Below are 57,671 nucleotides of genomic sequence, written 5' to 3' on the forward strand. Positions count from 1 at the left end.
CGCCGCGATGGTGGGATTCGGAATCTGGGGCCGGTTCAAGGCGAAGGACCAGGACGACTTCCTCGTCGCCGGCAGACGGCTGGGCGGACTGCTCTACACGGGCACGATGTCGGCCGTCGTCCTCGGCGGGGCGTCGACCATCGGCGGGGTCGGCCTCGGCTACACCGCTGGGCTCTCAGGCATGTGGCTGGTCTTGAGCATCGGCATGGGCATCATCGTCCTCTCCCTGTTCTTCGCCCCGAAGATCCAGAGGCTCGAGATCTACACCGTCTCGCAGATGCTCGAACTCCGCTACGGGAAGGGCTCGCGCCTCGTGTCCGGGACGATCATGACCGCCTACGGTCTCATGATCTCGACGACCTCGACGGTCGCCTACGCGACGGTCTTCCACGCCCTGTTCGACCTCGACAAGTTCTGGTCGGTGATCATCGGCGGCGGCATCGTCATCACGTACTCGATGCTCGGTGGCATGTGGTCGATCACGCTCACCGACTTCGTCCAGTTCCTCATCCAGACCGTCGGCATCTTCCTCCTCATGCTCCCCCTCGTCATCAACCGCGCGGGAGGGCTGACGGAGCTGTTCTCGTCCCTGCCCGCCGAGGCGACGAGTCCCGTGGGCATCGGATGGCAGGCGATCCTGAGCTACATCCTCATCTACACCCTCGGCCTGCTCATCGGGCAGGACATCTGGCAGCGCGTGTTCACCGCGCGCAGTCCCGGCGTGGCCCGGTGGGGTGGGCTCTCGGCCGGCGTCTACTGCCTCCTCTACGCCGTCGCCGGTGCCCTCATCGGGATGGCGGCGACCCGGATCGTGCCGGGCATCGATGTCGCCGACGATGTCTTCGTCGCCGTCGTCGACGCGTCGATGTCGCCGGTGCTCGCCGGGTTCGTCCTCGCCGCGGCACTCGCGGCGATGATGTCGACGGCCTCGGGGTCGCTCATGGCCGCCTCGACCGTGTGCCGGCAGGACATCGTCGAGCCGCTCCTGGCCAAGCGCGACATCATGCCGGTGACGAGCGATGAGGAGCTCGCGGCCGGGACGAGGACGGACGGATCCGGCGGAGCGAAGACCGCGCTCACGCGCTCCCTCGTCCGCGAGACCGGGGATGAGATCCGCGACTCGCGGATCTACCTCATCGGGCTCGGCATCGTCACCCTTGCACTCGCCCTCATCATGCCGAGCGTCGTCGAGGCCCTCACCGTCGCCTACAACCTCCTCGTCGCCGGTCTCTTCATCCCGATCCTCGGCGGTCTCGTCTTCCGCCGCGGCACGATCGTCGGCGTCATGGCGGGCATGATCCTCGGATCGGTGACGACGATCGTCGTGATGATCACGCTGGGCATCTACTCGAACGAGGCGATCTACCTCGGTCTCCTCGCCTCACTGCTCGGCTACGTCGCAGGCTCCCTCGTCTCGAAGCCGACGCCGCCTGAGATCATGGCCGAATGGCGGGAGCGCCTGAGCCGGTGATGCTCAGTGCCGGCCGGAGCCGCGTCGCTTCGGCCGGGCGATCTCCCACACCGCGTAGGCGCCGAAGAGCCCGGCGGCGATCCATGTGCCGACCCGCTTCTGCTCGGGCGAGGTGAGCGTGGCGACATAGCCGACGAGGGGAACGTGGTAGCGGACGAGTCCGCGGACCTGCACGGCACGGACCGGATCCGGGTCGGCCGCGGCGTTCGCGTCGCCTTGGGTGCGGTAGACGGTCTCCCCGTTCTCCTCGTCGACTGAGATGATGCGATGGGTGACGACCTCGTCGCCGCCGGATTCGATCTGGAAGGTGATCACCTGGCCGGTGCGCAGGTTCTGCGCCTGGGCCGGGGTGAGCGGTTTGACGATGACCTGCGAACCGGGCGGGATCGTCGGGTCCATCGACCCGGTGATCACGGTGAGCGGCACCCAGCCCATGGCCAGCGGCAGCGCGACGGTGGCGATGAGGACGCCTGAGAAGGCCGCGACGAGGATCCCGCAGACCCAGGAGACGATGCGGTTCGCTCGGCGGCGACGACGCGGTCGTCGCCGGGGAACACCGTCTGCGGGGGTCGGAACAGCGGACGCTCGGGTGTCTGCGGTCATCGGAGGTCCTCTCCTTCGCTGTCGGCAGCGCCCGGCCCGCCGCTCGATCGCCGGCGTGCGGCGGCGACGAGGAGGAACCCTGCGAACGCGAGCACGAAGGCTGCGAGTGCGATGACCCCGAGTCCGTCGATCCCCGTCCGCGGCAGCGCTGACCCCTCCGCCGTGTCCGTGCCGTCGACGTGGGCGTCGTCTCCGTTCGACGACGATCCCTCCGCCGAGGCGGCCTCCCCCGCCGTATCGTCGGTCGCGTCGCTGCCGCCCCGGGAGTCGGAGTCGGCCCGATCGTCCGTGCGGTCGCTCTCGCATTCGGTGTCCGCCTTGACGCCGAGGTCGAAGCGCAGCGGCCACGTCCGATCCTGGGTGTCGTTGTCCTCCTCGGCGACGGCCGGGAGCTCGACGTCGACGCGGAGGATGTCCTGAGCCTGCGGTTCGATCGTCCCCAGGGGAATGCGCTCGCCGACGACCTGACTGTACGTGCCCGTCGCAGCGATCGTCCCCGCCCACGTGATCGTCACCCGCAGATCGTGGTCGATGTTCGCCACCGGGGAGTCCTGGGACTCGACGATGAGGGTGACCGCCACCGGCGCCTCGGCGATCGACCGGATGCTCAGCTCGTCGCTGCCGGTCGCACCGGGAGCGAGCAGACCGGGCACCTCGGGGAAGGCGCGCTCGAACTCGGACGGCGCGAACTCGCCGCTCCCGCCCACCTCGGCGACGGTGATGGTCTCGTCGATCGAGGCCGCGCAGGTTCCGGCGGCGGCAGGGACGGTGACGAAGGAACCGCCGAGGACGATCGCGAGCGTCGCGAGCGTGACCAGGGCCAGGGGCCCGGCGACGAACCATGCGGCCCACGGGATGCTGGTGAGTGCGCGGCGGGCGATCACAGCGTCGCCAGACTGACGGTGCACGATGGGCTGGAATCGAACGCCGGCCGGTAGATGTTCATCTCGTACACGGGTGACTGGGTCTCCCGCTCTCCGTTCGGTCCTGCCGGGTGCCCCGCAGCACCACCGGTGCCGCGGATGACGAACCGGACGGTCCTGTCGTAGCCGACCGTTCGGTCGTAGGGCTGCCTGATGACCTCGACGCGGTCCCCGGTGAAGCCGGACCCCACCTCGGGGATGGCGACATAGGACGCATAGTCCTCGGGGTCCCCGTCGAGTCGTCGAGCCGTCTTCGCCAGGCCGGAGAACTCAGGACGCTGCACCGTCCTGACGGAGAACGTGTGGGAGGAGTCGGAGTTGTAGACGGGGGTGCAGGTGATGATCTCATAGGGCGTCGCCTCGGTCTTGATCACCGGCTGCTTCACCGTCGCCGTCACTCCCCGGCACTCCTGCTTCGCCGTCGCTCCTGCCGGGCAGGCCGAGCGGTCTCCGGGGGCGGGACCGAGCACACCGTCGGGATAGAGCTGGGCGCTCTCCTCCTCGGTCAGGCCGTCGACGGCCCACTCCACGGCGAACCGGAAGGAGAACTTCGCTCCCCTCGCCTCGGTGAGATCCTGGTAGAGCAGGTAGGTGGGCTTCGCTCCGACACCGACCTCGACCTCTTCCCGGGCTCCGGGAGCGAGCTTCCACTGCAGGGTCGCACCGGGGAACTGCGCGGTCGACGTCGACGAGGTGACGCTCGCGGCGATCTGCTGCTTCGCGCCGGCGGCGTCCCTCACCCAGGCCTGAGCCGTGTCAGTCGCCTCCGAGACGTTCTCACCGGTGAGCTGCACCGAGGCGATCCTGATCGTCGCCACCAGCGTCGTCGACGAGTCGTTCGTCAGCGTCAGCGAGGTCTCATTCATCTGCCGGTCGAACCAGTTCCAGTCTCCGTAGTCAGGGGTCTCGACCCCGAGGGTCTTCGCTCTGATGACCGTGGGCTGGGCCCGAACCGTGAGACCGGACGAGTCGGCAGCCTCCGAGGTGAACCGGGCCTGTGTGGCCGGACTCGCACTCAGAGCCACAGCGGCGGCGACGGCGACGAAGAGCAGCGCACACAGACCGGCGAGGCCCGTGCGGGCTCGGCGGCTGGGGTTCCCTCCCCGGATCATCGGTCCTCCTGCACAACGGTGACGGACAGCGACGGAATCGTCAGCGCAGTGGAATCGCTCGACCCTGCCGCCGCGCCGAGGCAGTCGAAGGGCCGCTCGGCGGTGACGGTCTGCGAACCGGTCAGCGGACCGGTCGGACTCACAGCCGCCTTCCCCGCCGACCATGCGGCGGAGACGTTCGCGGGTGCCGCGTCCGGGGTGACCGCGTACCGCAGGTTCTCACCGTCGGCGGCGACCTCGAACGACGAGGAGACGATGAGTCGGTCGCCCCGCATGAAGGCGAAGGCCTCCGCCTGATCCTTCGTCAGCACGGCGCACGACCTGAAGTCACCGGTCGCCGTGCACGAGGGCTTCCCCGACAGCCGTGCATCCTTGTCGATCCTGCTCATCACCCGATAGGCGGGATCGGCGGCGGTGGCCGCGAGCTCTCCGGTCTCGACGGTGATCGGAGCCTGAGAGAAGGCAGCTTCGTCGTACCACTTCGCACCGCTGCCCAACCCGCTCGACAGCAGGAGCAGGGCCGCGGCCAGAGCGGCGAACACCCGCACTCTCATCTCACCTCCGATTCTTCGCGCGTGTCCTCCGGCACGGAGAGTCCGTGCCGGAGGAGACGGTCTCAGCGGTCGCTCTGGACCAGGCGCAGCTTGACGTCGCCGGTGTTGAACGAGAAGTCCGAGGCCTGCTTGTCCTTGCCCCACCACTGCGCAGAGTCGGTGCCCGGGTTCTCGCGGTTGAGCGAGTTGTCCTGGGAGTCCTTGAACTCCTTGAAGTAGATGGAGAAGCCGACGTCGAAGGTCGCACCGTCATCGGCGGCGGTGAGCGCGAGCGGCGAGGTGCTGCCGTTGACCGTGGTCTTGAGCACCGCGAATTCGTCGTCGACGAGTTTTGCGAGGTCACCCGTCGGAACCGCGCTCAGCGTCGCTTTGAGGTTCTTTCCCTTGATATTCGTCACGACTTTCGAGCTGCCGGTGCACTGCATGGTGGTGGTGTCATAGCGTCGAAGCAACACTCCCGGTCGGCGGGGGTCTGATCGGTGGAGTGTGCAGATGGCGCGGGTGGGGTTGTCGTTCAGCGACAGGTCGGAGATCTCGGCGGCCTCGAAAGCGGGCTGGTCGGTGCGGAGGATCGCCCGTCACCTGGGGCGTTGCCCGTCGGTGATCTCGCGGGAGCTTCACCGGAACTCGACGAAGACCCGCGGCTACCAGGCCGTGACCGCAGACGTCAGAGCGCAGCGTCGGCGAGCTCGCCCGCAGCAGCGGAAGGTCGCGGGGGATCCGGTGCTGCAGGCGAGGGTGGACGCCGACCTGGCCGCGTCCTGGACGCCGAACGAGATAGCGGGCCGGTTGCGTCTGGAGGCGACAGACCCGACCGTTGAACGCATGGCGAACTCTCCTGACGCACGCGGCCGAACCGTCTCCGGTGAGGCTATCTACCAGTACATCTACGCAATCCCGAAGGGTGAGCTCGCCCGCAAGGGCATCTTCCTGCAGTCCAAGCGGACCAAGCGCCGACCACGTACGACCGGGCGGACGCGCGGTGGCCCAATCGTAGGTATGGTCCCGATCGCGGAGCGAGGTGAGGACGCCGCCCAGCGTCGGGTGCCGGGGCACTGGGAGGGTGACCTGATCATCGGGAAGAACGGCACCTCGTGCGCGGCGACGCTGGTGGAGCGGATGAGCGGGTTCACCGGGCTGCTGGCCCTGCCCTCGAAACACGCCGAGCCAACCGCTGACGCGGTCATCGAGTTTTTCAACGACCTGCCCGAGATGATGAAGGCATCGTTGGCGTGGGACCAGGGCAGCGAGATGGCCCAGCACGCGAAGGTCTCCCTGGCCACGGCGATGCCGGTCTACTTCGCCGATCCCCACTCGCCCTGGCAGAGGCCCAGCAACGAGAACACGAACCGGCTCTACCGGGAGTATCTGCCCAAGGGCACGGTGATCCCCGATCACCAGCCCTACCTCACCACCATCGCCGAGGAGATCAACAATCGACCCCGCCGCCGACTGGGCTATCTCACGCCCACCGAGGCATTCGCTCGACTGCTCGCCGGCGAGCCCCATGTTGCTTCGACGCCTTGACATCGCCGGTGTCACCGGGAACAATCGCGTCACCCGGTGCGACATTATCGCCGCCGTCAGCCCACTGGCACGAGAGGTTGTCGATCGCGAAGTTGAGCACACCCGACTGCACGGCAGCGGCATCCTGGCCCAGCGACGCCTCGTCGTACCAGCGGGCGAACGTGAGCCCTCCCCCGACGAGCAGTGCAACAGCGGCTCCACCTGCGACGACAGACTTCTTATTGATTCTCATGTGATTTCACTTTCCAGCACTACCGGTGCCATTCATGATGAATTGTCGGAAACACAGGAATGACGCTCACATGAATGACCAATTCACTTTCAGCGCAGTTCTGCGAATTCATCCCGACATCTTTCGCTATCTATATTTATCATGCTTTTACCGTGAATGACCAATTCATTATCTATATTACCGAGAAGTATTGGGAGTTAACTACTTCTGAGTAAGTGAATTCTTCCAATTATGCAAGAGCCATTTCTCGCATTCTGGATCTGAAATTCGGCGCCGCATTCGCGCCCACACCGGCTCTGACTTGGCGCGGAACTCTGATTGCCCTATATTCGAGTCTGTCAGGACGATTGCTCCGCCGACTGTGGCGAAGATGACAGTCCGGCGTTCGAAAAAAGAGCGCGAAGCCGCGGGTGCGCGAGTGAGACACATATGGATCTCTCCATATCCCGCTCCGCGAAAGGCCGCTCATGGCACACACCTCGGCGCATGTCGCCCATACCCTCGCCCGCCACATCGACGAGGTCTTCGGCCTCATGGGCAACGGGAACGCCTACTTCCTCGACTCCCTGCTCACGACCACCTCGGCGAACTACACCGCCGTCCGCCACGAGGCGGGTGCCGTCGTCGCCGCCGACGCCCACTTCCGCACCTCGGGGCGGATCGCGGCCGCGACGACGACGTACGGCGCCGGGTTCACGAACACGCTCACGGCGCTGGCCGAAGCGGCGCAGGCCCGCGTGCCCCTCGTCCTCGTCGTCGGGGACGAGCCGACATCGGGGCCGAGGCCGTGGGATGTCGATCAGATCGCGATGGCCTCAGCCGTCGGCGTGCGCACGTACACGGTCGGTCGCGTCGACGCGGCAGCTGCCACCGTCACCGCGATCGAGCACGCCCTGACCTACCGGGTGCCGGTGGTGCTCGCGATCCCCTACGACGTCGCAACCCTCGAGATCGGGGAGATCCCCGAGGTGCCGGGCCCGGGAGAGCCCTCTCCCCTCTCGCCGACCGGGGAGTTCCCGCAGGCCGCGCTCGACCGTCTGACCGGACTCCTCGCCGAGGCGGAGCGTCCGATCCTCCTCGCCGGGCGCGGCGCATGGCTGGCAGGAGCGGCGAAGGAGCTCGGAGAGCTCGCCGACGCGACCGGGGCGCTGAGGGTTATAGGACAGAAAGTGTGTCTTTTCCGGGCGCGTCACCCGCGTCGTCCTCCCCACCCCTTCTGGATGCCGATGCCGTCTTCCCACGAGAACCCTGTCCCGTACTCCACCGGTCCGATCGGCTCCTCACGAGGAGCACGCACACGCTTCGGCGGTGCCCAATGCTCCGGCCCGACCAAGGACCACCCCGTCCCGGCCTGATGAGACCTCTCGAAGAGGAACCAGTCCACCCCACGCCGGGCATGCCCCTCACTCAACCCGCGGTGTGCCCGCAGCAGTCCTTTGATGCCCGCATTGATCCCGCCTTCTAACGCGTTCGTCGTCCGCGCGAGCTCGATACCCTCGTCAGCGGCATCCAACCAGGTGAACAAGTGTCCTTTCGCGATGATCCGTGAGAGGAAGAAATACGCTCGACGGGTCCGCAGATGCGTGTACCACCACGACTGTCCACGACGGACATGCGCCGGCCTCGCACCAGCGTCTTTGGCCCTGGTGCGGTGTTTGAGGAACCTTGACCACTTCGCCTCCCACGACGCGAACGCCGCCAACCACGCTGCTGCTTGATCGCGGGAGTCAACCCGCGGCAGCGCCTGGTACAGGCGCAACAGTTCCTGGTTGGCCGGCAAGCTCGGATTCCGGGTCAGGTGCCGGTGTCCGGCCTGCCGGATATGGAAGAAACACCGTTGGATGCGGGTATCTGGCCACAGCGTCTCGATCACAGTGGTCAAAGGACCGTTGCCATCGACGACGGCGTATCTCGGGGCAGGGATACGGGCGATCAACGCCGTCCAGGACGCGGTCTTCTCCCGATCACACCACTGCCAGTGAATGACCTTCTCCCCGGTGTAGGCGATGAGGACGCACCACCCGTTGAAATAGGTGCCATCGAGCATGATCTGGTCATGGATCTCCCCAGTCGCTGACACGGTCGGGGCGATTCGCCAGCACCATTGAGTGCGGCGGCGGAAGGTTCGGGTCGACCCGAAGTGATCGACAGCCGTCTGTGGTGCGGGACCGAGTAGCCAGTCGAGGAAGACCCGCAGCTCGGTTCTTCGTGTCGATACGGCCCGTGTACCGGTGCTGCTGGCCCCGCAGTTCGGGCACCGGTACCTCGGTGTACCAGCACTGGTCGTGCCGTTCTTCTTCAGCCTTGTTTGACAGATCACGCATGTACGTCGATTGCAAGCACCCCATCGATGCTAAGCCCGATCAGCTAAGCAAACCGGGTATTGCCGTTGGGATTGCTGGGCACGAGCCTGATCCGAGACACACTTTCTGTCCTATAGCCCGGCGCTGACGGTGACGACGGCGCTGGGGCGGAACATCTTCCCGCGATCTGAGTACGACCTCGGCGTGGCAGGAGGGTTCGGGGCGCCGGGAGCGATGGAGAGGGTCCGGCAGGCCGATGTCGCCGTCGTCATCGGGGCCTCGCTCAACCAGTTCACGATGCGCTTCGGGGAGCTCTTCGCCCCCGGCACTCAGGTGTGGCAGATCGACGTCGACGACCGACCGACGCACGCCCGGGTCGGCGGATTCATCCGCGCCGATGCCCGGCTGGCCGCCGCCGAGCTCACTGCGCGTCTGCGCGCTGCCGGTGCCCGGCCGAGCACGTGGCGCGAGAGCGTCGACACCACGGCCGACCGCACCTATGAGGCCGGCACGGAGTTCGCCGCCGACGGCCGACTCGATCCGCGGGCCGCTGCCGCCCGCCTCGGCGAGCTTCTGCCCGAGGATCGGGTCGTCGTCTCCGACGGGGGCCACTTCATCGCGTGGGCGAACATGTTCTGGGAGCCGAGCGCGCCGGACCGGCTGGCGTTGGTCGGCACCGCGTTCCAGTCGATCGGGCTCGGCTGGCACAGCGTCGCGGGAGCCGCTCGGGCGAACCCGGAGGCGACGATCGTGCTCACCACCGGGGACGGAGGCGGGATGATGGCGCTCTCCGACCTCGACACGGCGATCCGATCCGCGGGCGGCAGAGGGATCGCTGTCGTCTTCAACGACGCCGCGTACGGGGCGGAGGTCAACCTCTACGGGCTCAAGGGGCTGGCGACGGAGCCGATGCTCATCGACGAGATCGACTTCGCCGCCCTGGCCACGGCCGCGGGCGGCCAGGGCGTCGTCGTCCGCTCGCTCGCCGACCTCGAGGTCCTCAAGGAGTGGGCGGCGACTCCCGTGGACGAGCGGAGGTTCCTCGTCCTCGACCTGCGCATCTCTGGCGGCGTCATCGCGCCGTACCAGGAAGAGGTCATCCGCATCAACGCGTGAGCCGCACGCGGTGGGGGCGTCGGGTACAGGGGCCCGCTGCCGGGCACGACGAAGCCCCGCCCGCCTGGTGAACACCAAGCGGACGGGGCCGTCGTGATTGTGGAGATGGCGGGAATCGAACCCGCGTCCGTCGGCAGATTGTCAGGACTTCTCCGGGCGCAGTTCGTGAAGCAGTCTCTTAGGTTCTGGCCATCGCACGAACACGTAGACCAACGAACGGAGTTGGGTAAGAGTCCCTCAGATGCCCCCAACGTGCATCTGAAGCAGTGGCCCCTTAAGCGACGCCAGGATCTAGAGCAGAGGCAACTCTAGGCTGACGGATTCGCAGCTCGCGCTCTATCAGGCAGCGAGGGCGAAATCGGTGCGGTTTTCAGATTTAGCACCTATTGTTTTGCAGAGGACATTAACGAGATGACTCTGCATTCTCGGCCCGCTTCTCCCGACGCAGTGTCCAACGTCGAAACCGATCATCCCCATATTCTGTTGCCAATCCTGTCCATGTCACCTGCGCTGACAGGTTCCATCGGACAGGAACACCAGCATACTCTCTCAACACCGGCCGATCCAATTGCATTCCCGACCGGTGGCGGAAACCGCTCAGAGGTGCTGATCGTTCAGAGGCACTTTCCGCTCAGAGATACTGCTTGGACTTCATCGCGCGCTCGGCTTCGCGCTTGTCCTGGGCTTCGCGCAGCGACTGGCGCTTGTCCCACTCGCGCTTGCCGCGGGCGAGGGCGATCTCGACCTTGACCCGGGAACCGTCGAAGTAGAGTTCGAGCGGGATGAGGGTGCGTCCGGACTCCTTGACCTTCTGGGAGATCTTGAGGATCTCCTCGCGGTGGAGCAGGAGCTTGCGGCGGCGCCTCGCGGCGTGGTTCGTCCAGGTCCCCTGGAGGTACTCGGGGATGTAGACGTTCTCGAGCCACGCCTCGTTCTGGAAGATGAGGGCGAAGCCGTCGGTGAGCGAGGCACGGCCCTCGCGCAGGGACTTCACCTCGGTCCCGGTGAGGACGAGTCCGGCCTCCCACGTGTCCTCGATGTGGTAGTCGTGGCGTGCCTTGCGATTGCGCGCAATGACCTTCTTGCCCGTGTCCTTCGCCATGGTCGGCCTCCTCTCAGCTCTCCTCCGACAGCGCCTGTCACGTGCGATTCCGTCGTCGCACGCAGACCCACAAGTCTATCGCATGTACCGCACCCGGGGTACCCGGCTCAGGAGATGAACGGCATCGCGTCGACGTAGCCGCCGTTCTCCATGATCTCGAAGTGGAGGTGGCAGCCGGTCGAGGCACCCGTCGTTCCCGAGATCGAGATGACGTCGCCCTTCTTCACCTTCTGCCCGTCGCGGACCTTGACGTTCGTGTTGTGGTTGTACGTCGAGGCGATCGACTTGCCCTTGATCTTGCCGTGGGAGATGACGACGCGGTTGCCGTAGCCGCCGGCCCAGCCGGCGGAGACGACGATGCCGTCGCCGGCCGCGCGGATCGGGGTGCCGCACGGGACGCCGAAGTCGGTGCCGGTGTGGAGTTTGCGGTTGCCGGTGATCGGGTGGATGCGGTAGCCGAACTGCGAGGTGATCGGGAAGCCCTTGGCCGGATTGGCGAGCACGCCGTCACCGTAGACGAAGTTGCCCTTCTTCTCCTGCTCCTTCTCCCACTCGCGGACCTTCTTCGCCAGCCGGTCCTGCTCGGCCTTCTCGTCGGCGAGCTGCTGTTCGGTCTTGTCCTTGTTGTCCGAGATCGTCTGCTCGGCGGCGTCTTTGGCGGAGATGAGGTCGCTTAAGTCGTCGGCCTTCTTCTTCGCCTCGGCCTGCGCGGCCTCCTTGGCGATGACCGCCTCGGCGGCTTCGTCCTTGAGGTCGGAGATCTCGTCGGTGACCCCGGACAGGCGCTCTTCGTTGTTCTGGTTGAGCGCCCGCTGCTCCGAGAGGTTGTCGATCGTGCGCTGCTGGGAGCGCACGGCCGAGTCGACGCGGCCGATGCCGCCGTCGGCGCTCGTGCCCTGCGCCATCTGCAGGAGCATCGCGAGGTCGGAGGTGATCCCGGAGTTCTGGTAGGCCTGGCGCCCGATCCGGGCCGCTGACGTGCGGTGCTTCTCGATCTCCTCGGCGCCGTCCTTGATCTGCTCCTTGAGGTCGGACTGCGCATTCTCCGCCGAGGTGAGGCGGGCGGCGAGATCCTCGTCCTTCTCGATCGCCTCGGCGAGGGCATCGTCGGCCTGCTGGGAGGCCTCCTCTGCGGCGGGGAGGGCCTCCTTCGCCTCGTCGCGTTCGGCGATGACCCGGGCGAGCTCCTCGTCGAGTCCCTCGAACTCCTGCTGGAGTTCCTTGACCCGATCGTCGACTTTGCTCTTGTCGTCGCGGGGGTCGGCCGTCGCCGAGGTGGCCGGCAGGACGATCACGAGCACCGCGGCCGTGAGGAGAAGGGGAAGCCTGCGTCTCATATCAGACCTTCGTGTACTTGTTCAGGGTGATGAGCGAGGACGCTCCTGCCATGACCACGCCGATGGCGATGAGGATCGGGGCGACGATGAGGACGTCGACGCCGGAGACGAGGTTGAACCCGGTCGCCTGGTCCTGCAACCAGCCGCTGACCCCGAAGTGGACGAGGAGGCCGAGGGCACCTGCCGACAGGGTCGCGCCGATCGCTGCGGCGATGACGCCCTCGAGGAGGAACGGGAGTTGGATGAAGGCGTTCGAGGCGCCGACGAGGCGCATGATGCCGGTCTCCCGACGCCGGGCGAACGCGGAGAGGCGGATCGTCGTGGCGATGAGCAGCATCGCGCACAGGAGCATGATGCCGGCGATGACGACGGCGACGACGGTCGCGACGTTGAGGACTCCGAAGAGACGGTCGAGCAGCTGGTTCTGGTCGACGACCTCCTCGACGCCCTGGGTCGAGGAGAAGTACTCCTTGATGATCTCGTACTTCTCAGCGTCCTTGAGTTTGACCCGGAAGGACTCGTTCATGTCCTCCTCGGGCACGGTGCCCTCGAGGCTCGTGCCTTGGAACTGCTCTTGGAAGTGCTTGTACGCCTCGGACTTGTCCTCGAAGTAGACGGTGTCGACGTAGGGGGCGAGTTCGGGACCGGAGAGGGCGTCCTCGATGTTCTGCCGCTGTGCGTCCGTGACCTCGCCTTCGACGCAGTTCGTCGCCTCGGAGTCGGGCGGGCAGAGGAAGATCGAGACCTGGACGCGGTCGTACCAGTAGTCCTTCATCTGTCCGACCTGCATCTGCAGGAGGATCGCGGCGCCGACGAAGAGGAGGGAGACGAAGGTGACGAGGATGACCGAGAGCACCATCGAGAAGTTCTTCCTCAGGCCGGAGCCGACCTCGGAGAGGATGAAGCCCGCCCTCATGAGGCGACTCCGTACGAGCCGTGCTCGACGTCGCGGACGATGCGGCCCTCGGAGAGTTCGATGACGCGCTTGGCCATGCGGTTGACGATCTCGCCGTCGTGGGTGGCCATGAGGACGGTCGTGCCGTTGCGGTTGATCTTCTCGAGCACGGCCATGATGTCAGCACTCGTGGCCGGGTCGAGGTTGCCGGTGGGCTCGTCGGCGAGCAGGATGCCGGGCTTGTTGACGACCGCGCGGGCGATCGCGACGCGCTGCTGCTCACCGCCGGAGAGCTCGTGCGGGTAGCGCTTCTCCTTGCCGGCCAGTCCCACGGTCTCGAGGACGTCGGGGACGAGTGTCGACATCGCCGCGCGTGACTTCCCGATGACCTGAAGGGCGAAGGAGACGTTGGCGAAGACGGTCTTGTTCGGCAGCAGTCGGAAGTCCTGGAAGACCGTGCCGATGCCTCGGCGGAGGTAGGGCACGCGCCATGAGGGCATCTTCACGACCGATTTGCCGGCTACCGTGATGCGGCCCTTCGTCGGGACCTCCTCCCGGAGGATGAGGCGGATGACCGTCGACTTGCCCGACCCCGAGGCTCCGACGAGGAACACGAATTCCCCGCGGTCGGCCGTGAACGAGATGTCGTCGAGGGCCTTGCGGGTGCGGGTGTCGTAGGACTTCGAAACGGAGTCGAATGTGATCAAGAGGGTCTTCAATCGTGTCGCGGATGGCTCGGCCGCTTCCACTGTACGTAACAGTTCCGTGATGTTCGGGGAGGCGGCTGGGCGTGTGTTGCGCGTCTGATGAAGTTCACAGTCGCGGCTGTTGCGGGGTCGGCGGCGGCTGGCGGCACAGCGGTCGGCGGCGGGACTGCCGCCGCTGCGACGGTCACCGCTGTCACGGTCACCGGCGTGCGGAGGTCACTCCTCCTCGGCGTTCTCCTGCTGCTTGCGCCAGCGGATGCCCGCCTCGATGAGGCCGTCGAGGTCGCCGTCGAAGACGGCCTGGGGGTTGTTGACCTCGTAGCCGGTGCGCAGATCCTTGACCATCTGGTAGGGGTGCGTGACGTAGGAGCGCATCTGGTCGCCCCAGCTCGCCTTGATGTCGCCCGCGAGCTCCTTCTTCTGCGCGGCCTCCTCCTGGCGCTTGCGCTCGAGGAGTCGGGACTGGAGGACGCGCATCGCGGCCTCGCGGTTCTGGATCTGGGACTTCTCGTTCTGCATGCTCACGACGACGCCGGTCGGGATGTGCGTGATGCGCACAGCCGAGTCGGTCGTGTTCACCGACTGCCCGCCGGGGCCCGAGGAGCGGTAGACGTCGATGCGGAGGTCGTTCTCGTCGACCTCGATGTGGTCGGTCGACTCGATGAGCGGGACCACCTCGACGGCGGCGAAGGAGGTCTGGCGGCGGCCCTGGTTGTCGAAGGGGCTGATCCGCACGAGGCGGTGGGTGCCGGCTTCGACGGACAGGGTGCCGTACGCGTACGGGGCGTTGACCTGGATCGTCGCGGACTTGATGCCCGCGCCTTCGGCGTAGGACGTGTCGAGTTCCTGGACGTTGTAGCCGCGGCCCTCGGCCCAGCGGATGTACATGCGGATGAGCATCTGCGCCCAGTCCGTGGCGTCGTCGCCGCCGGCGCCGGAGCGGACGGTGACGACGGCGGAGCGCTCGTCGTACTCGCCCGAGAGGAGGGTCGAGATCTCGAGTTCGGAGAGCTGGCCCTTGAGCTTGGCGATGTCGCGTTCGGCTTCGACGAGGGAGTCCGAATCGCCTTCGGCCTCGGACATCTCGATGAGGAGCTCGGCGTCGTCGATGCGCTCGCCGAACTTCTCGAGCTTCTCGAGCGTGCCCTGCTTGTGGGAGAGCTTGGCCGAGGTCTTCTGCGCCGAATCGGGGTCGTCCCAGAACGAGGGGGCCGACGCTTCCTCCGTGAGCTCGGCGACCTCGTCCCGCAGCGTCGGCAGGTCGGAGACGTCGAGGATCGCCTGGTAGGTCTGGCGGAGGTTGGCGATTTCGGAAGCGTGATCAGTCGTGGCCATAATGCCTCGATTCTAGTCCATGGGCGGGTGGTGTCGTTCATCGTGTGTGGGCGCCTCCCACCCATTGCGGGCAGGGGCTGCCGCTCTCGGCGGGCGGGTCGTGCCCTTGTTTGCGGACGGGTCGCGCCGTTGTTTGCGGGCGGAGGCTGACCGAGCCCCTCGCCGAGGCGGTGGGAGGTGCGCGCAATGCGCTCCGAAGTCAGGACTGCCCGAAGTCAGGAGTGTCCCCAAGCCAGCACTGCCCCCGAACCTGTGCTGCCCTCGCACCTGTGCTGCCCACGAACCAGCACTGCCCTCGCATCTGTGCTGCCCGCGAACCTGTACTGACGGTCGATACCGCCGACCGGCGCCTATTGCGGCGGACGACAGCGGATCTCGGCCCATGTCCGAATCTCGTGTCAGTGCCGTCTGCCACCATAGAAACACAACAACACACAGACCACCATCACCGACCAGGAGTCCACCCAGACACCCCCTCACACCCACAACCACAACCGCGATTCCCATTCCGTACGACCCGATTCCCCTGCACCGCTCTTCCCCGACAACGACGTCAGAGACAGGTGACACACCATGCGCGACACCACCGCTGATCTCAGCGGACCCGACGACCCCACCACGGGCACCCCCGACCCGGTCGCCTCGTCGCGCTACACCCTGTACCTGGGATCGAACCTCACCGACCTCGCCACCGCCTCCACCACCGTCGACCTCGCCCAACTCCACGTCTTCGAACTCACCGCCGGCCACATCCTCGCCGAGATCATCCACGACCACGACCACCCCACCCCCACCGACGGAACCCCGTACCGGTTCGCCACCATCGCCGAAACCCTCAATCGCCACAACGGACAGCCGACCACACCCAGCAGGACGGACAACGCGAATAACGAGACCGCAACAGCCGGCACTGCTGCTCTCGCGGCCCCCTCCGATCGCGAACACACCCCTGTCGGCTTCGACTGCGCCGACCCGGCGCAACCGTCCCACCAGCCACAGTCCCCGGTTCTGTCGCCACGAGATGATCAAGCCCACGCGCAGGCCGCAATCGATGACCTGCCCGACTTCCCCGGATTTACCCCCGACACGACCTTCTCAGCGTGGGTCCATGACCACGTGGCCACCGAGCACCTCGGGGCGATCTCCACGATCCTCGGCACCACCACCGCCCGCACCTACCGCCACCTCACCCAAGCTGTGACCCTCATCCACGGACTCCCCCGCTTCACCGCCCGTGCCCGCTCCGGCGAGTTCACCCTCGCCCACATGATCACCGCCGCCGACCTCTGCCAAACAGTGGCCCTCGAACACCTCCCCCGCCTCGACCAGCACCTGGCCACCAGACGTGCCGATGTCACCAGTGACACCCTGCGCACCGGGCTGCGCAAACTCATCCACCTCCTCCAAACCCCCGACGACCGGTCCCACATCGCCGCGCAACGCCGCCGCGTCGACGTCGACACCTTCGGCAACGGCACCGCCTGCCTGTCCATCACAGCCCCCGCCGATGAGATCCATGCCGCCTACGCCCGCGTGAACGCCATGGCCCGTGCCATCCACAACGGCCAAACCACCACCCTCAACCTCCCCGCCGGGGTCGAGATCATCGACGAGCGCACCATCAGCGCCCTCATGTGCGACATGTTCTTGCGCCCCCACCCGAAACTGGCCATCCGAGTCCGAGAACTCGACCCCATCACCGGCATCCAAACCCACCGGCAGACACCCCTCCTCGATGAGAAGGGGGAACCCCGGTTTCACTACGACGACACCACCATCAGCGGACTCACCAACCTCCTCACCCCCGACCGTGCAGCCGAGGCGAACATGACCGGCACTGCCGCATCGCTGTCCCCAGCCGCACACCAATCCAAAGCGGCACAAACGCAGACGCCGCCGGTCGGCACCCACGCCTCAGCAACCGCATCGAACGGAATCGAAGCACGGGGAACCGAACCAGATGGAACCGACCCTGCAGCCACCACCATTGAGTCCCCCTACCCGCCGGGGGCATCGTTCTTCCCCAACGGCCGCCCCGAACCGGTAGTACTCGAGTACGCCATCCTCGTGGACATGGAATCCGGGCCCGAGGCGATGCGCAACCAGGCCGGTGTCATCGTCACCGTCCCCTTCCTCACCCTCACCGGCGACGCCAACCTCCCCGGTGTCCTCGCCGACGGATCCCCCATCCCGGCAGAGACCGCCCGTCGCATTGCCGCGGGTGCCCCGACACTGACCCGGATCCTCACCGACCCGGCCACCGGCACCCCACTCGACGCCCAAGCACTCACCTACGCGATCCCGAAACCCGTCAGGCGGACCCTGATCAACCAATGGGCCACCTGCACCTTCCCCGGCTGCACTCGCTTGGCGGAGAAGACCGAGATCGATCACGTCGACCCGTTCAACCACACCGACCCCATCCAGGGTGGGCTCACCCAGTTCGGCAACCTCCTGTCAAGCCCCGGGTTTCGTAGAGGCTCCTATTCTTGGTTTCCTAAGCAGCCGCGGGTTCTGTCCCGGACTGGTTGATCCATTCGGAATGGACCTCGACGGGCGGTCGGTAGTTAATCGCTGAATGCAACCTGGACTGGTTGTACCAAGCCACCCACTTCGACGTCTCCGCCATCACCTCGATCAACCCCGACCACCCCTTCCGGTCGATGAGTTCGGCCTTGTAGACCGAGTTCAGCGCCTCGGCCATGGCGTTGTCGTACGAATCCCCACGCGACCCCACCGACGCCACGACCTCGGATTCCGCCAGGGTCTCGCCATAGCGAATCGATCGGAATTGCACCCCGCGATCCGAGTGGTGCACCAGCCCGGAAACGTCTTCACCGGCCCGATATTTCGCAGCGAGAGCCATCGTCAGAGCGTCCCTGGCCAGGGACTCCCGCATGTGGTTCGTCACCTGCCAGCCGACGATCTCCCTGTGGAAGACATCGAGGATGAACGTCGTGTATACCCACCCAGCAGTCGTCGGAACATAGGTGATGTCCGCGACCCATAGACAATTGGGTGCCGGTGCTGCGAACTCACGCTCGACAAGATCATCCGGACACTCCTCAGCCCTAGCCGAAGCCGTCTTCGGGCGCTTCCTCCTGCGTCGAATACCGTCGATGCCTAACTGGCGCATCAACCGCTCCACCGTGCAGCGGGCCACCGGGCCGAACTGATCCGCGTACTCGCGGTTGATCGCCTTCCACATCTTCCGCACCCCGTAACACGAGTAGTTCGCCTCATAGACATCCTGGATGACGACCATCAGCGCCTGGTCTCGGCGGGCCCTGGCCGATGGTTCGCGTTTCTTGAACGCGTAATACGAGCTCACAGCAATCCGTGCCGCAGTCCCGGACAGGGCGCGTACGATTGGCTCGACTCCGAACTCGTGACGATTGTCGTCGATGAAGACGACAATCACTTCGATGGGCGGTCGAGCTCCGCCGCGAAGAAAGCCGACGCTCTCTTCAAGATCTCGTTGGCCCGCTTCGCTTCAGCCAACTCCGCCCGCAGCCGACGGTTCTCCGCTTCCAAATCGACTGACTCAGTCGGTGTGGCCTTGCCGGAGTCTTTGTGCTTACGGACCCAGACTCGCAGGGTCTCTTTGCTCAGACCGAGCTCGCCGGCGACACGGGTGATTGCCCCGTTCGCCGTCTCCGGATCGGCCTGAGCATGAATGACGAGTTCGACGGCGCGAGCCTTGAGTTCGTCGGTGTATTTCACTGGCAAGAGAGAATCTCCTTCTTCCAATCTCCCTGCCTCTATTATCCCCGGGGCGATTCATCCACCCCTTATGCAAGAAACACCACGCGGTGAAGACCGCACGCCGATACGCCGTGGACATGAACGACCGGGGCAGTGGAACGAGTCGGATCGCCTACGAGTTCCCCCACGGGCTGATGACCACAATCGAGGCCCCCGACCAACCCATCGACATCGACCACGCCCTGGCATTCGCCGACCTGGCCCGGATGCGACCATGCCGGTGGGTGACCCCTGAGCATCTGATGCCTGAGCAGCCGAACAGTGTGGAAGTCATGCCCTCGGAGACTCATGTCCGTGAACAGGCAGCCGAGGAGCAGAGACTGGCGGAAGTGGCCGAACGGGACCGGCGACTCCGCGAAGCCACAGAGAGATCGAATGCGGCACGGGCACGTCTGCGTCTCGAACACGCCATGGATTGGGAACACGCCGTCTTCCCAGCCTGTCTGCCTCCCGGGCATGACCCGGTGAGAATGAAGGCCCTGCCACCAGGAACAAGCGACCCGTTCGCTGCCACAGACGCTGAGCGAGGGTGCACGTCAGCACGGTCGTCGTCGTTGATCTGGTGTACGGGGAGGAGTCTGTGTGAGACGGATCCACCCCTCGGGCATCACCCGTTGGGGCCGGTCGAACCGATCACCGGACACCGGAGCCTGGCCCAACAGCGCAAGCACGCGATCGCCCAGCGTGCGAAACGACTGCGAGCCGCCACCGAGACCAAACGCCAACCAGCCCGACGGCGGAATACGGGTGGACGGAAACCGAAACCCCGCCGCACACCGGCAGTTCCGAACGTGTCGACGAGTCAGAACGTGTCGACGAGTCAAAGGACGCCCACAGTCCAGTCTGAGTCGAGTGGCCAGGCAACGTCGACTGCCGACCGAACGCCCGTCTCAACGATTGCACCCATTCAGGCAACTCGGTCACCGCAGAACACGCCAGGTGATCCCTGGAGCTGGTCCGCCGATTCCCTGACCGATGGCAACGCACCATGGAACGACAATCCCCCGACCCCTAGCACCGACACTGGCAGTCGTGCCGAGAAACCCTGGAGCACCCACACTGGCAGTCGTGTAGACGATCCTTGGGCCGGCCCGGCCGACGAATCCTCGACCTCGGGACACCGCAGGACAACGAACCTCGCCACCACGCCGACGTCTCCCAGCCCGACGACCGTGCACCCGACACCGACGACCGTGCACCCGACACCGACGAGCGCGAACCCGACACCGACGAGCGCGAACCCGAACCCCGAACCTGGCTCTGCCGCTCGAGGGCCCGTCACGGAGTACGACACGAGCTTCACCCGCCGGCCTGCACCGGTGATCAACTGGGACCACGACCCCATCACCGACCCGCCACCGTTCTGAGACACCACATCTGCCCGAAGCAACTGACGAGCGAAACCCCCGACGCAGACGCTGCGATGCGACAAGGGAACCTCAGGGATCTCGAATCACACCCAACACAGTCCGGAACTCTGGTGCGGTGCCTCGGTTTTCCCCCTGGCAACGGCGACGGATTCCACGTCGACGGTGACAAGGTGATCTCAGAATTCGCGTTCTCCATCGCGGTAACTACACGTATGGCATTTGCCTAACGTCACCGGAAGTTATCCACAGATTGAAAGAAAGTCTGGATAAATGGGAATTTCACGATTACATTGACAACCACTTCCGCTGCCGGGCAGCGGACTCGCCGACACTCACCAGGGGTTCACTGTGGAAGCCACCGAGGTCATCACGAGCGAGGTCCACAAGAGGATCAGAGACCTCGACGTGGATCCGCGAGTCGATGTGCAGCGTTCGCGAGAAGTCATCCGCACCGTCATCTCCGAATACGACGAACGCAGTCTGACGGCGAATCTTCCGCCTCTCGAAGACCGTGAGGCGACGTTCCGCTTCATCGACCACCAGCTTTCGGGGTTCGGAGCTCTACAGGACTATTTCGAAGATCCGCGCGTCGAGGAGATTTGGATCAACTCCCCCAGCGAGGTCTTCATCGCCATCGACGGAGCTCACCAGCTGACGACGACGAAGCTCAGCCCCGGTGAACTCGACGACCTCATCGAACGGATGCTCCGCAGCTCCGGCCGCCGCGTCGACCTCTCACAGCCGTTCGTCGACGCGATGCTCCCTGACGGATCTCGACTCCACGTCGTCCTCCCCGACATCACCCGGTCCTCCCCCGCCGTGAACATCCGCAAGTTCATCCAGCGACCGAGGAACCTCGCCGGGCTGGTCGCCCAAGGCAGCCTCAGCCAGGCGGCGGCGCGGTTCCTCGACGCCGCGGTCGCGTGCGGTGCCAACATCCTCGTCTCGGGGGCAACACAGGCGGGCAAGACGACAATGCTCAACGCCCTCGCCGGCTCGATTCCCTCCCGCGAGCGCATCATCAGCTGCGAGGAGGTCTTCGAACTCAATCTCCCCAGCCGCGACTGGGTGCCGATGCAGTGTCGTCAACCCTCACTCGAGGGCACCGGCGAAGTCACCCTCCGCGCCCTCGTCAAGGAGGCGCTGCGGATGCGACCGACACGCATCATCGTCGGCGAGGTCCGCGAAGCCGAGAGCCTCGACCTCCTCGTCGCGCTCAATTCGGGCCTGCCGGGAATGGGGACGATCCACGCGAACTCCGCCCGCGCCGCGATCACGAAGATCTCCACCCTTCCCCTCCTCGCCGGGTCGAACATCTCCTCAGCCTTCGTTGTGCCCACCGTCGCGGTGAGCATCGACCTCGTCGTCCACCTGCGCAGGGACGCAACCGGGGTCAGGCTGGTCAGCGAGATCTGCGCCGTGCCCGGCGGAGTCGAAGGCGATGTGATCGAACTCGACACGATCTTCCATTCGCCCCAGGGCACGCTCGTCCGCGGACAGGGGTTCGGCCACCTCGGCGAGCGATTCGCGATGATCGGCAAGGACCTCCACTCACTCCTGGAAGCGGCATGAGCTACTCGCAGCTGAGCCTGCTCATCGGCGCCTGTCTGGGGGCCGGGCTGCTGCTCGTCTGGATGTCACTGTGGGAGCGGAAGCCGGCCACGCGAACGCAGCGGCGGTGGGTCCGCGAACTCGACGACATGCTCACGGCCGCGGGCTTCCCGCGGATGCATCCGATCCACCTCGTCCTCCTCACGGTCGCGGTCCTCACCGTCGTCACGATCGTCGCCACCGCACTGACGGGGTCCTGGGCGATCGCACTCTGCTTCGGCCTCTTCGCCTCATGGCTGCCCTACCGGTACCTGCAGCACCGCGCCCGAAGCAAACAGGTCCTCCGTCGCGAACTCTGGCCCGAGACCCTCGATCACCTCAACTCGGGCGTGCGGGCAGGACTCTCCCTCCCCGAAGCCCTCGGCTCGCTGGCCCATCGCGGACCCGAGCCCCTGCGTCCGCTCTTCGAGGTCTTCGCCGAGGAGTACCGCGCCAGCGGATCCTTCGCGATCGCGCTCGAGAGATTCCGGCAGGTCGCCGCCGACCCGGTCGCCGACAGGATCGTCGCGGCTCTGAGCGTGACGAGACAGGTCGGCGGCAGCGATCTCGGCACGATGCTGCGAGCACTCGCCCAGTTCGTCCGTGACGACGCGCGTACCCGCAACGAACTCTCCGCGCGTCAGCAGTGGACGGTCAACGGCGCCCGCCTCGCCGTCGCCGCTCCGTGGGTGGTCCTCGCCTTCCTCTCGACGCGACCGGAGACCGCAGCCGCGTACAACTCTCAGGCCGGACTCGTCCTCCTCTGCGCCGGATTCGCCGTCTCGCTCCTCGCCTACCAGGCGATGAAGAAGATCGGCCGACTCCCACAGGAACCGCGGGTCATCGCGGGCTCCTCGCTCACCCGCTCCCCGTTCCCCCGCGGCCCCGAAGCGGGTGGGACCGCATGAATGCGCTCACCGATCCTCTCACCGTCCTCATCCTCGGCACCGTCAACGGGTTGGCACTCGCATTCTTCGTCCTCTCGCTGCCGCCGCTGCGCCGCCCCACCCTCTCGGCGAGGATCGCACCATACCTGCGCGACCAGGAATCGCTCGTCGACATCTACGCCCCACCGACTCCGCGCCGAGAGGGTCTCATCGGGGTCCTCACCTCAACGGCGATGACGGCATCGGTGTGGATCACCTCGCGGATCACCACCGATGCGACGCTCAGTCGGCGGATCAGCCGCCTCGGCGGGCGGACATCGATCGAACGGTTCCGGACGAATCAGATCCTCAGCATCCTCACCGGCATGATCGTCGGCGGCGGCCTCGCCGCGCTCATCGCCGCTCAGCGCGGGTTCTCCCCTATCGTCGTCATCGTCCTCGTCATCAGCGGCGGCGTCGCCGGACACATCGTCAACGACTGGCGCCTGAGCCAGGCGATCGCGCGCCACGAATCGCGCATCCTCGCCGAGTTTCCCACGGTCGCCGAACTCCTCACCCTCTCCATCACCGCCGGAGAGGGAATCGTCGAAGCACTCGAACGGGTGTGCCGGACGTGTTCGGGCGACCTCGTCGACGAACTGCGCACCGCGCTCGCCGCGACCCGGACCGGCACCCCGCTCGTCGAGGCGCTCGACCAGATGGCCACACGCATCGCGATCCCCGAGATCGTCCAGTTCGTCGACGGCCTCGCCGTCTCGATGACCCGGGGCACACCGCTCGCCGAGGTGCTCCGTGCACAGGCCGCCGACGTCCGGGAGCAGTCCCGGCGCCGCCTCCTCGAACTCTCCGGACGCAAGGAGATCGGCATGCTCATCCCCGTCGTCGTCTTCGTCCTGCCCGTCACCGTGATCTTCGCGGTCTTCCCCTCCCTCGCCGTGCTCGACCTCAGTCCCTGAACCCCACCCGCCCCCCCCCGCAGAGAGAACCCACCCCATGAAGGAGACCCGATGTTCCATCACCTCATGACCCGCCTGACCCTGCTCACGCTCGGCTGGGCAGATGACGACCAGGCATCTCCGGGAGGCCGTGCCCTCCCCCGACGCACCGCTGGTCACCGCCGGCGGACCGTCACCGGCCCCGGTTCGGGCTTTTCCCCTGCGCGAACCGACCGTGACCGCCCTGATCGCGGAGACGTCCCCGGCTGGGTGCTCATCACCCTGATGACCGCCGGGCTCGTCGTCGCCCTGTGGGCACTCGCCGGTGAGGCCTTCACGACGATGTTCGAGGACGCGATGAACAAGGTCAGAGGTGCCGGGTGAGCCCACCGTCGCGCCGAGACCGCTGCGAGGGCGGCGACACCGGGTCAGCGATCGCGGAGTTCGCTCTCGTCGCCTCCCTTCTCTCCCTCGTCCTCGCCGGTGCGCTGCAGATCGGCTTGGTCATCCACGTCCGCAACACCGTCATCGATTCGGCCATCGCCGGAGCCAGGCAGGCCGGGCTCGCCGACCAGACCGCGAGCGACGGGAGACGACTGACCGCCGAGCTCATCACCACGTCCCTCGGCAGCCGATACGCCGAGAAGATCACTGTGGCCTCGGAGAGCCGGGACGGAGTCGAGATCGTCGAGGTCAGTGTCCGCACACCGCTGCCGGTCGTCGGACTCTGGGGGCCCGCCGAGGTGTGGGAGCTGAGCGGACGGTCCCTCGTCGAGGACGTCGACCGTGACTGAGGTCGTCGACAGGGCCGCCGATCGGGCGGACTCGGGAACCGCCGTCGTTGAGTTCATCTTCGCCGCGGTCGTCCTGCTCATTCCCGTCGTCTACCTCATGCTCGCGCTCTCCCAGCTGCAGGCCGCCAGCTACGCCACCACCTCGGCGGCGGTATCGGCCTCCCGGATCGCAGCGAGGGATGCGAACCCCTCGGAACAGCGCGCCGAGGATGTCGCCGCCATGCACTTCGCCGACTTCGGGCTCCGCGACGTCCCCATCTCGATCGCCTACTCATGCTCGGGACCCTGTGGACAAGCAGGCTCGCTCGTCACCGCCACCGTCGAGACGAAGGTCCCGCTGCCGGGGATTCCCCTGCTCTTCGGATCCGCGAACTCCCCGCACATCACCATGCGGGCCTCGCACACCGACGTCGTCGCAACCTCGGGAGAGGGGTGAGCCGTGGAGTCTGCACGCACCGCAGACGCGGTATCGGTCGACCGGCACGGGTCGGACCGCGGGTCGATCACGCCGCTGGCCATCGGATTCGTCGTCATCGCTCTCCTGCTGGCGTTCCTCATCGCTGCCCTCACCGATCTCCATATGGCCCGGCGGGAACTCCAGGCGGTGGCGGACTCCGCGGCACTGGCCGCCTCCGATTCCTTCGAGCCCGCCCCGGGTGACGACCCCGGACTCGTGTTCTCTCCGGACGCCGCCGAACGCGCAGCCGTCCGCTACGTCGCCTCCGTCGACACCCCCGACGACCTGCGCAACATCGGCGTCGACGCCGACGTCGACGGCGAACACTCGGTGGTCATCCGCCTCCGCGCCGACTACATCCCAGCGGTTCTCTCCCCCTTCGTTCCCCGCTTCATCGACCTCAGCGCCACCGCCTACGCGCGAGGGTCGCTGCGGATCTCCTGACTCGGCGATCGCAGTACCAGCGCTCCTCTGCCACCCGACGGCGACTGGTGCTCGATTCCCTGTGGATAGCGATCCCACTCGTGAGCCCGAACCCTGTGGACGCTCAGCGGGAATCCACAGGGGTGCGGAACGGGGTTGGCACCGCGGTACTGGTCGGCAACGCTGTGACGATGAGGACGACCGGAGTGCTCCAGACCATCGATCGCAGCGCCCACGTTCGCACCGACATCCTCGATGCCGACGGCGATCTGCCGCTGCTCGACGTCCTCTCGACCGTCCTCGGCAGACCTGTTTCCGTCGACGAGGTGGGCGCCGCCGATCGTCCTGGCGACCTCCCGTCGGCGGACCCTGACATGGCCGAGGGCGAGCGCCACAGCATCCGCACACCGACGTGGGCCGAGTGGCGGGCGGACCACCCGGTCACCGTGATCGGCGCCCACCGGTTCCAACGCGGGAGCGGACCGACGAGCGTCGCGGTCGTCGCCGGTCCGGATTCGGGGTTCGATCTGCACATCGATCCCAGGACGACCCTGCTCAGCCGCGTCCCGACCGACGGAGCGCTCCTCCTCGCCGATCCCTGTCTCTCCCGCTCGCCCACCCTCCTCGATCTCGGCGCCTCAGGGACCCACACCGTGATCGGATCCTCGATCGTCGTTCCCGGATCCGTCCTCGACCGGGTCGGGCGCGGTGCACCGCCCCCTCCGCCGTCAGGAATCGGTGGACGCGACACCGTCCACGTCGCCCCGGCCGCGGTCGAGGAGCCGCGCCCGGCCCGGCCCCCGCAGTGGTGGGCATTCCTCATCCCGATCGGAATCGGCATCGCCCTCGCCCTGCTCACGGGCATGTGGTGGTTCCTCGTCTTCAGCCTGTCTGCGCCCCTGTCCGGTTACCTTGCCCACATCGTCGAGAAGCGTCGATTCACGCGCGAGAGCGCCCAACACCTCGTCGACACCGCTCTCGCGCTCGACGCGGCCGTCACCCGTGCCGAGGGCCTCGTCGGCGCACGCCGTCGTGACGCCATGGAGATCCCCGGACTGTGCCTCGGGTTCGGGTCGAGCATCAGTCGCATCAGCATCGCACCGGAGTTGGCCGACCGCATCGATCACTTCGACGAGCACGCCGTCATCGCAGACACTCCGATCTCGGTCGACCCGCGAGTGACCTCGATCGTCGTCACCGGCGAGCACGACCTCCTGCTGTCGATGCTCCTGGCCTGGCTTGCCGATCGGCGGTGGGAATGGAGACTTTCGGCGAACCTCGCACGCCGCCCCGAACTCGTCGGGTTCGCTGCCGCCTCCGGGACCGCAACGGCCACCGACCCTCGCACGTCAGCGGAAATCGCCCTCGACATCGACAGCACCGGAACATGCGCCATCCTCCGTCTGGAGGCACCCGCACCGACCGCCACGGTCGCCTTCGTACTCAGCAGGCTCGGCCGGGCCCGGACGACGACGTCGACGGCCCCCGACGGCCCGGTCCCGGGGAGGCAGTTCACTGCCAGCCTCATGCCGCCGGGCCGGTTTCACAGCCTCGTGTCCGGCAGCTCACCGCCGGCGACGGCAGTCGACCTCCACCACGGTCTCGGAGACCACTACGACGACTCTCCGTCGTCGATCATCGGTCGGTGGAACGCACGATCCCACCGTCCCGTGATCGTCGGAAGAGGACCCGCGGGCACGGTGAGCATCGACCTCTTCCGGGACGGACCCCATGCCCTCGTCGCGGGCACGACAGGCAGCGGGAAGTCGCTTCTCCTCCAGACCTGGCTCCTGGGCCTGGCGCTCGAGCACCCTCCCGACCAGGTCGCGTTCATCCTCATCGACTTCAAGGGAGGAGCCACCTTCGCGCCGCTTGAAGCGCTGCCTCACACCGACAGCGTCCTCGACGACTTCGACTCCGCCGCCGCCTTCCGCGCGCTCGTCTCCGTTCGGGCGGAGATCACGCGCCGTGAGCGACTGCTCGCCGCCCATGGCTGCGCCTCGATCGACGACCTCGCCGACCCTCCACCCCGCCTCGTCGTCGTCATCGACGAATTCCATGCCCTCATGTCGACCCACCCCCGTGCCGCCGACCTCCTCGAACATCTCACCGCCCTCGGGCGGTCGCTGGGCGTCCACCTCATCCTCGCCACCCAGCGGCCGCTTGGCATCGTCACCGGTCAGATGAAGGCGAACATCAACATCCGGATCTGCCTGCGGGTCCGCGACGACGCTGACTCCCTCGACGTCATCGGAGTTCCCGACGCCGCCCACCTGCCGCCGGGGTGCCCTGGGACAGCGCTGCTCGATGCCGGATCCTCTCTCACCCGTTTCCGCGTGGCTGTCCCCTTCGCCGAGGCGGTCGCCGACCCCGGCCCGCACCGCCTGCGACTGCGACCGTGGAGTCCCGGGTGCGACGCCGGGTCGACCACCGGCGATGTCCGGGGGATATCGGTCGACCGCCTCGTCGACGCCCACCGTCGTGCCTCACCGACGACGGCGGTGAGGCAGGGTCGAGTGGTGCGCCCGCCTCTGCCCGAGACCGATGGAGTCGCCGCTCGAGCGGCAAGCCTCGACGGGTCGGCAGCAGGCCGGGACCAGTTGGCACCGCGACCGCCGTTCACGGGAATCGTCGACATTCCCGCCGAACAGAGTCAGTACGTATGGACCTTTGATCCACACGTCGACGGCTCGGTCGCCGTCATCGGGGATCCCGGCTCCGACGTCGCCGCAGCTCTCGCACAGATGGCGGCCAGTGCCTCGGTTACCCATCGCATCGTCGCCCTCGGTCGCATCGCCGAGATCATCGACTGGGCGGCGATCCGATGCGGGACGGCCTCAGGATGGCGGCTCCATGTCGTCATCGATCACCTTTCCCGGACGACCGAGAGTGCGAGCAGGCCGGAGCCGACGCTCGTCGTCTGCGACCACTGGAGCGAACTCGTCGACTCCCTCGACCACCGAACGGCGGGAGCCCTCGAGCGTCTCCTCGCCCACGCGGCGGGCTTCGGCCTCACCTTCCTCCTCGCCGGATGTCGTTCGGCGCTGCTGAGCACGTCGACCTTCCCGACGAGAGTGACCTTCCCACCGAGCAACGGCGGCGACGGACTGAGTGTCGGGCTCTCCCGGCAGCGCTTCCTCGGGACATGGCCGCGCCTGCGTGCGGTCCTCACCGGTCCCCGCGTCGCGACGACCGGCAGCGAGGGCGCCGACCTGCAACTCAGACTCTTCGACCCGCACGCCCCCGACATCGGCGACGTCCCTGCCACTGGGACCCCGGCCAGTCGGACTCCAGCCTCTCGGCCCCCGGCCACCCAGGCTCATGCGGTGGCCGGCGGGTCATGCGCGAACAGGTCACCCCGGCTCAGAGCTCAACCCCGGTGGCACGGTCTCGACGATGACCGCTGCCTCGACGACGCGACTGCCGAGGCGATCCGCCGATGGGGAAAGGGAACGGTTCCACTTGGTGTCGACCCCTTCGGCGCCGTCGTCGACTGGGACCCTGCCCGAGACGGCTCCGTGCTCACCGTGCGCGGCTCCCCGAAGAGCGGGCGGACCGAACTGGCACAGAGGATGCTGGCGACCGGTCGGGACATCCACATCACCGACGATGCGCACCTGCTCGGCGACGCGGCCGCACTCGACCTCCGTGACGGCGGGCTCCATGTCGTGACGATGCCGGTGCGCTTCACCCCCGGGTACGGTTCGCCCCTGAGCAGAGCGCACACCCTCGGCCCGGTGCTGGTGATCGGCAGCCACACCCGACAGGACCTCAGTGATCTGGGAATCCTCGGTCTGCCTCCGCTCGACGGCACCCCGGGGACCGGATGGTTCGTCACCGAGGAGCGCACCCGCGCGGTCAGACTGTTCCGGGCCGCGGCGATGTCGGACCCGTCTCAGTGCGTATCGGCAGGAGGTCCCGTGAGCGTCTCATAACGGTAGAGTTCACTCGCCTGGCCGGCGGCGAGGAGCCGATCGGCGAGCGCGGAGACGACCGGCATCCCGCTCGTACCTTCGATGACGACATCGGCGTCGACCGAGAGCCTCGCGAGCAGCAACTCGGCGTCGGCGACCGCCGCCTCGAACTGCTCGGGTGATGCGTCGGCGACGTCCTCGCGGGTCTCGAACATCGAGCCGAGGATGAGTTCCGTCGCCGGCTCCTCCTCGGCGTTCCCGGGCAGGTTCGCCGAGGCATCCTGGGCACCGCCGACCGGTGCAGGCTCGGCTTCGCGGGCATAGGAGACGGCGAAGGCACTCAGCCCGCTCGCCGCATCGCTGCCGGAACCGGCCGCCGCGGAATCGCTCGTGAGCAGGGCCGCACCGTGGGCACCGGCGGCCTCGGAGAGGAACGCCGTGGCCACCTGACCGATCGTCAGCGGCGCGACCGCATCATCACGGTTGACCGCCGCGTACCACTGAGCGAACGCCTTCGTCAGCTTGACCGAGCCCGTCGAGACGATCTCGAGGTCCTCGGCGCGGCCGCCGCCGCTCGGCGGCAGAGCACCAGCGGGAACCTTGATCACCCGCGTCGTCGTCAGCGGCACGAAGCCGAGCGCCTCGGCGAACTTCTCCCCGACGCTTCCGGCCTCGACACGGGCACGGAGGTCAAGGCCTTCGAGCGCGGTGCCGGCGGTCTCGGCGGACACCGCCTCGAAGAGCTCACGCCCAAGACCGTGCCCGCGCTCCTCGGCGGCGACCTCGACGTTCACCCACGCTCGGTGCGGGTGAAGCGGGGATTCCATGATCGCTGCGGCACCGACGGGGACACCGGGGACCACCTCGGCGAGGACGGAGCGCAGCAGCGGCGAGTCGGAGGCCGGCCGGAACAGGGAGCGGGCCATGTGAGCGGCCGGAGTCGGGGCATCGGCGAACACCTCGTTCAGTCGCAGATCGTCACCGTCGGCAAGTGGTCTGATCGGCATGGGAAGCGCTCCTAGCGGCATGTCAGATGTTGATAATCTTGGCGTCATGACTGACTTAAGCGATCCTACCGCCGCCGCACAGGCAGCGGCCACGACCATCAACTCCGCCGCCGGGATCGACTCCCACGACATCGCCCTCGTCCTCGGATCCGGATGGGGTGGAGCAGCCGAGCTGCTCGGCGAAACGGTCAGTGAGATCCCCGCCGCCGAAGTCCCCGGCTTCCACGCCCCGGCCGTCGCCGGACACGGCGCGACCCTGCGGACGGTCCGGATCGAATCGAGCGGGAAGTACGCTCTCGTCCTCGGCTCGCGCACCCATTACTACGAGGGCAAGGGTGTCCGCGCCGTCGCCCACGGGGTGCGCACAGCCGCAGCCGCCGGCTGCCAGAGCCTTGTCCTCACCAACGGCTGCGGCGGACTCAACCGGAACTGGAAACCCGGCACCCCGGTCCTCATCTCCGACCACATCAACCTCACCGGCACCTCCCCCATCGAGGGCGCGAACTTCGTCGACCTCACCGACCTCTACTCCCCGCGCATGCGCGGCATCGCCAAGGAGATCGACCCCACCCTCGATGAGGGTGTCTACGCCCAGTTCTCCGGCCCCCACTACGAGACGCCCGCCGAGGTGCGCATGGCCGGGATCCTCGGCGCCGACCTCGTCGGCATGTCGACGACGCTCGAGGCCATCGCCGCACGTCAGGCAGGACTCGAGCTCATGGGCATCTCGCTCGTGACGAACCTCGCCGCCGGCATCCAGGAGACCCCGCTCTCCCACGCCGAGGTCATCGAGGCCGGTGCCGCTGCCGCTCCGCGGATCTCCCGGCTGCTCGCCGACATCGTCGGAAAGCTCTGAGACATGAGTGCCTCGACCGAACGCGTCGCCGACCGCTTCACGCAGGGATTCGACGCCGAGACCGTCCGCGCCTGGATCGCCGATGACCCCGATGAGGAGACCGCGACGTCACTGACGAGCATCCTCGCCGAGGCGGAGGCCGGGGATGCGGCGGCGCTCGCCGACCTCGAGGACCGGTTCTCAGGTCCCCTCGTCTTCGGCACCGCGGGACTGCGCGGGGAGATCGCCGCCGGGCCGAACCGGATGAACCGTTCGGTCGTCATCCGCGCCGCCGCCGGCCTCTCGGCGTTCCTCGCCGAGACCGTGGGACCGGGCTTCCGCGTCGTCATCGGCTGCGATGCCCGCTACAAATCGGCCGACTTCGCCCGGGACACCGCCGCCGTCGTCACCGCCGCCGGTGGTGTGGCCATCCAGCTGCCCGAGCAGCTGCCGACCCCGCTCACTGCGTTCGCCCTCACCCACTTACGGGCCGACGCCGCGGTCATGGTCACCGCCAGCCACAATCCGCCCGCGGACAACGGCTACAAGGTCTATCTCGGGCAGCGTCCGCTGCTCGCGATCGAGCCCGACGCCGCGACCGCCCGGGCGGGTGCCGGAGCCCAGATCGTCCCACCCGCAGATGCGCTCATCGCGGAGAGGATCGCCGAGGTGCCCTCCGTCGCCTCGGTCCCGCGCGCCGAATCCGGGTGGGAGCTCCTCGACTCCTCGATCGTCGACTCCTACCTCGAGTCCATCGAGGCCCTCGGGGTTCGCGCGAGCGCCGACCTGCGGATCGTGCTGACCTCCCTCCACGGTGTCGGTGCCGGAGTCGCCGAGGCGGCCCTCGCCCTCACCGGGTTCTCCGACGTCCACCCGGTGTCGAGTCAGCAGGCCCCAGACCCCGACTTCCCGACGGTGACCTTCCCCAATCCGGAGGAGGCCGGTGCGCTCGACGAGTCGTACGCTCTGGCCCGGGAGATCGACGCCGACCTCATCATCGCCAACGACCCCGATGCGGACCGGTTCTCGGCAGCGATCCCCGACGCGACGGCACCGACTGGGTTCCGGCAGCTGACCGGCGACGAGGTGGGACTCCTCCTCGGCGAGGACATCGCCGCCCGCCTGGCGGCCGAAGCACCGGCTTCCACCCCGCCCGCGCCGGAGTCGCAGACGACCCCCGTCTTCGCGAATTCGATCGTCTCCTCCCGCGGACTCGCGGCAGCCGTACAGGCTCACGGGTTCGCCGCCGTGCAGACGCTCACCGGCTTCAAGTGGATCTCCCGCGTGCCGGGGCTCGTCTTCGGCTACGAGGAGGCGCTCGGCTACTGCGTCGATCCGAGTGTCGTCCGTGACAAGGACGGCATCTCCGCGGCCGTGACGTTCGCAGCGCTGGCCTCACGCCTCGAACACGAAGGATCGTCGATCGAGGCCGAACTCGACCGGATCCGCTCCCGCGACGGGTACTACGCGACGGCTCCGCTGAGCTTCCGCCTCGACGACGTCTCACTCATCGCCGCGGCGATGGCGAAGCTGCGGGAGGACCCGCCGGCGATGTTGGCCGGCTCCCCCGTCGTCGCGGTCCACGACCTCTCGAGCGGTTTCGACGGCCTGCCGCCGACCGACGGCATCCTCCTGCTCTCGGAGTCGGATTCCCGGGTCATCGTCCGGCCCTCAGGCACAGAGCCCAAACTCAAGTGCTACCTCGAGGTCGTCGGGACTCCGGAGCTCGCCGAGGCGGCCCGAGCAGAAGACGACCGTGCCCTCGCCGCCGCCGGGCTCTCGGCCGGGAACTCCTCGGCGAGTGCGGCCCTGGGTCCGGCGCTGCGCGAACGGCTGTCGACGATCTCCTCGGAGCTCAAGGCCTACTTCGGGCTCTGAGCCGAAGCACGGTGGACACGGCGCATGGACCGTGTCCGTGCGGGTTCACCGTGCCGGCGGCCCTCAGTCGCTCAGCCCAGCGAGGATCGCAGCCGAACCGGAGAGGCCGAGACGCGAGGCACCAGCGGAGATCATCTCCTCGGCGGCTTCGACGGTGCGGATGCCGCCGGAGGCCTTGACGCCGAGGCGGTCGCCGACGGTCTCGCGCATGAGGGCGACGGCGTGGGCGCTCGCTCCTCCTGCCGGGTGGAAGCCGGTCGAGGTCTTGACGAAGTCGGCTCCGGCCGCCTCGGCGCGAGCGCAGACCTCGACGATCTGCTCATCGGTCAGGGCTGCCGACTCGATGATCACCTTGACGAGCGCATCGCCGCTGGCCTCGACGACTCCGCGGATGTCGGCCTCGACGGCGTCATAGTCCCCGGCGATCGCCTGGCCGATGTTGAGAACCATGTCGACCTCGTCGGCTCCGTCGGCGACGGCGCGCTCGGTCTCAGCGGCCTTGATCTCCGGCTTGACCTGGCCTGAGGGGAATCCGACGACGGTGGCGACGACGAGGTCACCGGTCTCCCTCAGCGGCAGCATCGACGGGGAGACGCACACGGCGAGCACGCCCAGTTCCTTCGCCTCAGCGACGAGGGCGTCGACGTCGGCCGGAGTCGCCTCGGGCTTGAGCAGGGTGTGGTCGATGATTGTCGCGACGTCGGTGCGGCTGGTCATGGTGTCCTCCAGAAGTGGGTGCAGGTGTTCGTCTGCGGTGTCGTGGGCTGGTCTCGGTCTGGGTCTACGTGATCGTCTCGAGGACGATCGAGTCGGCGACGGAGTCGGTGTCTCCCCCGATCTCGTAGGCGCCGACGAGGGACTCGAGCGCCCGTTCGAAGCGCTCCGGAGTGTCGGTGTGCAGGGTGAGCAGCGGGTCGCCGGCGGCGACGGTGTCCCCGGGCTTCGCGTGGAGTTCGATGCCGGCGACGGCCTGCACCGGGTCCTCCTTCCGGGCGCGACCGGCGCCGAGGCGCCACGAGGCGACCCCGACGGAGAGCGCGTCGAGTTTGGTGAGCACCCCGGACTCGGGGGCGAAGACGACCTCGGTGTCCTTGGCCACCGGCAGCGGGGCCTCGGGGTCACCGTGCTGAGCGCGGATCATCGCCGTCCACTTGTCCATCGCCCGGCCGTCGTTGAGCGCCGCGCGGACGTCGACATCGGTCTTGCCCGCCAGGCGCAGCATCTCCTCGGCGAGCGCCACGGTGAGGTCGACGACGTCGGAGGGTCCCCCGCCGGCGAGGACCTCGACGGACTCGCGCACCTCGAGGGCGTTGCCGACTGTCAGGCCGAGCGGCGTCGACATGTCGGTGAGCAGCGCGGAGGTCTCCACTCCCGCGGCCTTCCCGAGGTCGACCATCGTCCGGGCGAGCCGACGCGCCTTCTCGAGGTCCTTCATGAACGCCCCGGAGCCGACCTTGACGTCGAGGACGAGGCCCGCGGTGCCCTCGGCGATCTTCTTCGACATGATCGACGAGGCGATGAGCGGGATGCAGTCGACGGTCGCGGTCGTGTCCCGCAGGGCGTAGAGCTTCTTGTCCGCCGGAGCAAGCCCGGAGCCCGCGGCGCAGATGACGGCGCCGATGTCCTCGAGCTGGGTGAGGATCTCCTCATTGCTCAGTCCCGCCTGCCAGCCGGGGATCGCCTCGAGCTTGTCGAGGGTGCCGCCCGTGTGCCCGAGACCGCGGCCGGAGAGCTGCGGGACGGCGACGTCGAAGACGGCGACGAGCGGGGCGAGCGGCAGGGTGATCTTGTCCCCGACCCCACCCGTCGAATGCTTGTCCGAGGTCGTGCGCGACAGCGAGGAGAAGTCCATCCGCTCCCCCGAGGCGATCATCGCCTGGGTCCAGTGCGCGATCTCCTCAGGCCCCATGTCGTTGAGGAAGATCGCCATGGCCAGTGCCGCCATCTGCTCGTCGGCGACGACGCCGCGCGTGTACGCGTCGATGACCCAGTCGATCTGGTCCTTCGGCAACGGCTTCCCATCGCGTTTGGTCGCGATGACGTCGACGGCGTCGAATGCCTCTACGGTCACGTGGTCCTCCGGTCGTGGGTAAGAATGTGGTGCGTCAGTGCTTCGGGTGATCGTGCTCGCCGAGGCTGTCGGCCGTGCCGTCGTCGCCGGCCACGTCGTCGCCTCCGCCCCCGGCAGAGCTGTCCCCGGCAGCGCCGCCTCCATCGCTCGCGTGGCGGCCGATGTGCTCGCCGAGGTTGTCCGGGCCGAAGGCGTCGGGGAGGACGACGGCCATCGTCTCCCGACCTGCCGGCATGTTGAGGACGAGGTCGGGCCCGCCGTGCTCGAAGAGCAGCTGTCGGCAGCGCCCGCAGGGGACGAGCGTCCTGCCCTGACCGTCGACGCAGTCGAAGGCCACGAGGCGTCCGCCCCCGGTCATGAGGAGGTCGGAGACGAGCGAGCACTCCGCGCACAGGGTCACCCCGTACGAGGCGTTCTCGATGTTGCAGCCGCTGACGATCCGACCGTCATCGACGAGCGCGGAGGCCCCCACCGGGTAGGCCGAATACGGTGCGTAGGCCTTCTCCATCGCCGCCACCGCCGAGGCGCGCAGGAGGTCCCACGTGTCCTCGGTGAGGTCAGCGACCTCGACGCGCCGCTCGGGTTCGCTCCACATCGGACCGTCTCCGGTCGTCGGCTCAGACATCATGGCTGTCCTCCGCTCTCCTCGTCGCGTTCAGGCTCTCACATCTCCATCATCACGACTTCACGTACGGCACGCCTTCGGCCGCCGGCGGGCGAACCCGACCGACGAATCCGGCGACGGCGAGGATCGTGACGATGTAGGGCAGCATGAGCAGCAGTTCGTTGGGCACGGGCGTGCCGATCGACTGCAGTGTGTTGCCGAGGCTCTTCGAGAACCCGAAGAGCAGGGCCGCGAAGAGCGCGCCCTTGGGGTTCCATTTCCCGAGGATCATCGCGGCCAGGGCGATGTAGCCCTGCCCTGCCGACATCTCCTTGCCGAAGGCCAGGCCCGAGCCGATCGTGAAGAAGGCACCGCCGAGACCGGCGATGGCTCCGGCCATGATCGTGTTGCGCACGCGCGTGTAGTTGACCTTGATGCCCACGGTGTCCGCGGCCTTCGGGTGTTCGCCGACCGCACGCATCCGCAGACCCCACTTCGACCGGAAGACGAAGATCTGGAGGGCGATGACGACGACGTACATGATGTAGACGAGGATGTTCTGGTCGAAGAGCACCCGTCCGAGGATCGGGATGTCCGAGAGCAGCGGGATCGGCAGGTTCGGCAGCTTCTGCCGCGCGTTCCACAGCTCCGGGTTCTCCGTGAGCACCGTCGAGTAGAGGAAGCTCGTGAGGCCGACGACGAGGACGTTGAGGACGACGCCGATGATGATCTGATTGACCCAGTACTTCACAGCGAAGAACGTGAGCACGACGGCGACGAGCGCACCGGCGATGGGTGCGGCGATGAGTCCCGCATACGGATTCTTCACGACCGAGGCGACGACCGCGGCGAGGAACGCCCCGGCGAGAAGCTGGCCCTCGATGGCGATGTTGATGATGCCCGAGCGCTCACCGATGAGACCGCACATCGCGCCGAAGATGAGCGGCACGGACAGCGCCAGCGCTCCGGCGAGCAGCGTGGTCATCGGGATGACGCCGCCGCTGCCGCCGCCGGCCCACGCGAGGAACGCGAGGACGAAGACGACGCCGAAGGTCATCGGGAACCACGAGTCGAGGTGACGGCGCCCCACCGCGAACCACACGGCGACAGCAGCCATGGCCACGAGGACGAGCGAGAGGACGAGACCTGCGACCTTCGAGGGGATGACGAGGTCGGGGATCGCGAAGAAGTCACCGCTCGAGGCGATCCGGAACGTCGTCTCACCGGCCCGGCCGATGATGCCGAAGAAGATGAGCGCGATGAGCGCGAGGACGGAGTAGACGATCGGGTACTTCCACGCGATCGGCGCGAGCACCTTCGTCGGGGCCCCGGTCGGGGTGTCAAGAGTCTGTGCGCTCATCTCAGGACTCCTTCCGCTTGAGCACCGGCGCAGGCAGGTGGAAGATCGACCTCACGAGCGGCGGGGCCGCGATGAGCAGGACGATGACGGACTGGACGACGAGGACGATGTCGATCGGCGTGCCCGTCTGCGACTGCATGAGGTATCCGCCGGCCTTGAACGCACCGAAGAGGAGTCCGGCGAAGAACGTGCCCAAGGGCTTCGACCGGCCGAGCAGGGCCACGGTGATCGCATCGAAGCCGATCGACCCGGCGATGCCGCCGGTGAGCTTGTCCTCGGTCCCGAGCACCTGTGCGGCACCGCCGAGGCCGGCGAGGCCACCGGCGATGACCATGACGAGGACCGTCACCTTCGCCACGGAGATGCCCGCTGTGCGCGCGGCGTGGGGGTTCGCACCCACGGCCTTGAACTCGAATCCGATGGTCGAGCGCTCGAGCAGCCACCACACGAAGATCGTCGCGAGGATCGCGAGGATGAACCCGAAGTGGAGGCGGAAGGGCGGGGGCAGAAGGAGGAACATCTGCGCGGATTCGTCGATCGCGCGCGACTGCGGGTTCGCCGACTGGGTGTGCGTGAACCACGACTGCTTGAGCAGGTAGCCGAGCAGGTAGCCGGCGATCGAGTTGAGCATGATCGTCACGATCACCTCATTCGCCCCGGTCTTCGCCTTGAGGACGCCGGCGATGCCCGCCCAGATCGCACCGCCGATGATGCCGCCGAGCGCGGCGACGAGCATGTGGACGACGGGCGGCAGCGGCAGTGCGTAGCCGAGGAAGCCGGCGACCGTGGCACCGAGGATGACCTGGCCCTGGCCGCCGATGTTGAACAGTCCCGACCGGAACGCGAGCGCGATGCCGAGGCCGGTGAGGATGAGCGGGGTGGCGCTGACGAGGGATTCTGTGAGCGGGCGGATCGCGCGCTCAGGGGTGCGGGCGTTCCAGTCGAAGACGGCCCCGCGGAAGAGCGCGGAGTAGGCGTCGCCGACGGTGGAGAAGACCGTGGAGAAGAAGGCGCCGGGGGCGGAGAGGATGTTCTTCGCGGCGGCGACGACCTCGGCGTTGGCGACGGCGATGAGGACGCCGCCGACGAGGAGGGCGAGGACGATCGCGAGCAGGGAGACGAGCCACGATCCCGAGAGGATCTCCTGGAGGAGCGTCTGCTGCCTGCCCGGCTTCGCCTCGGCGGTCGGCGGCGGGGCCGGGGAGGGCGCGGCCGGGGAAATGTCAGTCGTCATTCGGTCTCCTCCGCCGAGGTGGTGGCTGAGTCTGGGGTCGTCGTCGAGGCGGCAGGGTCGGCAGTGCCCGTGCCCGCTGACGACATGGCCTCCTCGGCGGGGACACCGGCCATCATCAGGCCCAGCGCCTCCCGGGAGGTCTCGGGTCCGACGATGCCGACGATGCGCCCGGAGTACATCACGGCGATCCGGTCGGCGAGTCCGTAGACCTCGTCGAGTTCGGTCGAGACGATGATGCACGGGGTGCCGGTGTCGCGTTCGGCGATGACGCGCTTGTGGACGAACTCGATCGATCCGACGTCGAGGCCGCGGGTGGGCTGGCTGGCGATGAAGAGGCGCAGCTCGCGGCCGAGTTCGCGGGAGAGGACGACCTTCTGCTGGTTGCCGCCCGAGAGTGTGGCGATGGGGTCGGCGACGCTGCCGAGGCGGATGTCGAACTCGTCGACCTTCTTCTTCGCCTCGGCGGTGATGACGGAGGGCCGGAGGTTGAGGCCCTTCGCGTACGGGGGACGGTCGTAGACGTCGAGGATCATATTCTCGCGGATCGCGAACTCGGCGATGATGCCGTCGGTCGAGCGGTCTTCGGGGACGAAGCCGATGCCGGTGCCCAGCCGGTCCTTGACGCTGGCGCCGACGAGGTCCTTCCCGTCGAGGGTGATCGTGCCCAGGCGCGGTTCGGTGAGCCCGATGATCGTCTCGGCGAGCTCGGTCTGCCCGTTGCCCTGGACGCCGGCGATCGCGAGGATCTCGCCGCGTCGGACGTCGAAGCTGACGTCGTCGACGACGACGTTCTCGGCCTTGTCGACGACGGTGAGCCCGCGCACCTGGAACGTCGCGTCCCCGGGTGCGGCAGGGGTCTTCTGCGTCGTCAGGGACACCTCGCGGCCGACCATCTGGCTGGCGAGCTCCGCCTCGGTGGACTCCGGCGACGCCTCGCCGACGATCTTCCCGCGCCGGATGACCGTGATCGAATCGGCGATCGCGCGGACCTCGCGCAGTTTGTGGGTGATGAAGACGATCGAGGTGCCCTGCTCCTTGAGCTGGCGCATGATCGAGATGAGCTCGTCGGTCTCCTGCGGGGTGAGCACGGCGGTGGGCTCGTCGAGGATGAGGATCTCCGCGTCCCGCGACAGAGCCTTGATGATCTCGACTCGCTGCTGCGCACCGACGGGGAGGTCCTCGATGAGGGCGTCGGGGTCGATGTCGAACCCGAACCGGGAGGAGATCTCCCTGACCTTCGCCCGCGCCTCGGCGAGGTCGATGATGCCGAGGCTCTTCGTCGGTTCGTAGCCGAGCGCCACGGATTCGGCGACGGTGAACACGGGCACGAGCATGAAGTGCTGGTGGACCATGCCGATGCCCGCGGCCACGGCGTCACCGGGTCCGGCGAAGGTCACCGGCTTGTCGTCGATGAGGATCTCTCCCCCATCGGGGTCGTAGAGACCGTAGAGGACGTTCATCATCGTCGACTTGCCGGCACCGTTCTCACCGAGAATGGCGTGGATCTCGCCCGGTTCGACCGTGAGGTCGATGTGGTCGTTGGCGACGAACGATCCGAACACCTTCGTCATCCCGCGAAGCTCGAGTTTCACTGCTCGACGCTCTCCTCACACACTTGAAAACTGCAGGGCCGAAAGACTTCGACCCTGCAGTTTACCCCGCTGATCACTTAGGCGAGTTCTCCGACTCGACCTTGATGGTGCCGTCGATGATCTGCTGCTTGAGTTCGTCGACCTTCGTCTTCACGTCCTCGGGGACCTCCTTGTCGAAGTCGTGGTACGGAGCGAGTCCCACGCCTTCGTTCTCGAGGGTGCCGACGTAGGGCTCGGAGGTGAACTTGTCCTCGGTGCCCTCCTTGACGGTGTCCTCGACGGCGTTGGCGATCTCCTTGACCACCGAGGTGAGGATGATGTCGCCGTACTCCGTCGACTCGTAGCCGTCGGTGTCGACCCAGATGAGCTTGACGTCGCCGGCTTCCTTCGCGGCTGCCGCGGCACCGAGGCCGACGGGGCCGGCGACGGGCATGACGATGTCGGCGCCCTGGGAGATGAGCTGCTTCGTCAGCTCCTGGCCCTGGCCCTGGTTCTCGAAGTCGCCGGAGAACGAGCCCTCCTGCTTGGCCTTGTCCCAGCCGAGGAGTTCGACGTTCTTGCCGTTGTCGTCGTTGAACTTCTTCACCCCGTCGGCGAAGCCGTCCATGAAGACGGTGACCGAGGGGATCTGGATGCCGCCGAAGGTGCCGACCTTGCCGGACTTCGACGTGGCCGCCGCGACATAGCCGGCGAGGTAGGCCGCCTCGGCGGTGTTGAAGACAAGCGGCTTGGCGTTCTCCAGGGTGACGGGGTTGCCGTCGGCGTCGGAGAACGTCGAGTCGATGAGCGCGAAGTTGAGGTCGGGGTTGGCCTCGGCGGCGGACTGGATCGCATCCTCGAGGAGGAAGCCGACGCCGAAGGTGAGGTTGCAGCCCTGCTGGACCATGTTGTCGACATTCGGGGTGAAGTCCGCGTCGCCCTGCGACTCCGCGAGCTTCTCCTGGATGCCGAGGGTCTCCACGGCCTTCGTCAGACCCGCACGTCCCGACTGGTTGAACGACTGGTCGTCCCAGCCGCCGGAGTCGGAGACCATGCAGGCGAGGTAGTCCTCGGCGTTCGTGCCGCTGTCGCCGGAACCGCAGGCGGAGAGGGCAAGGGCGGATACGGCGACCATGGAGACCGCAGATGCGAGCTTTTTCAAGGTTTACTCTTTTCTCGAAGAACCGACACCGGCGACGGTGGAGGACCACCGGCCGACTCGTCACGAAGATGTGAAACCACTGGGTGATCGGTCACACTTCGGTGAGTTTTCGGCCAGTCTAATGCACGTGAGCCTTGTCTCACGCGCGTCTACCATCCGGATGTCCGACACCGATATGAAAACGCAATGTGGCGTCCGCCGTGCTCTACCCTTGACTCTGTTATGGCACATCTTCTCGGGGCCGAAGCCCTGCACCTCGAATACCCGACCCGCATCGTCTTCGACTCCGTGACCCTCGGCGTCGACACCGGGGACATGATCGGCATCGTCGGCCGCAACGGCGACGGAAAGTCGAGCCTGCTCGGGATGCTCGCCGGCACCATCACCCCTGACGCGGGACGCGTGACCTACCGCGGAGGCCTGCGCCTGGGGATGCTCACGCAGCGCGACGACCTCGAGGACACGGCGACCGTGGGCCACTCCGTCGTCGGGGACCGGCCCGACTACGAGTGGGCAGGCGATGCGAGGGTCCGCGACATCATCGCGGGCCTCATCTCCGACCTCGACTGGCAGGCGCCGATCGGCAGCCTCTCCGGCGGGCAGCGCCGCCGCGTCGCGCTCGCCGCGCTCCTCGTCGAGGACTGGGACCTCATCATCCTCGACGAGCCGACCAACCACCTCGACGTCGACGGCATCGCGTGGCTGGCCCGGCATCTGCAGAACCGCTGGCCGAAGAACTCCGGTGCCCTCCTGCTGGTCACCCACGACCGCTGGTTCCTCGACGAGGTGTGCACGAAGACGTGGGAGGTCCACGACCGCATCGTCGAGCCCTTCGAGGGCGGGTACGCCGCCTACGTCCTCCAGCGCGTCGAACGCGACCGGATCGCCGCCGCCACCGAGGCGAAGCGTCAGAACCTCATGCGCAAGGAGCTCGCGTGGCTGCGCCGCGGTGCCCCGGCCCGGACGTCGAAGCCGAAGTTCCGCATCGAGGCGGCCAACCAGCTCATCGCCGACGTCCCCGAGGTGCGCAACCCCATCGAACTGAAGAAGATGGCCACCGCCCGCCTCGGCAAGGACGTCGTCGACCTCCTCGATGTGTCCGTGAGCTTCGGAGACAGGAAGATCCTCGACGACGTCACATGGCGCATCGGTCCCGGCGAGCGCACCGGCATCCTCGGACCCAACGGCGCCGGCAAGTCGACCCTGCTCGGCCTCATCGCCGGAACCCTCGAGCCGAGTTCCGGTCGGGTCAAGCGGGGCAAGACCGTCGAGGTCGGCGTCCTCGATCAGCAGTTCAAGGACCTCGTCAAGATCGGGGGTCGTCGGGTGCGCGACGTCCTCGCCGAGGCGAAGACGACGTTCACGATCGAAGGCAAGGACTTCACCCCGGCTCAGCTGCTCGAGCGCCTCGGGTTCGCGCGCGAGCACCTCTCGGCACGGGTCAACGACCTCTCCGGTGGGCAGAAGCGGCGGCTGCAGCTCCTCCTTCTGCTCATGTCCGAACCCAATGTCATCATCCTCGACGAACCCAACAATTCGATGGGTTGTTCGTTCCGGACGCCTCGATTCTACCGTCGTGGCAGGGCAGCGTCACACCCCGTTGCTGGGTGTCGTACCCGTGCGAGGCGGGTTGTACCGTGCCGCACCGCGCTGGTCGGGAAGGGTGGTCGCTGATGGCTACACCTCTTCTGGGGGCCGAAGGGCTGCACTTGGAGTACCCGACGCGGGTGGTCTTCGACTCGCTCTCGGTCGGGATCGAGGAGGGCGACCGGATCGGGATCGTCGGTCGCAACGGTGACGGCAAGTCGAGCCTGCTGGGGATGCTCTCGGGGCAAATCGAGCCGCAGGCGGGTCGGGTGACCCGGCGCGGCGGCGTGCGGTTCGGCGTGCTCGGTCAGAGTGACGACCTCGATCCGGAGGCCACGGTCGGGTACTCGATCGCCGGCGACGCGCCGGAGCATGAGTGGGCCAGCGATGCCCGCATCCGCGATGTGATCGGCGGGCTGGTCCCGGATATCTCCTGGGATGCGGTGATCGGCCGACTCAGCGGAGGGCAACGGCGGCGCGTGGCCCTCGCTGCCCTGCTGGTGGGCGACTGGGAACTCATCGCTCTCGATGAGCCTACGAACCATCTTGATGTTGAGGGCATCGCCTGGCTGGCCGAGCACATGAAGCGACGCTGGCCCAAGAACAGCGGCGGACTGCTGGTCATCACGCACGATCGCTGGTTCCTCGATGAGGTCTGCACCGAGACGTGGGAGGTGCACGACGGCACGGTCGAGCCGTTCGAGGGCGGCTACGCCGCCTACGTGCTCCAGCGGGTCGAGCGAGATCGGATGGCCGCTGCGGCCGAGAGCAAGCGGCAGAACCTGATGCGCAAGGAGCTGGCGTGGCTGCGGCGAGGCGCTCCGGCGCGCACGTCGAAGCCGAAGTTCCGGATCGACGCGGCCAACGAGCTGATCGCTGACGTGCCGCCGGTGCGCAACCCCATCGAGCTGCAGCGGGTCGCGGTGGCCCGGCTGGGCAAGCAGGTCGTGGACCTGGAGAACGTGAGCGTGAGCTTCGGGGATCGGAAGGTTCTCGATGACGTGACCTGGCGGATCGCTCCGGGTGAGCGCACCGGCATCCTGGGCGCGAACGGGGCGGGCAAGTCCACACTGCTCGGGCTGATCTGCGGCACTCTGGAGCCGACCGAGGGTCGGGTCAAGCGAGGCAAGACGGTGCAGGTCGGCATCCTCGATCAGCAGTTCTCCCAGCTCGCCGACATCGGCGGCGACCGGGTGCGCGAGGTCCTGGCACGCACCAAGACCACGTTCCAGATCGACGGCAAGGACCTCACGCCGGCGCAGCTGCTCGAACGGCTCGGCTTCGCCCGCGAACACCTCTCGGCACGGGTCGATGACCTCTCCGGCGGGCAGAAGCGGCGGCTGCAACTGCTGATGCTGCTGCTCAGCGAGCCAAACCTGCTGCTTCTCGATGAGCCGACGAACGATGTTGACGCGGACATGCTCGCGGCGCTGGAGGACCTGCTGGACTCGTGGCCTGGCACGTTGATCGTGGTCTCTCACGACCGCTACCTGCTGGAGCGGGTCACCGACCAGCAGTATGCGATCCTCGACGGCGGGTTGCGGCACGTGCCCGGCGGGGTGGACGAGTATCTGCGGCTGCGAGCCGCACAGGAGCAGCAGGCCGTGACCCCGTCGCCGATGAGCGCTCAGAGCAGCGAGGAGAAGACGGCGGCGTCGTCTTCGGCTTCGGAGTTGTCGGGTGCGGAGCGCCGGGCGGTGCAGAAGGAAATCGGCGCGATCGAGCGCCGGCTGGAGAAGCTGTCGGGAAGCATCGAGCGCATCCATCAGCGTCTCGCCGACCACGACCAGAGCGACTACGAGGGCTTGCAAGGCCATACCGATGAGCTGCGCCAGGCAGAGGACGAGGTCGCCGAGCTCGAAGAGCGGTGGCTGGAGCTGTCCGAGTCGATCTCCTGACGGGCCAGGGCTTCCGTCCCGCATACATGGGTTCGCGCCTGCCGCTTCGTGAGTGACAGGCGCGAACTGTGTATCGGGGAAGGTCGGGTGGTTAGTCGAAGGGCGGATCGTCTTTCTCGGTCTCGGCATCGCCGTCGATGCGCCGGGCATCGGCGATGCTCAACTCGTACATCGACCCTCGCACGCAGTCGTCGAGGACGGGGCCGGTGAGGATGCCTGTGGCGACGTGGACGGTGACCCCGGCTCGGTCGAGAGCGTCGCCGGTGCGCAGGTTGGCCACGGGGGCTCGGCCGAGGCGCCATATCTCGGCGACGATCACGTCGGTAACCTCGCCCTTAGCGGCCGGGTCGAGGAGCTGGGCGAGACCGGGGCCTGTGTGGCCGGCATCGGTGAAGACGCCGTCCTCGGTCAGGCCACGCTCGTGCAGATACTCCCGGCAGTCTTCTGCCTGCTGGTTGGTCTGCGCTTCGCTGTCGGTCGCGCTGCGCAGGTAGAGAACCGCCTTGGTCATGACGCACCCCCTGCCATGATCGGGGCGGAGGAGACGCCCTGTGCCTGGCGCCGCTGGCGTCGCTCGGTGTGCTCGTGGATGCGCACGCGGGCGAGCAGGACCAGGCTGACGGGGCCGATCCAGAGCATCTTGAACGCTGACCAGATCGCGATGAGCACGACGAGGTTGAGCCAGCCCGGCCCGCCGTCACGGATGATGACGGTCAGCAGGCTCGCGGTGTAAAAGTATGGGATCGCGAGCAGCATTGCCGGGAGGCCCCACTTGAGGCCGTGACGGGTGCGGACCTTGTCGAGCACGATGTTGGTCGGCATCCATCGGCGCATGAAGATGCGGATGTGGATGCTGGCGAACCAGATGAGTCGGAACATGATGCCTCCAAGCACGTAACTGTGGTGAGGCAGTACGTGTGGAGTGTCCCGGAGGACGGCCCCGAGGGGGCCTACATGGTGAGGGGTGAATCTGCCTCTGTGCTTCTCACTCTACGCCGCACGTACGACACGCGGTAGCCCCCGTCGGCCGTGCTCGGTCGCTGGCGGTGCACCTTGCCCGTGACTGTCTGGGAAGGGGCACAGATCATGGCGAAGCTGGCAGAGCAGGCGAAGGGTGAGCAGCAGGCGCGGATGATGCTGTCGATGATCGCCGAGCCCGACGACGCGGCCACCGGCCGCGTCCTGCACCGAGTCGGCGGGGTCGAGACGCTGCGGCTGCTCGAAGACGACCAGGCCACAGTACCGGAGATGAACCGCGCCGATGCGATCGCCTGGCGCAACCGCGTCGCCCCGCGCATTGAGGGCGACATCCCCGCCCGTGTCGCGGATGCGGAACGAGCCGGTATATCCACGCTCATCCCGACCGATACGGACTGGCCGCACTCGCTCAACGACCTCGGCCCCCGCGCCCCGTACCTGCTGTGGACGCGTGGGGCGACATCGCTCCTTTCCGGTGCTCTCACGGATCGGGTCACGATCACCGGCTCCAGAGCCGCCAGCGAGTACGGCGTGCAGGTCGCCGGGCACCTCGCGAGCGATCTCGCGCACCACGAGCGCACGATCGTCGCCGGTGGCGCCTATGGCATCGACGCCGCAGCACACCGCGCTGCGCTGACCGCAGGCGGGAGCACGATCGCGGTGCTGGCCGGCGGCGTTGACCGCCCTTATCCGCGCGGCAACTCTGATCTGCTGGCCCGGATCGGTGATCTGGGGGTGCTGGCCAGCGAGGCTCCTCCGGGGGCGACGCCGACCCGGTGGCGGTTCATGGCCCGCGCCCGTCTGCTGGGTGCGCTGTCGGGCGCGACGGTGATCCCGGAGGCGGGCTTCCGGTCGGGATCGCTGCTGGTGGCGACAGAAGCGCACCGGCACAGCCGCGCCGTCGGCGCGGTCCCTGGCCCGGTCACGTCGGCGGCGAGTGCGGGTCCGCATGAGCTCATCAATCGCGGACGCGCCGAGATCATCACCGATACCGCGGACGTGACCGCCCTGCTGGACTCGCTGCATGATCCGGGCCGGCTGCTGAACCGCCAGGCACCTGGCCGGCAGCTCGATACCCCGCCGCAGAACACGGCGTCGCAGGAGGGGCCGCGCCTGTAGTGCGCCTCATGATCCTGACGGGCTCGGGCTCAGACTTGGAGGAACAAGTCAGCAGAGAGCCATCTCCCGGCGTGTACGGCAGGAACCGACATCGAGAGCGTCCAACCTGCACAAGGAACTACTGTGACGTCGTGTCAGCCTTAAAGCGGAGGCGGCGCGCTTGGTACCATCAGGTGTGGGATATCCGTACGAAGACCTAGCAGAGGCTCAATTTGAGGCCCTCGTTGTCCAGGCTGCGAAACTACTCCTGGGCAGGGGTGTTCAGGGGTTTGCCACAGGCGTGGATGGTGGCAGGGATGCTCGGTTTGAGGGGCTTGCAGACGGCTTCCCCAGTGCGGCACGACCGTGGGACGGGATTTCTATCATCCAGGCCAAGCACACTATGTCGTACGGCTATTTCAGCGACTCTGACTTTAGCGGTGGAGCCGCCAGTTCGGTGCTGGCCAATGAGCTTCCGAGGGCCAAGAAGCTCTACGAGAACGGAAAGCTCAATAACTACCTGCTCTACTCGAACCGATATCTCACAGCGAACGCCAATGAAAAAATCATCGAGATGGTCTCAGCTGAGACGGGCATCCCCAGTGAGAGCGTGCATCTTTGTGGAATCGAGGCTCTAGACGAGTCGTTTCGAATGGAACCACGGCTGGCGCAACTGGCCGGGGTAAACCCTCTCGACGGGCCACTTATCGTATCCAGTCGTGAACTTGCGGAAGTCGTGGAGGCGATCGCTGAGATTATCGATGACAACACAACTGGGATGCAAAGTCGTCCGCAAGAGCGCACTTCGTTAGCGGCGAAGAACGAACTCAACAGCATGACTGAGAAAACCTCAAGACGCTTGATGGGTAACTATGGCCACCTGCTCACGCAGTTCAAGGACTTCTTGGCCGATCCCGGCAATAGTGCGATTCGTGACCTCTACGATAGCTGCGCGGAAGACTTCGATCTCAAGATTTTGGCCCACAAAGAGGAGCATCACACGTTCGATAAGGTCTTCGGTCAAATAGTTGATCTATTGACTAGCAGAGATCCTCTTCTGGGCAGAAATCGCCGCCTGACGCGAGCAATGGTCTTTTACATGTATTGGAACTGTGATATCGGTGATACGGAGGTCGAAGCGGATGTTGTTTCCAACCAAGCATGACCATCCCGACCAAACCGTCATAGCCGTCTCCGGAACTATGATGAAGTATCTTTCGAGATATCGAGTCGTGACCTACGACGCACTGCTTGAACATTGCCAAAGCAAGAATCAAAAGGTCGACTACCTGTTCTCTCCGGCGATCAGCCTTCTGTTCCTGCTGGGTCTCGTGCGATACCTTCCCAAGTCAGACTCCTTTGAGTGGGTGAAAGCATGAGGCTAGTCAGGCTCTACTCCAATCAACCGAACATTTTCAGCCCAATCGCCTTCAATGAAGGCTTATCGGTTGTGCTCGCGGAGATCCGTCGAGATCAAGGCAAGAGAAAAACCGTACATAATCTCGGCAAGAGCACGGTCGCTCGATTGATCGATTTCTGTCTACTGAAGGGTAGACACTCCAGTTTCTTCTTGTTCAAGCACGAGGATATCTTTGCCAACTTCACCTTCTTCTTGGAACTTCAGTTGGGAGACGGAAACTACATCACTGTTGCGCGATCGGTAGATGCCAAACGCCCCGTTTCGATCCTCACCTCCACTGTCGACGTGCCTGATGCGACTGAATTAGAGATCGACCAATGGTCGCACGTAGGACTAGGGATCTCTCCGGCAAAGCGGTTGCTGGACGGCTTATTCGGATTCTCAGTGATTTCGCCATACGATTATCGAGACATAATGGGGTACGTGTTGCGCGAGCAAGACGACTATAGCGGCTCTTCGCAGCTGAGAGTGTAGTCGGGTTGGGCGCGTCGGTCGCTGGATAGGGGTCGAGGCCCTCCGAGGATGGAAGTTCTGACACTGCCCATCCTGAGGACCTCGACATGGATCACGCTACCTTCGTTCGCCCTGACCTGACCACGTTCTGCCGTCTCGACGAGCTCGGCCTCGAGGCCGTCGGACAGCGGGTTGAGCCTGATCGTGCGGTGATCCAGTGCCGGGTCCTGGAGCCGGACCCGTGGTGCAGGGAGTGCGGGGCCGAGGGCGTGCCCCGAGACACGGTGATCCGCCGGTTGGCGCACGAGCCGTTCGGGCACCGGCCCACGACCTTGATGGTCCGGGTCCGCCGGTACCGGTGTGTTACCTGCCGTCGGACGTGGCGGCAGGACACGTCGAAGGCCGCGGCGCCGCGGGCGAAGATCACCCGTGGCGGGGTGGGCTGGGCGCTGACCGGTGTGGTCGTGGACCACCTCACCGTCAGCCGCGTCGCTGCCGGGCTGGGAGTGTCCTGGCATACCGCCAACGAGGCGGTCATCGCCGAGGGCAAGCGGGTGCTGATCGACGATCCGGCCCGGTTCGCCGGGGTCACCACCATCGGGGTCGATGAGCACGTGTGGCGTCACACGCGCCACGGCGACAAGTACGTGACCGTGATCATCGACCTCACCCCGGCCCGGAACAAGTCCGGGCCCGCGCGGCTGCTGGACATGGTCGCGGGCCGGTCGAAGGCCGTGTTCAAGCAGTGGCTGGCCGATCGTCCTCGGGCGTGGCGGGACGGGGTGGAGGTCGTCGCGATGGACGGGTTCACCGGGTTCAAGACCGCTGCCGCCGAAGAGCTACCCACCGCAGTACCGGTCATGGATCCGTTCCACGTCATCCGTCTGGCAGGTGAGGGACTGGACCGGTGCCGGCAGCGCGTCCAGCAGCACACCCTCGGGCACCGGGGCCGGGCCGGGGACCCGCTCTACCGGGCGCGGCGGACCCTGCAGACCGGCGCGGACCTGCTCACCGACACCCAGCGCGCCCGGCTGGACACGGTATTCGCGGCAGACGAGCACGTCCAGGTCGAAGCGACCTGGGGCATCTACCAGCGGATGGTCGCCGCCTACCGCGAGCCCAACAAGACCACGGGCAAGCAGAGGATGCGAGCGGTCATCGAGTCGGTCGCCAGCGGCGTCCCAGACGCGCTGGTCGAGATCCGCACACTCGGCCGGACGCTGAAGCAGCGCGCCGCAGACGTGCTCGCCTTCTTCGACCGGCCCGGGACCTCGAACGGGCCGACAGAGGCCATCAACGGCCGACTCGAACACCTCCGCGGCTCCGCCCTCGGCTTCCGCAACCTCACCCACTACATCGCCCGATCTCTACTCGAGGCCGGCGGATTCAGACCCCGACTACACCCTCAACTGCGATGAGCCGGTTTGATTCGCTTCTACCGTGAGCACGCGTAGCGCTGCGTTGGCTCGGGCGTGGTCGATCTTCTGCGGGCCGGTTTGCGGGGCCGGGCCGAGTGGGGTGTCGTCGCTGATCTGGTAGCGGTCGCGGTAGGCGGCGATGGTTCGGGCGTCGCGTCGCCAGCGTGCCTGCTCGCGCCTGCCGGCGGGAGGGGTGCCGAGCGGCTGGGTCCAGGGCTCGCCAGTCTGGCGGGCAGTGTCGAGGATCGCGTCGGCGCGGGTCTCGATCAGCTCTCGTCGCTCGGTCAGCGCCTGCCGCATGTTTGCGGCGATCGAGCCTTGCACGTGTGGGATGAGGCCGGCGATCAGCCGCGGAGTCTTCCTCGTGCGCCCCGACCCGGCCGGCTGGGCGGTGGCGCGGGCGAGGCGGTAGTGCATGACCTTGGCGATGTCCTCGGCGTCATCGAACCCGCGAGCGGCCACCAGGCGCGGGAACAGCGCGTCAACGTCGTGGTGGTTGGCCTCGGCGCGTCGCAGCTCGGCAGTTAGCGCTCCGAACGCGACCGACCCGATCGCGGCGTCGGCCTGCTCCTCGGTCAGGCCCGAGCCGTGTAGGAGGGCGGCCCAGTCGTGCTGGGCGGCTGCGGCGATGGTCTCGTACTCGGCGGCGAGCTGCGCGATCGAGCCCCACTGGTCCTGCTCGGCGGTGATCGTCTCGTGCGCGGAGACCTCGGCCCCCGAGTGCTGCACCACCCCGTAGAGCACGGTGCGCGAGCTCGCATCGGGATTGTCCGCCGGATGCGGTTCAGGGTGGTTGGGGTCGAGGCGGTCCGGGATCACGTAGGCCAGATTCGCCAGCCGACCGCGAGTCATCGCGACATAGAAGTTCTCACGGGTCGAGGACGGCTCGACCAGCACATGCGCGGTATCGACCGTGACGCCCTGGGCCCGGTGCGCAGTGACTGCGTATCCCAGATCGACGTGCTCTGCCACGTAGTCGGAGGGCAGCACGATCGACCCGAAACGGTGGCCGGGCTTGCGGATCGTGATCGACCCGTCATCGCGCACGTCGGTGATCTGCCACCGTTCGCCGTTGCGCACCCAGCCACGGCCGGTGCCGGTGCGCAGGCGCCGGTCGTTGCGGCGGGTGATGATCGTGTCCCCGACCCCGGCGGACGTGCCCTCGGCTAGCGCGACTTCGCGGCCGGGCTTGATCTTCCCGGTGAGGATGAGATCGGCGCGGGCTCTGGCGTTTAGTGCGGTCACGTCCTCGCGGGTCTCGGCGATCAGCACCGAGGCCCGTCCGGCGTCGCGGTCGGCACGCCAGGCGGTGTAGGCGGCGTCGATCATGTCCTCGGCATCACCGTCGCTGACGCGGTCGTGAGCGAGGTACGTGTCGATCACGCGGGTGCGGCCGTGGCGCAGATCGAGGGAGGCGGTCTTCTCCCATTCGTGGACGAAGCGGTGCACGTCCACGAGCTCGGGGGCGTCGTCGCGGTCGGCCACGAGCATCCCGAAGCTCCCACCCGCATCGACGGATTGGAGCTGCCCGTAGTCGCCGACCAGCAGCACCTTCGCGCCCGCCTCGGCCGCGAGGCCGGTGATGCGATCCAGCGACAGGGTGCCGGCCAGGGAAGCCTCGTCGATGATGACGAGCTGCCCGGCCTGGAACGTCTCCCCGTGGAGGAGATGGTTCTGCCACCATTTCGCCGTGTTCTCGGTCGCGATCCCGAGATCCTCGCCGAGGACCTGCGCCGCCACCGCCGACGGTGCCAGCCCGACCACGGACCCGTTCCCGTGCTGCTTCTCCCATGTCCGACGCAACGCCGACATGGCGGTGGTCTTCCCGGCTCCTGCCGGGCCGACCAGCACGTCGAGAACCCTCCCGGAGACCGCGATCTGGGTGAGCGCTTCGGCCTGGTCGTCACCGAGCAGGCGCCCTTCCCGGTCGGGCTTCGCGGTGATCTTCTCGACCGTCTCGACCTCGACCACCGGGCCGGTCAGGGTGCGGGAGCGTTCCAGGAGACGGTCTTCGGCCTCCAGCAGCACCGTGGAGGAGAACACGGTCGAGTGGCGGGGCCGGAACACGCTGCTGCCGTCTGGGCGGCGGAACGCGGCCGGGCTGGTGGCGAGCTCGGGCGGCGTCAGCCGCAGCGAGGCCTGCTCGGCGGCATCGGCGATCATCTCCACGATCGCCTCCCGGTCGCTCACTGTCGCGAACCTCCATGCCATCGACTGCCGGCTCGCCTCGGAGTGCAGGTTCCATCGCCGCCAGGTCGAGCGTTTCTCGCCGACGACCTCGACCACCGCCTGCCCGAGCTCGGAGATCACCTCCAACGGCACATCATCAGCCCGCAACGGCCGCACCTGCTGCGCCTCGGCGAGAAGGCCGCCGGCCCAGCCGGTCGCGTCCTCACCCAGCAGACGACCTGCCCGCTCACGCCAGCCGCTCGTCAGGTCGGCCAGGGAATGGACCTGTTTCTCGGGGCGTGTGGCGAGGGTGGCCTGGGCGCGCAGGCGCACGATCGTCCGCGCCGAGGGCCGGCGGCCGTGCTCGGCGGTGTAGGCGGCGATGAGCCGGTCGGTCTCGGCATCGATATCGCGGGCGCGGGAGGAGAACTCCTCGATCAGCTCCTCGCTGACCCCGGTGATCTCCCACGCCGGGTTACGGTCCCGGCCCCGATCCCGCGCCTCCCACTCCACGCCGAGCGTGCCGGTGAGGCGGTCGGCCAGGACCGCGTTGTAATGCTCCGAGAGCGCGACGACCGCCGCGTGCATCGGGCGGCCATCCAGTGACCGCCATCGTCCGTCCAACGCGGTCTGGACCTTGTTGGAGATCACGACGTGAGTGTGCAGCTGCGGGTCCCCGGAGCGGCTGTCGTAGTGATCGAAGGCCGTGGCGATCAGTCCGGTCACGTCGACCTGGGCGACCGCGCCGTCGGCGGCGGTGTAGCCGGTGCGGGTCGCGGCGACCTCGCGCTCCATGAAGTTCACGACCTCGGCGATCGCCTCGTGATGCGCCTGGGCGATCAGGGCCTGCGTGCCGGCGTCGGCCACGCCCCACAGCACGGAGACGGACTTCGGCACCGAGAACGTGTAGTCGAACCCCGCGACCGCACGGCGGTTGCCCCGCTCGTTCTCCTCGGCCTCGATCTGGCTGATCTGCTCGGCACGCTCACCCATCCCCAGGCCGGGGTCGAGGTCGGCGGCGCGCTTCTCGATCCGGTCGGCGACCGAGACGTACCGTGGGAAGGCCCGCCCGAGCGGGTCGCCGCTGACGGGATCGCGGCCCATCCCGATCAGCAACTGCAACTGCGACTCCGAGACCTCATCGCCGAGAGCGATCCGCCCGTCTCCGAGGCCGCGAAGGGCCGACCCGATCCAAGTGCCCGGTGGTGTTCCCTCTTCCGTGTAATACCTGGTCAACGGGGTCGAGAGGGAGCGGTCGCCGTCGGCGGCAGCGATCGTGCGCATCAGGTACTTGTACCCGTCGCCCGCGCTCATCACCCGCATCGAGACCGTCATGCAGACCAGGTGGACAGACTCACCACGGCATCGGTGTGAGCCTCAATGCCGGAGGTTGGCTACAGGGCCGGCCCGTCGTCGGACGGGCCGCGCCGCCGGGGAGCCTGCACGGTGGGCTCGAAGGTCGAGCGAAAGGGGTTCGGGAGCTGTCGGCGTGTTGCACTGGGGTTGCGCAACTGGTCGATCTCGCGCCGTTGCGCCTAGAGTTGCTCGTTCAGACCGTCCATGCTTGTGCGCAACTCGGCGAGCTGCTCGCTGATCTTCGCGTTGGCTTCGGTCAGGTAGTGCATGATCGCGACCTCGTAGCGCTCGGCATCAGAGGGTTGCAGCTCCGCGTTCACCACAACGAACTCAGCGAGAGCAAACGATCCGTTCCCGGCGGCCTCACTCATGCGACGGGAGGCCATGCGGGAGAACATTGCCGTGCGAGCGGCCCAAGGGGGAACTCGCCACCGTAGATGTCGCCGAAGGCTTCCTGGATGAGCTGGACCGTCTCCGGAGTGAGCAGCAACGGGTTCTCGCTCTCGATGACGGAGGCCATCGCCATGCAGCTCTCAGCAACCGCGTGGTGCGAGGCAGTCCTGCCCTTGATCTCCTGCGTGAGGTTCGGAGGCTCCAGCTCGTGCGGCTTCTGCTTCGTGAACACGTTCCAGAGATCGACTCCCGTGCGCTCATGGTAGGCGCCGTAACGACGTAGATCGTCAGCGATCTTGCCTCGCTCAGCCTCCGTGATCGCGAGCTCCACCCGTTCCACCATGACCTGTCTCCTGTCCCTTCGCTCGGCCCGCCGCGGGGCCTGTCGATCTCCAGGTGACCGCGCGATCCCGCCGCCGCGAAGCCTTGTCAACCTGGGTTGACACCTTGATCTGCAAGAGGTGTGGACCAACTCTGAGCGGTAGGTGATCAGGCTGGCGACGAGAGAACGCCGAGCCAAAAATTATGCCGTGGGAAGCCCGGTAAGGGTCGCGCAGGTGACAGGGAGGTGAGTGGGAAGCGCTGGAGAAGTTCGGCGCCGGAGACGGACTCGCTTACCTGGCAGCAACCAGACCGGTAGGGCAGGCAACCGCTCAGCACCGGGAAAGCCAATCACCCGGAGCAACTTGTGTCTGCACGTCGCACTTCCCCCCGTTTCCTCGCCGCGAATTGGCTCGACCTTCAGCGGGTACGGAGGGCTCGACCTTGCCGTCGAACACGCCACTGGTGGGGGATACGGTCTGGTTCTCCGAGATCAACACCTCGGTCGCGCAAGTCTTCTCTCACAATTGGTCGGATGCCCCAAACCTCGGCGACATCTCCGTCATAGACTGGAGTACCGTACCGCCGGTCGAAATCGTGATAAGCGGCTTCCCCTGCCAGGGCGTCTCAATCGTCGGCAAGGGTGCAGGCATCGCGCCAGGTACTCGCTCGGGGCTCTGGTCGTGCATGGCACGCGCAATCGAGGAGCTGCAACCCGCGTGCGTCGTGATCGAGAACGTAAGGGGTTGCTCTCGGCCCCCGCTACCCGACCCGCGAAGGGGTATCAAGTGGACCCGTTGACCGTGATCCTACAGCCGCTGGCCATGCAACCGTTTGCGACTTGGCATCCGACCCGTGCGGTCTGGGGGACGCATCAGCCCGACCTCTTCGGACGGCAGGCGCCGTACTCGGAGACCTGGCCGACTTGCGGTATGACGCACGATGGATCGGCCTACCGGCTTCACTTTCCGGCGCTGATCACCATCGCTTCCGTATCTTCATCGTCGCCTACCGCAGGGGCGCTGTTCCGGACGCCGCTAGCAACGGACTCCTCTCGGGGCGGAGAGACGATGGAGACGGTCAGAGCCCGCGGCGGCACTATCGCACTGAGTCATCAGATAATCGACCTCGCACTTAACGGACCGGGCGGCTCGACCATCAACTCGAACGCAGCGGAGACCCTGTTCGCGCTAGTCGACAGCATCTTCGTCGCTGGGGGCGATACGCCGACGCCGTCGCACGATGGGAGCACATCACCCGACGCGGCGCCCCTGCCCCCGCAGTTCTGAACGAGGACAGAGGGCCACGTTCGTCGCCGGAGTTCGTGGAATGGCTTATAGGTCTGCCAGTCGGATGGATCACCGACCCGATGGGTGATCTGACTGCAAATCAGCAGAACACCGCGTTGGGTAACGGGGTCCTGCCACTTCAAGCGCTCCTTGCCCTGCGCAGTCTTGGACTACGTATGGAACCACGCCGATTTGGGCGATCGTCAACTGCCGCGCAACGATCGGCGGAGTTCGGGAACAGTTCGACGGCCGAGCCTCAGATAATACCTTCGAGGCGCTGCTCGATCTGCGGCTTCGGCATCGCCCCGATGATCTCGCGCACGATCTCACCCTTGTCGAAGACCTTCATCGCAGGGATCGAACTGATGTTGTAGCGCGAGGCGATGTCGGGGTTCTCGTCGACATTGAGCTTGGCGATGAGAAGCTTTCCATCCTGCTCGGCAGCAATCTGGTCCAGGACCGGCGCGATTGCACGGCACGGGCCGCACCAGGCTGCCCAGAAGTCCACGAGAACGGGTACGTCGCTCTGGAGCACAACCTCATCGAAGGTCTGGGTGTCGACGGTGGTGACTTCGCTCATGGGACTGATTTCCTTCCTGTTACACGTTGCGTGCGATAGACCGCACGCACACCACAACACCCTACCCCCTGGGGGTATTCCCGTGGTGCTGGTTTCAGGCCAGTCGCATCGTGGTCAAGCAGGTTTGCGCATCGTCGTCGACGCTCGAAAGTTTGGAGGTGGCGGTCTGGCCGTCGTGGGTGATCGAGATCGACGTCTCGATGCCTCGGGGCAGCCAGATCCCGACGAAGCCGTTGTCGAGGGTTCTCATCTCCTCGTCGACGATCGTCTCGCCGGTCGTCGCATCCGTCACCGTGACGGCCACGTCTGCGTTGCGCAGCTCACCCAGGCATCCGGTCGGGCTGTGGTAGTAGCAATCATGGGGCTGCGACCGATACGGGGCGACGGATACGTAGATTTCGTTACTTGGCAACCGCACCTCTGCCGTGTGTTCGTGCTGATCGGTGAGCGTGACCGCCTCCGCAGTGATCGACGTGGTCAAGGTCTCCGTGCGTTCGTCCAGCGGGATCGCATCGAGCGTTTCGACCAGCTCACGCACGTCGAGGCCATCGAGGCCGTTCTCGGCAAGGATCTCGGCTCCGCTGGCCGAGGAGGCTGAGGGTGAGTCGTTGGCGGCCGTGCATCCGGTGAGCAGGAAAGCGCCGACCACGACGGTGATTGCAGCGGTTTTCGTTCCGCCGTACTTCGGGAATGGCCTGAAGTTTTTCATGGGATTCCTTGCCGTGTCTGCCGTGGTGCCAATTGGCCATACTACCCCATAGGGGTAGTGCCTACCTGCGTGACGCGGAAGCCCCCCGGAACGAGCCCGGGAGGGGGCACTGCGTTCAGTCGTGCTTGCTGATTTCCGGTTCATGTTCGGCAATGTGCTCGGTCTCGATCTGGAAGGTCGAGTGATGGATGGAGACCTCGAAGTGTCCTGCGACGCAATCTTTGATCTCGTGGAGCGTCTGCGCGGCATGACCGTCGGTGAAACACTCGTCGTCGACGACGACGTGGGCGGTCAGGGTCGGCAGGCCGGTCGCCACGGTGGAGGCGTGCAGGTCATGGACATCTTTGACATGGTCAAGTTCGAGGATGTGCGAACGCACCTTGTCGAGGTCGAGGCCCTTGGGAGTGAACTCCATAAGGACGCCGGTGGTCTCGCGCATGAGCTTGAACGCGCGAGGCACGATCAATGTGGCGATAAGCAGTCCGGCGATGGCATCGGCCTGCATGAACCCGGTCGTGGCGATGACGATCGCCGCGATGATCACTCCGAGCGACCCGAGGGCATCATTGAGAACTTCGAGGAACGCGGCACGCATGTTGAAGTTCGAACCGCGGCTGGAGGCGAGGATGGTGATGGCGATGATGTTCGCGACCAGGCCGATGATGCCGAATATCAGCAGTTCGCTTGCGGGCACCTCCGGCGGCTCGAACAGTCGCCGGATGCCTTCGATGGCGGCGTAGGTGCCCACCGCCAGCAGCAGTGCCGACTGTCCGAGGGCTGCGATCACTTCGATACGCCGGAACCCCCAGGTGCGCTTGGAGTTGGCGGGCTTGAGCATCAGCGTCGCGGCGATCAGTGCGACCAGCAGCCCGGAGGCATCGGTAATGGCATGGGCGGTGTCGGTCAGCAGTGCGAGGCTGCCGGTGAT

General features: G+C 66.8%; 49 protein-coding genes, 1 other RNA gene, 4 pseudogenes and 1 other annotated feature (2 of these 55 only partly in view). Of the genes and pseudogenes, 24 read left to right on the plus strand and 30 right to left on the minus strand.

Features of this window, described 5'->3' with window-relative positions; genetic code table 11:
* Positions 1 to 1,471 carry the 3' portion of a sodium:solute symporter gene (locus ACQ1RG_RS17045; protein ID WP_231882173.1) on the plus strand. Its footprint begins 29 nt before the window's first position, so the window shows 1,471 of its 1,500 coding nt (coding positions 30-1,500); the start codon falls outside the window, past its left edge; the stop codon is at positions 1,469 to 1,471.
* A 3-nt stretch (positions 1,472 to 1,474) separates the two neighbouring features.
* On the opposite strand, the gene ACQ1RG_RS17050 is transcribed toward ACQ1RG_RS17045, so the two are convergent.
* From ACQ1RG_RS17050 to ACQ1RG_RS17070, 5 genes are all read right to left on the minus strand, one after another.
* On the minus strand, positions 1,475 to 2,074 hold the full coding sequence (locus ACQ1RG_RS17050) for a signal peptidase I (protein ID WP_009379538.1): 600 nt from the start codon (positions 2,072 to 2,074) through the stop codon (positions 1,475 to 1,477).
* On the minus strand, positions 2,071 to 2,982 hold the full coding sequence (locus ACQ1RG_RS17055) for a hypothetical protein (RefSeq protein ID WP_131248135.1): 912 nt from the start codon (positions 2,980 to 2,982) through the stop codon (positions 2,071 to 2,073). The genes ACQ1RG_RS17050 and ACQ1RG_RS17055 overlap by 4 nt, the downstream gene beginning before the upstream one ends.
* Positions 2,955 to 4,109: a hypothetical protein gene (locus tag ACQ1RG_RS17060; protein WP_009379542.1), complete on the minus strand. Its 1,155-nt coding sequence runs from the start codon at positions 4,107 to 4,109 to the stop codon at positions 2,955 to 2,957. The genes ACQ1RG_RS17055 and ACQ1RG_RS17060 overlap by 28 nt, the downstream gene beginning before the upstream one ends.
* Positions 4,106 to 4,663, minus strand: coding sequence for a hypothetical protein (locus tag ACQ1RG_RS17065; RefSeq protein ID WP_131248136.1), 558 nt, complete (start codon positions 4,661 to 4,663; stop codon positions 4,106 to 4,108). The genes ACQ1RG_RS17060 and ACQ1RG_RS17065 overlap by 4 nt, the downstream gene beginning before the upstream one ends.
* Positions 4,664 to 4,725: 62 nt before the next feature.
* Positions 4,726 to 5,061, minus strand: coding sequence for a hypothetical protein (locus ACQ1RG_RS17070; protein ID WP_156491128.1), 336 nt, complete (start codon positions 5,059 to 5,061; stop codon positions 4,726 to 4,728).
* Between the two features lie 94 nt (positions 5,062 to 5,155).
* Here ACQ1RG_RS17070 and ACQ1RG_RS17075 point away from each other — a divergent pair, with 94 nt between their 5' ends.
* The 3 genes and pseudogenes from ACQ1RG_RS17075 to ACQ1RG_RS17085 all read left to right on the plus strand — a co-directional run.
* Entirely contained in the window at positions 5,156 to 6,190 is a 1,035-nt protein-coding gene (locus ACQ1RG_RS17075; protein WP_009381402.1) for an IS30 family transposase, read from the plus strand.
* A complete protein-coding gene (locus tag ACQ1RG_RS17080; protein ID WP_430600380.1) occupies positions 6,171 to 6,485 on the plus strand; it encodes a hypothetical protein in 315 nt (104 codons plus the stop codon). Before ACQ1RG_RS17075 ends, ACQ1RG_RS17080 begins: the two co-directional genes overlap by 20 nt.
* Before the next feature lie 404 nt (positions 6,486 to 6,889).
* Positions 6,890 to 7,573: pseudogene (locus ACQ1RG_RS17085) on the plus strand (thiamine pyrophosphate-binding protein); the annotation flags it as partial.
* Between the two features lie 38 nt (positions 7,574 to 7,611).
* Here ACQ1RG_RS17085 and ACQ1RG_RS17090 read toward each other — a convergent pair.
* Positions 7,612 to 8,742, minus strand: a complete 1,131-nt coding sequence (locus ACQ1RG_RS17090) for an IS1249 family transposase (RefSeq protein ID WP_144589524.1) — start codon at positions 8,740 to 8,742, stop codon at positions 7,612 to 7,614.
* Positions 8,743 to 8,866: 124 nt separating this feature from the next.
* On the opposite strand from ACQ1RG_RS17090, the pseudogene ACQ1RG_RS17095 reads away from it, so the two are divergent.
* Positions 8,867 to 9,841: pseudogene (locus ACQ1RG_RS17095) on the plus strand (thiamine pyrophosphate-dependent enzyme); the annotation flags it as partial.
* 97 nt (positions 9,842 to 9,938) lie between these two features.
* Here ACQ1RG_RS17095 and ssrA read toward each other — a convergent pair.
* From ssrA to prfB, 6 genes are all read right to left on the minus strand, one after another.
* Positions 9,939 to 10,316: a transfer-messenger RNA gene (gene ssrA / locus ACQ1RG_RS17100) on the minus strand.
* A gap of 156 nt (positions 10,317 to 10,472) precedes the next feature.
* Positions 10,473 to 10,943, minus strand: a complete 471-nt coding sequence (gene smpB, locus ACQ1RG_RS17105) for an SsrA-binding protein SmpB (RefSeq protein ID WP_009379549.1) — start codon at positions 10,941 to 10,943, stop codon at positions 10,473 to 10,475.
* A 107-nt stretch (positions 10,944 to 11,050) separates the two neighbouring features.
* Positions 11,051 to 12,280 carry a M23 family metallopeptidase gene (locus ACQ1RG_RS17110; protein WP_063250880.1) on the minus strand — a complete coding sequence of 410 codons (1,230 nt, stop codon included), beginning with the start codon at positions 12,278 to 12,280 and terminating at the stop codon, positions 11,051 to 11,053.
* Between the two features lies 1 nt (position 12,281).
* Complete coding sequence (ftsX, locus tag ACQ1RG_RS17115) at positions 12,282 to 13,196, minus strand: permease-like cell division protein FtsX (RefSeq protein WP_259788503.1); 915 nt, start codon at positions 13,194 to 13,196, stop codon at positions 12,282 to 12,284.
* Entirely contained in the window at positions 13,193 to 13,882 is a 690-nt protein-coding gene (ftsE, locus tag ACQ1RG_RS17120) for a cell division ATP-binding protein FtsE (RefSeq protein WP_259788504.1), read from the minus strand. The genes ftsX and ftsE overlap by 4 nt, the downstream gene beginning before the upstream one ends.
* 216 nt (positions 13,883 to 14,098) lie before the next feature.
* The gene (gene prfB, locus ACQ1RG_RS17125) at positions 14,099 to 15,217 is read right to left on the minus strand and encodes a peptide chain release factor 2 (RefSeq protein ID WP_193338754.1); all 1,119 of its coding nucleotides are present in this window, start codon (positions 15,215 to 15,217) and stop codon (positions 14,099 to 14,101) included.
* Positions 15,218 to 15,790: 573 nt separating this feature from the next.
* On the opposite strand from prfB, the gene ACQ1RG_RS17130 reads away from it, so the two are divergent.
* Positions 15,791 to 17,749, plus strand: coding sequence for an HNH endonuclease signature motif containing protein (locus tag ACQ1RG_RS17130; protein WP_430600383.1), 1,959 nt, complete (start codon positions 15,791 to 15,793; stop codon positions 17,747 to 17,749).
* Here ACQ1RG_RS17130 and ACQ1RG_RS17135 read toward each other — a convergent pair.
* Positions 17,715 to 18,638, minus strand: a complete 924-nt coding sequence (locus ACQ1RG_RS17135; RefSeq protein ID WP_009381362.1) for an IS3 family transposase — start codon at positions 18,636 to 18,638, stop codon at positions 17,715 to 17,717. The genes ACQ1RG_RS17130 and ACQ1RG_RS17135 overlap by 35 nt on opposite strands.
* Positions 18,546 to 18,674, minus strand: a sequence feature (AL1L pseudoknot). (Overlaps the previous gene by 93 nt.)
* Positions 18,635 to 18,940: a transposase gene (locus ACQ1RG_RS17140; RefSeq protein WP_009381361.1), complete on the minus strand. Its 306-nt coding sequence runs from the start codon at positions 18,938 to 18,940 to the stop codon at positions 18,635 to 18,637. Its footprint overlaps the feature before it by 40 nt. The genes ACQ1RG_RS17135 and ACQ1RG_RS17140 overlap by 4 nt, the downstream gene beginning before the upstream one ends.
* Before the next feature lie 1,760 nt (positions 18,941 to 20,700).
* On the opposite strand from ACQ1RG_RS17140, the gene ACQ1RG_RS17145 reads away from it, so the two are divergent.
* The 8 genes from ACQ1RG_RS17145 to ACQ1RG_RS17180 all read left to right on the plus strand — a co-directional run bounded on the left by ACQ1RG_RS17145 (position 20,701) and on the right by ACQ1RG_RS17180 (position 29,373).
* Positions 20,701 to 21,924, plus strand: a complete 1,224-nt coding sequence (locus ACQ1RG_RS17145) for a CpaF family protein (RefSeq protein ID WP_009376020.1) — start codon at positions 20,701 to 20,703, stop codon at positions 21,922 to 21,924.
* Entirely contained in the window at positions 21,921 to 22,850 is a 930-nt protein-coding gene (locus tag ACQ1RG_RS17150; protein WP_095376466.1) for a type II secretion system F family protein, read from the plus strand. The genes ACQ1RG_RS17145 and ACQ1RG_RS17150 overlap by 4 nt, the downstream gene beginning before the upstream one ends.
* Entirely contained in the window at positions 22,847 to 23,785 is a 939-nt protein-coding gene (locus tag ACQ1RG_RS17155) for a type II secretion system F family protein (RefSeq protein WP_009376023.1), read from the plus strand. The genes ACQ1RG_RS17150 and ACQ1RG_RS17155 overlap by 4 nt, the downstream gene beginning before the upstream one ends.
* Before the next feature lie 81 nt (positions 23,786 to 23,866).
* Positions 23,867 to 24,148, plus strand: coding sequence for a hypothetical protein (locus ACQ1RG_RS17160; protein WP_373270485.1), 282 nt, complete (start codon positions 23,867 to 23,869; stop codon positions 24,146 to 24,148).
* Complete coding sequence (locus tag ACQ1RG_RS17165; protein WP_009376027.1) at positions 24,145 to 24,558, plus strand: TadE/TadG family type IV pilus assembly protein; 414 nt, start codon at positions 24,145 to 24,147, stop codon at positions 24,556 to 24,558. The genes ACQ1RG_RS17160 and ACQ1RG_RS17165 overlap by 4 nt, the downstream gene beginning before the upstream one ends.
* Positions 24,551 to 24,994: a hypothetical protein gene (locus ACQ1RG_RS17170; RefSeq protein WP_009376029.1), complete on the plus strand. Its 444-nt coding sequence runs from the start codon at positions 24,551 to 24,553 to the stop codon at positions 24,992 to 24,994. The genes ACQ1RG_RS17165 and ACQ1RG_RS17170 overlap by 8 nt, the downstream gene beginning before the upstream one ends.
* Positions 24,995 to 24,997: 3 nt before the next feature.
* Entirely contained in the window at positions 24,998 to 25,459 is a 462-nt protein-coding gene (locus ACQ1RG_RS17175) for a pilus assembly protein TadG-related protein (protein WP_009376031.1), read from the plus strand.
* 170 nt (positions 25,460 to 25,629) lie between these two features.
* The gene (locus ACQ1RG_RS17180) at positions 25,630 to 29,373 is read left to right on the plus strand and encodes an FtsK/SpoIIIE domain-containing protein (RefSeq protein WP_162909123.1); all 3,744 of its coding nucleotides are present in this window, start codon (positions 25,630 to 25,632) and stop codon (positions 29,371 to 29,373) included.
* On the opposite strand, the gene ACQ1RG_RS17185 is transcribed toward ACQ1RG_RS17180, so the two are convergent.
* Positions 29,334 to 30,359 (minus strand): GNAT family N-acetyltransferase, encoded by a 1,026-nt coding sequence (locus ACQ1RG_RS17185; RefSeq protein ID WP_009376035.1) that lies wholly within the window; start codon positions 30,357 to 30,359, stop codon positions 29,334 to 29,336. The two genes, ACQ1RG_RS17180 and ACQ1RG_RS17185, sit on opposite strands and share 40 nt — an antisense overlap.
* Before the next feature lie 46 nt (positions 30,360 to 30,405).
* Between ACQ1RG_RS17185 and ACQ1RG_RS17190 the strand changes: the two genes are divergently transcribed.
* On the plus strand, positions 30,406 to 31,215 hold the full coding sequence (locus ACQ1RG_RS17190; RefSeq protein WP_009376037.1) for a purine-nucleoside phosphorylase: 810 nt from the start codon (positions 30,406 to 30,408) through the stop codon (positions 31,213 to 31,215).
* 3 nt (positions 31,216 to 31,218) lie between these two features.
* On the plus strand, positions 31,219 to 33,072 hold the full coding sequence (locus ACQ1RG_RS17195; RefSeq protein ID WP_063250526.1) for a phospho-sugar mutase: 1,854 nt from the start codon (positions 31,219 to 31,221) through the stop codon (positions 33,070 to 33,072).
* Between the two features lie 63 nt (positions 33,073 to 33,135).
* Here the strand turns inward: ACQ1RG_RS17195 and deoC are convergent, their stop codons facing one another.
* From deoC to ACQ1RG_RS17230, 7 genes and pseudogenes are all read right to left on the minus strand, one after another.
* The gene (deoC, locus tag ACQ1RG_RS17200; RefSeq protein WP_063250525.1) at positions 33,136 to 33,789 is read right to left on the minus strand and encodes a deoxyribose-phosphate aldolase; all 654 of its coding nucleotides are present in this window, start codon (positions 33,787 to 33,789) and stop codon (positions 33,136 to 33,138) included.
* Positions 33,790 to 33,853: 64 nt separating this feature from the next.
* Positions 33,854 to 35,143, minus strand: coding sequence for a thymidine phosphorylase (locus ACQ1RG_RS17205; protein WP_009376049.1), 1,290 nt, complete (start codon positions 35,141 to 35,143; stop codon positions 33,854 to 33,856).
* Between the two features lie 172 nt (positions 35,144 to 35,315).
* Positions 35,316 to 35,738 (minus strand): annotated as a pseudogene (locus ACQ1RG_RS17210) (cytidine deaminase); the annotation flags it as partial.
* An 82-nt stretch (positions 35,739 to 35,820) separates the two neighbouring features.
* On the minus strand, positions 35,821 to 37,107 hold the full coding sequence (locus tag ACQ1RG_RS17215) for an ABC transporter permease (protein WP_009376052.1): 1,287 nt from the start codon (positions 37,105 to 37,107) through the stop codon (positions 35,821 to 35,823).
* Position 37,108: 1 nt separating this feature from the next.
* Positions 37,109 to 38,341, minus strand: a complete 1,233-nt coding sequence (locus ACQ1RG_RS17220; RefSeq protein WP_009376054.1) for an ABC transporter permease — start codon at positions 38,339 to 38,341, stop codon at positions 37,109 to 37,111.
* A complete protein-coding gene (locus tag ACQ1RG_RS17225) occupies positions 38,338 to 39,933 on the minus strand; it encodes an ABC transporter ATP-binding protein (RefSeq protein WP_063250524.1) in 1,596 nt (531 codons plus the stop codon). Before ACQ1RG_RS17225 ends, ACQ1RG_RS17220 begins: the two co-directional genes overlap by 4 nt.
* A gap of 73 nt (positions 39,934 to 40,006) precedes the next feature.
* Positions 40,007 to 41,074, minus strand: coding sequence for a BMP family lipoprotein (locus tag ACQ1RG_RS17230; protein ID WP_223289936.1), 1,068 nt, complete (start codon positions 41,072 to 41,074; stop codon positions 40,007 to 40,009).
* 222 nt (positions 41,075 to 41,296) lie between these two features.
* Between ACQ1RG_RS17230 and ACQ1RG_RS17235 the strand changes: the two are divergent.
* Together ACQ1RG_RS17235 and ACQ1RG_RS17240 are read left to right on the plus strand one after the other, a co-directional pair.
* A pseudogene (locus ACQ1RG_RS17235) lies at positions 41,297 to 42,616 on the plus strand (ABC-F family ATP-binding cassette domain-containing protein); the annotation flags it as partial.
* A 131-nt stretch (positions 42,617 to 42,747) separates the two neighbouring features.
* The gene (locus ACQ1RG_RS17240) at positions 42,748 to 44,559 is read left to right on the plus strand and encodes an ABC-F family ATP-binding cassette domain-containing protein (protein ID WP_167560223.1); all 1,812 of its coding nucleotides are present in this window, start codon (positions 42,748 to 42,750) and stop codon (positions 44,557 to 44,559) included.
* Between the two features lie 91 nt (positions 44,560 to 44,650).
* On the opposite strand, the gene ACQ1RG_RS17245 is transcribed toward ACQ1RG_RS17240, so the two are convergent.
* Entirely contained in the window at positions 44,651 to 45,070 is a 420-nt protein-coding gene (locus tag ACQ1RG_RS17245) for a recombinase family protein (RefSeq protein ID WP_006214186.1), read from the minus strand.
* Positions 45,067 to 45,438, minus strand: a complete 372-nt coding sequence (locus tag ACQ1RG_RS17250) for a hypothetical protein (protein ID WP_006214184.1) — start codon at positions 45,436 to 45,438, stop codon at positions 45,067 to 45,069. Before ACQ1RG_RS17250 ends, ACQ1RG_RS17245 begins: the two co-directional genes overlap by 4 nt.
* A 207-nt stretch (positions 45,439 to 45,645) precedes the next feature.
* Between ACQ1RG_RS17250 and ACQ1RG_RS17255 the strand changes: the two genes are divergently transcribed.
* The 5 genes from ACQ1RG_RS17255 to ACQ1RG_RS17275 all read left to right on the plus strand — a co-directional run bounded on the left by ACQ1RG_RS17255 (position 45,646) and on the right by ACQ1RG_RS17275 (position 49,926).
* Positions 45,646 to 46,656 carry a DNA-protecting protein DprA gene (locus ACQ1RG_RS17255; RefSeq protein ID WP_259788323.1) on the plus strand — a complete coding sequence of 337 codons (1,011 nt, stop codon included), beginning with the start codon at positions 45,646 to 45,648 and terminating at the stop codon, positions 46,654 to 46,656.
* Positions 46,657 to 46,831: 175 nt separating this feature from the next.
* Positions 46,832 to 47,800: an ABC-three component system protein gene (locus ACQ1RG_RS17260; RefSeq protein ID WP_063250523.1), complete on the plus strand. Its 969-nt coding sequence runs from the start codon at positions 46,832 to 46,834 to the stop codon at positions 47,798 to 47,800.
* A gap of 40 nt (positions 47,801 to 47,840) precedes the next feature.
* Positions 47,841 to 48,014, plus strand: coding sequence for an ABC-three component system middle component 8 (locus ACQ1RG_RS17265; RefSeq protein ID WP_311200387.1), 174 nt, complete (start codon positions 47,841 to 47,843; stop codon positions 48,012 to 48,014).
* Positions 47,999 to 48,529 carry a hypothetical protein gene (locus ACQ1RG_RS17270; protein WP_430600389.1) on the plus strand — a complete coding sequence of 177 codons (531 nt, stop codon included), beginning with the start codon at positions 47,999 to 48,001 and terminating at the stop codon, positions 48,527 to 48,529. The genes ACQ1RG_RS17265 and ACQ1RG_RS17270 overlap by 16 nt, the downstream gene beginning before the upstream one ends.
* Before the next feature lie 86 nt (positions 48,530 to 48,615).
* Positions 48,616 to 49,926 (plus strand): ISL3 family transposase, encoded by a 1,311-nt coding sequence (locus ACQ1RG_RS17275; RefSeq protein ID WP_036316278.1) that lies wholly within the window; start codon positions 48,616 to 48,618, stop codon positions 49,924 to 49,926.
* Here ACQ1RG_RS17275 and mobF read toward each other — a convergent pair.
* The 3 genes from mobF to ACQ1RG_RS17290 form a co-directional block, all read right to left on the minus strand.
* Positions 49,906 to 53,430, minus strand: coding sequence for a MobF family relaxase (gene mobF / locus ACQ1RG_RS17280; protein ID WP_430600390.1), 3,525 nt, complete (start codon positions 53,428 to 53,430; stop codon positions 49,906 to 49,908). The two genes, ACQ1RG_RS17275 and mobF, sit on opposite strands and share 21 nt — an antisense overlap.
* 200 nt (positions 53,431 to 53,630) lie before the next feature.
* Positions 53,631 to 53,822 carry a hypothetical protein gene (locus ACQ1RG_RS17285; protein ID WP_167560379.1) on the minus strand — a complete coding sequence of 64 codons (192 nt, stop codon included), beginning with the start codon at positions 53,820 to 53,822 and terminating at the stop codon, positions 53,631 to 53,633.
* Positions 53,819 to 54,187 carry a hypothetical protein gene (locus ACQ1RG_RS17290; protein WP_167560381.1) on the minus strand — a complete coding sequence of 123 codons (369 nt, stop codon included), beginning with the start codon at positions 54,185 to 54,187 and terminating at the stop codon, positions 53,819 to 53,821. The genes ACQ1RG_RS17285 and ACQ1RG_RS17290 overlap by 4 nt, the downstream gene beginning before the upstream one ends.
* 443 nt (positions 54,188 to 54,630) lie before the next feature.
* Here ACQ1RG_RS17290 and ACQ1RG_RS17295 point away from each other — a divergent pair, with 443 nt between their 5' ends.
* Complete coding sequence (locus ACQ1RG_RS17295; protein WP_225984242.1) at positions 54,631 to 54,966, plus strand: DNA cytosine methyltransferase; 336 nt, start codon at positions 54,631 to 54,633, stop codon at positions 54,964 to 54,966.
* Positions 54,967 to 55,710: 744 nt separating this feature from the next.
* Here ACQ1RG_RS17295 and trxA read toward each other — a convergent pair.
* The 3 genes from trxA to ACQ1RG_RS17310 form a co-directional block, all read right to left on the minus strand.
* The gene (trxA, locus tag ACQ1RG_RS17300) at positions 55,711 to 56,034 is read right to left on the minus strand and encodes a thioredoxin (protein WP_167560383.1); all 324 of its coding nucleotides are present in this window, start codon (positions 56,032 to 56,034) and stop codon (positions 55,711 to 55,713) included.
* A 94-nt stretch (positions 56,035 to 56,128) separates the two neighbouring features.
* A complete protein-coding gene (locus ACQ1RG_RS17305) occupies positions 56,129 to 56,743 on the minus strand; it encodes a CueP family metal-binding protein (protein ID WP_205772202.1) in 615 nt (204 codons plus the stop codon).
* 115 nt (positions 56,744 to 56,858) lie between these two features.
* Positions 56,859 to 57,671, minus strand: the 3' portion of a protein-coding gene (locus tag ACQ1RG_RS17310; protein ID WP_006214174.1) for a cation diffusion facilitator family transporter. The gene runs 129 nt beyond the window's last position; the window shows 813 of its 942 coding nt (coding positions 130-942); its start codon lies off the right edge, out of view — the gene reads right to left on this strand; the stop codon is at positions 56,859 to 56,861.

The organism is Brevibacterium sp. K72 (genome assembly GCF_050562175.1).
In the GTDB taxonomy this organism is placed as follows: Bacteria; Actinomycetota; Actinomycetes; order Actinomycetales; family Brevibacteriaceae; genus Brevibacterium; species Brevibacterium casei.

Coding starts and splice junctions, on each gene's coding strand:
- ACQ1RG_RS17050 (WP_009379538.1), bottom strand. CDS start 2,074: ATGACCGCAGACACCCGAGCGTCCGCTGTTCCGACCCCCGCAGACGGT.
- ACQ1RG_RS17060 (WP_009379542.1), bottom strand. CDS start 4,109: ATGATCCGGGGAGGGAACCCCAGCCGCCGAGCCCGCACGGGCCTCGCC.
- ACQ1RG_RS17065 (WP_131248136.1), bottom strand. CDS start 4,663: ATGAGAGTGCGGGTGTTCGCCGCTCTGGCCGCGGCCCTGCTCCTGCTG.
- ACQ1RG_RS17075 (WP_009381402.1), top strand. CDS start 5,156: ATGGCGCGGGTGGGGTTGTCGTTCAGCGACAGGTCGGAGATCTCGGCG.
- ACQ1RG_RS17080 (WP_430600380.1), top strand. CDS start 6,171: ATGTTGCTTCGACGCCTTGACATCGCCGGTGTCACCGGGAACAATCGC.
- smpB (WP_009379549.1), bottom strand. CDS start 10,943: ATGGCGAAGGACACGGGCAAGAAGGTCATTGCGCGCAATCGCAAGGCA.
- ACQ1RG_RS17110 (WP_063250880.1), bottom strand. CDS start 12,280: ATGAGACGCAGGCTTCCCCTTCTCCTCACGGCCGCGGTGCTCGTGATC.
- ftsX (WP_259788503.1), bottom strand. CDS start 13,196: ATGAGGGCGGGCTTCATCCTCTCCGAGGTCGGCTCCGGCCTGAGGAAG.
- prfB (WP_193338754.1), bottom strand. CDS start 15,217: ATGGCCACGACTGATCACGCTTCCGAAATCGCCAACCTCCGCCAGACC.
- ACQ1RG_RS17130 (WP_430600383.1), top strand. CDS start 15,791: ATGCGCGACACCACCGCTGATCTCAGCGGACCCGACGACCCCACCACG.
- ACQ1RG_RS17150 (WP_095376466.1), top strand. CDS start 21,921: ATGAGCTACTCGCAGCTGAGCCTGCTCATCGGCGCCTGTCTGGGGGCC.
- ACQ1RG_RS17155 (WP_009376023.1), top strand. CDS start 22,847: ATGAATGCGCTCACCGATCCTCTCACCGTCCTCATCCTCGGCACCGTC.
- ACQ1RG_RS17180 (WP_162909123.1), top strand. CDS start 25,630: ATGAGGACGACCGGAGTGCTCCAGACCATCGATCGCAGCGCCCACGTT.
- ACQ1RG_RS17185 (WP_009376035.1), bottom strand. CDS start 30,359: ATGCCGATCAGACCACTTGCCGACGGTGACGATCTGCGACTGAACGAG.
- ACQ1RG_RS17190 (WP_009376037.1), top strand. CDS start 30,406: ATGACTGACTTAAGCGATCCTACCGCCGCCGCACAGGCAGCGGCCACG.
- ACQ1RG_RS17195 (WP_063250526.1), top strand. CDS start 31,219: ATGAGTGCCTCGACCGAACGCGTCGCCGACCGCTTCACGCAGGGATTC.
- deoC (WP_063250525.1), bottom strand. CDS start 33,789: ATGACCAGCCGCACCGACGTCGCGACAATCATCGACCACACCCTGCTC.
- ACQ1RG_RS17215 (WP_009376052.1), bottom strand. CDS start 37,107: ATGAGCGCACAGACTCTTGACACCCCGACCGGGGCCCCGACGAAGGTG.
- ACQ1RG_RS17220 (WP_009376054.1), bottom strand. CDS start 38,341: ATGACGACTGACATTTCCCCGGCCGCGCCCTCCCCGGCCCCGCCGCCG.
- ACQ1RG_RS17240 (WP_167560223.1), top strand. CDS start 42,748: ATGGCTACACCTCTTCTGGGGGCCGAAGGGCTGCACTTGGAGTACCCG.
- ACQ1RG_RS17245 (WP_006214186.1), bottom strand. CDS start 45,070: ATGACCAAGGCGGTTCTCTACCTGCGCAGCGCGACCGACAGCGAAGCG.
- ACQ1RG_RS17250 (WP_006214184.1), bottom strand. CDS start 45,438: ATGTTCCGACTCATCTGGTTCGCCAGCATCCACATCCGCATCTTCATG.
- ACQ1RG_RS17255 (WP_259788323.1), top strand. CDS start 45,646: ATGGCGAAGCTGGCAGAGCAGGCGAAGGGTGAGCAGCAGGCGCGGATG.
- ACQ1RG_RS17265 (WP_311200387.1), top strand. CDS start 47,841: ATGAAGTATCTTTCGAGATATCGAGTCGTGACCTACGACGCACTGCTT.
- ACQ1RG_RS17275 (WP_036316278.1), top strand. CDS start 48,616: ATGGATCACGCTACCTTCGTTCGCCCTGACCTGACCACGTTCTGCCGT.
- mobF (WP_430600390.1), bottom strand. CDS start 53,430: ATGACGGTCTCGATGCGGGTGATGAGCGCGGGCGACGGGTACAAGTAC.
- ACQ1RG_RS17285 (WP_167560379.1), bottom strand. CDS start 53,822: ATGAGTGAGGCCGCCGGGAACGGATCGTTTGCTCTCGCTGAGTTCGTT.
- ACQ1RG_RS17290 (WP_167560381.1), bottom strand. CDS start 54,187: ATGGTGGAACGGGTGGAGCTCGCGATCACGGAGGCTGAGCGAGGCAAG.
- trxA (WP_167560383.1), bottom strand. CDS start 56,034: ATGAGCGAAGTCACCACCGTCGACACCCAGACCTTCGATGAGGTTGTG.
- ACQ1RG_RS17305 (WP_205772202.1), bottom strand. CDS start 56,743: ATGAAAAACTTCAGGCCATTCCCGAAGTACGGCGGAACGAAAACCGCT.